Origin of the sequence: Winogradskyella luteola, assembly GCF_019203985.1 — a bacterium.
GTDB classification, from domain to species: Bacteria; Bacteroidota; Bacteroidia; order Flavobacteriales; family Flavobacteriaceae; genus Winogradskyella; species Winogradskyella luteola.
In genome coordinates this window covers 1-57,671 of record NZ_JAGSPD010000006.1, presented here as the reverse complement: position 1 = coordinate 57,671, position 57,671 = coordinate 1, and the positions used below count along the sequence as shown (strand labels likewise).

Genomic DNA, 57,671 nt, shown 5'->3' with positions numbered 1-57,671 from the left:
TTTATTTAACAATGAAAAATGTTAAAAGGTTTGCTTTAAAAATATAATCTACATCTATTTTAAAAAGAGAGATTTTTTATAAACATGCGTAATATAATTAAAAAAATCTCTCTTTTCATAATACTTGTATAAGTATTTTAAATAGATAGTTTTATTTTAAAATAACCTTTTCGGTTTTTGTTTGTTTTCCGTTAGATAGTTTTATGACATAAATACCAGTGCTTAAAGAACTTGCGTCAACAGCTTGCAGTGTTGAATCAGAGCTTAAAGTCTTAGAGGTAACCAATCGTCCTTGAATATCATAAACATTAGCTACGGTGTTTTCCAATAACTGTCCTGCGATGTTAATTGTACGATCTACCTGATTTGCATATATGCTTATAGTATCAAAATCATCCTCTGAAGTAGACAGGGAATTATCTGTAAACCTTAAGTAGAAACGACCCGTACCACTTAGGTTTGTAGCCGGATTTAAGACGTAATCACTAGAATTTAATAAAGTAGATGTGCTGGCTACATCATCATCTAAATATACATTTACTGTACTTGGTAATGTATTTTCTACAATGCTAAATGTTAATTGTTCACCTTGGTTAGCATTAACACCTAAAGGTATAGTAACATTAGCATAGTCTGTTTTTCCAATAGCTTGTGTCGCAAAAGGAATCCCCATATTTTCTTGAACCAAATGAGAAAACAAAGCAAATGGTGGTGCAGTAGCTCCTAAGAGGCTAGCATCATAACCTGGATCTAGACCCAAACCAGAGAACTCTGTAAAGTAAACTTTAGTAATGTAGCTGTCAGTAGAGTTGTTCAAACGGATATTTACATTATTGATAGATGTAGAATTTCTTCCTATAATGAAATCATCATCAGTGGATGTAACACGCATATCTGGTGAGTTGGTCGTAAATTGAATATTACCACCAGTAGGATTAGAAGCGACGAAAAACCCTTGTCCAGGTGCAATATCTAGCGTATTGTTTTCTATTGCACTTATAATGGTATAATCGTCAGCTGAAGTTCCATCTGTACTATCGTTATAACCATAGATCACTTGAGCACTTGGGTCTAATAAACCAGCATTTTCAGATAAAAATGCCTGTGCATCTAGGTAAGAAGGGAACGGATTACCAATTAAATTTAAAATACTTGCCGTTCCTTGGTCTATAGCAACTTCTACTAAACTTGTGTTTACAGTACCTTCAAAAGTCACTAGATTAGAACCTGCGGCCGTATCAATACCAGAGCGATAACCAACACCAGCTGTTAATGGAGTTGTGTCAGTCTCATTCCAAACTTCAAAAGGACTGCCGCTATTATCATTATTGTCAAAACCTCCAAATAATACTTCTGGTCCACTTGGGTTAGCTAAGATGTTGGTGTTATTAGAAATAAACACATCAAAGGCTTGTCCAGAGACAGGTGCGCTAATTAAATCGTTACCATTTACAAGGTCATTAGTATTTACATATCTTTCATAGCTTACTGACCCAGAAAGAGAACCATCTACAATTAGGCTAGAATAGCTGGTGGATGTAGATTCTAAAGTCATGTCGTTAACAGTAAGGGTTGCACCAGAGTTAACCTGTAAACCTGCACCAGGGTAAACATTAACATTATTTAAACTAGCATTAGTAGTAAGTATTGCATTACCATCTAGAATAATAGCATCTGAAGCTCCTGTCGTTGCATCTGGATCATTTGGGGCCCATGACCCATCTGAATAAACCAAACCAGAATAAATTCCTAAAATCTTAAATTCATCAAATGCAATTTCTTCATCTCCAGAATTTAAAGATACTGTTATTCTTAAATCAAGTAATAATCCGGTTTCTCCAATAGATTTTGAAAAATCAATAAAATTTGTGGTCAAAGGTGTCCCATCACCATCACCGTTAAAATCTGTATCTTCTAAAAAAGAGGTGTTTGATGATGCACCATTATTCTCAAATGCTAATAAATCTATCCATCCGCCAGAATCAATTTGATATTCAACTAATACGAAATCTGCATCGTCAATACCACCACCATTAGAGGCAAAAGAGCCCTGGAAGCTTAGATTTGAGAAATTACTAACATCAATACTGTTCCAAGTTAATTGACTTGGGTTAGCGCTATCTGACCATCCACCATCATCAATATCTTGACATGCAAAGAAAGTGCCATTAGCCCCTGAGTAGGGTTCATTAATATTGGTGCCGTCAGTAATTTGAAAATAATCCTGAATCCCATCATTGCCTTCTCCTCCTAATGTAACGCTATATTGATTGTTGTTATCGAAAGGTTCACACCAAAAGCTAACAGAAGGGTCAGGGTCATTTTCTTCAATAATTAAATCAAACGACGAATTCGAACCTGAAGCTGCATTATCTCCACCAGTCACATTCTGAATGCTAAATGTTAAGGTTTCGTTTCCTTCAAACAATGTGTCGTCGGTAACTGTAATTGTTAGAGTCTCATCTGTTGATGAGCCAGCGGGAAATGTAACAGATTGTGTTGTATATGCATTAATATCTGAATTATCACCAAAAGTTAAAACAACATCAAAGGATGTAGCATTTATTGCATCTTCATTAGTTATAGTGAATATTAAGTCGAATGTGCCTATGCCTTCAGAAACTGAAGCTGAAGATGATATAAACTCGACTGAAGTTTCCGACGTTGGTAAAAAACCTTCGATAGTTACATTGTCAATTCCAGCATAATCACTACCTCCATCTTGGCTTGCAGTGATAATTATATAAGCAGAATCAGCTGTGTCAGGTATATTCTCTGAAATATTAGTCCAAGCTTGGGTGTCTTTATCTAAAGAAACTACACCTTGTCCAACTTCAGAACCAGCAGGACCATAAAAAATTTCATATTCTAATCTATCACTTGATTCAAAACCTATAGTATAAAAATCAAAGCTAATAATTATATCTTCATAAGCACTGATATCAATTGGATCAAAAGTAAGTGTGTGGTCAAAATTTCCTCCACCATTACCATTATTTAAATCTCTGATAGCCCAAAAATCTCCTGTAGTTCCTGATGGGTTATTATTTGTACCCCTTATCGCCCAATAATCACTGGAAACATTATAAGTTGCAGGAAAGACTGTACTATTCCAATTTGGAGTTCCACCATCATAATCCTGAACTGCAATAGTAGTCTGCCCAAAACCAAATCCACTAATTAAAATTGCTATTAAAACCGTGTAAATTTTTTTCATATTAAAGCTTATTTTTCCCTATTAAATATATAAACGATACTGCAAATTTAAAAAAACTTGTTTCTTACAGCCTGAAAACATATTAACAAAGCGTTAATTCCTTTTTTATTTAATATTACTATAATGCAAAAGCGCATCCAAACTTGGATGCGCTTTGAGCTTCTATATAATATGGTAGTGTTATCTAATAATCACCTTTTGTGTTTTTTCTTGTGTACCATTGCTCAATGTCACTACATAAACTCCATCAGAGAAATCGGTAGCATCTATTTCATTCAATAAGCGGTTACTGTTTAACAACGAGCTATGTACTAAACGCCCATGTAAATCAAAGATTTTTGCAGTAGTCTCTCCGTTAAGAACACCATGTATAAATAATGCCCTAGGTGAAGGTTTGGTGTAAATCTTAATATCATCAAAGCCAATTTCGTCGATAGATAACGATTGCTCTGCAAATCTTAAGAAGAAACGCCCAGTGCCAAAAATATCTGAACTAGGTGTGATAATATAGTCAGATGCATTTAATAATGTGGTAGTATTATTTAACGTATCATCTAAATACACATCGATAGTATTTGGTAAAGTGGTTTCCGAAACCGTAAATGTCAGTTGCTCACCAGAATTGGCATTAACACCTAATGGAATTACAACATCTACTAAGTCTAAAGAGTTTAATGCTTGCAACGCTATAGGTGAACCTGAGTTATCTTGCACTAAGTTTGAATAAAGTGCAAAACTTGGAATGAAACCTCCCCAAAGTTGGGCGTCGTAGCCATGGTCTAAACCTAGCGAGGCATTATCATTAAAATAGAATTGTGTGGTATAGTCTTTTGTTGATGTGCTTGCGTTCAGTTTAAAGAAGACCAATTCATTAGTGCCACGACCGGCAATAAAGTCATCACCAGAACCAGCAACTCGCATGGATGGATCAAAGGTAATATCATGGTCCGCAACAAAAGTATCGTTAGCCGCAACAAAGAATCCTTGTCCCGGAGCCATATCTTTTGACCCTGCATTTGCAAGCGTTATAACATCCCATCCGTTGGATGCACTACCATCATAACCATAGATACCCGATAAATCTTCTAAAATATCCATGTTTGTTTCTGTATTTGGGCCAGCTCCATCAATGTCAAAATTAAGGAAAGCATCCATATCTAGGTAAGCTGGATATGGATTACCAATAAGGTTCCAGTCTGGGTAAACAGCACCAGTATCTAAAATATTAATGGCAACTTGTGATGTGACTACTGTACCTGTAAATGTCAATGTTGTACCTGTATCAGGTGCAGTTACATCTGTACCAGCTCTATAGCCTGTTCCACTATTTAAAGTCGCAGTAGTATTACTATCATAATTTACCCAATCGTCTGTGGTTTTATCAAAAGGACCAAATAAATATGTTGGGTTAACAGGATCTCCATCGGTTAGTAGATCATTGTTATTGTTGCCTTCATTCAAGAAATCACTCCAGCTTTGGCCGTTGAGTGGTGGTGCAATAAGGTCGTTACCACCTTCATTGGCATTAACAAAACGCTCGTATTTTATGGTACCGACTACAGTTCCGTCGTGCATTAAGCTGGAATACATATCTGAAACTGATTCTAAAGTAACCTCACCACTAACAGTAAGAGTTACACCAGAATTCACAGTTATTGCCGCATTAGGATTAACAGTAACATTATTACAATTGGTGTTAGATGCTATAACTGCATTGCCAGAAGTAACAACTATATCATCAATTGCTGTTGATGCTCCGTTTGGATCGCTCGGCGACCAAGATCCATTATAAGTATAAGTGGCAGGTATAGGTATAGCCTCAACCACAAGATCATCAATTCCTAAATCATAAGAAGAGAAACCTGCTGTAGTAGTACCTTGAAAAATAATGTATACAGAATCACTTGTATTGAAACTGCTAGGTATATCGATGGTATACTCATACCAGCCTTCAGATGGTACGGTAGGTGCAGTAGTCGTTCGGGAAAACAATTCAAAAATTTGTGTTGCTCCAGTTAGTGAATTAGTTGTGTTGACATGGATTCTGTATCTGTCATTTACATGGGCACTTGGATCTCTGTGCAAATACACACGTATTCTTCCATCAGCACCTAAAGCTGTAAAATCAAAGACTGGTAAAATTAGTAAAGCATCAGAACTTAAGTAGTTTTTCTCCATAAAGCCAGGTGCACTATTCGGCGCTAAAATATCTCCTGAACCACCAGAAGGATCTCTAGCCCAATTTGTGGAACCAGAAATAATATCAAAAGAATAACAAGGGTTATCAGCTGAGAAATCATCAGTAAAAGGATAAGTAGTTATGGCAATTGAGCATGGATCAACATCTGTAGTTGCACTAGTTGAAGGTACTGTAGCATCTGTTTTATAATCAATATCACTATCAAAATTAGTGTAAGGATAAATTTCAAACTCATATAATGTACTAGCTGTTAGACCCGTAAAGGTATAGGTTTGTATGCCAGATGCCACTTTAACTTCAGCTTCGTCATCTGACCAGTCTGTATCATCCGTATCATCAGTGCCATCAATAGGTGCGTAAAACGTCGCTGCACCTGTTTTACCAACGATTAAGAAACCGTCTGCAGGTTGCGCACCATCATTATCATCCCAAGTTAAGGTGATTTCAGTATCGGAATCAGCAACCGCTGCAAAAGTGAGTACATGGTTTGTAGGTTCTGGTTTTGCATTTACGGTTAAAACACCAGAAATATTGCTCGATCCGTCCCAAAAATTTCCACCGTCTCCTGGTCCGGCTGTATTTCCGCCATAAACAAAAGGACCACCATCGACACTAAATCGGCTTACATAGTAGTAAGTGCCAGGAGCAAGCGAAGCACCAATTGCCAAAGAATATTCGTCATTGTTACCTACCTCACCAAAGTAAGGTGCTGCTGTCCATGTCCAGTCAACAGTTTCAAAATCAGCAACTGTAGTTGCATCAACTGAGCTGATACCAATTTCTGCAGTGATGTTTGTTCCGGCACCTGCGCCAGATGTATTCCCTGTCTCAAAAATTTGAGCAAAAACATTTACAGTATTACCTGCAGTTATTGTTGCCGTGCCTGGGGACTGTAAATTTACATAATCAGGGAGGTTAGGGGTACTTGCGTTGATAAATATAGTGCCTGTTTGAGCATTAGATGGTGCTGTAACACCAAAATTATTACTGAAAGCCACGTTAAATCTAGCTGCAGCTAAATAATATGTTCCAGCAGGTAATCCGCTTTGTGTGATTAAACTTTGAGGAGTTATTCCACCAGTATCATCATCATTATTTGCGACAAGATTACCAAAGGCATTAAATAAGCCTAATTCGGTATCAAAAGTTGTATTATCAGTATCAACAGTAATTTCACTACAGCCTCCATCGTAAATTAACTCTACCCAAGTCACTCCTTCAACACTTGTATCGTAGGCACCAGAATAAGTGTCCGAATCTGCACAACCACTAATATTTAAAGTGGCTACTGTAGCAGGTGGAGTAGGTAATACTTCTAATTGACCAGAAACAAAAGAAGTTCCGTCCCAGAAATTACCACCAGATCCTCCCGGTGTAATACCACCATAAGCAAAGACACCACCATCATACCTAAATCTACTGACATAATAGTATTGACCGCCAGATAATGCAGAGCCAATTTCTGCTTGATATTCATCATTATTACCACTGTCGGCATTATAAGTAGCAGGAACCCATGTCCAAGATCCAGTTGTAAAATCTGCAACCGTTGTGGCATCTGTAGTGCTGTATCCTATCCAAGCTTCAATATCTGCTCCTTGACCAGCAGCTTCAGTAATACCAGTTTGGAAAATTTGTGCGAAAGCTGTAAATGTTCCCCCTTCATTTATATTACCGCTATTTGGAAATTGTAGATTACAAAAGTCTACTGTAGAACTTGATGGTATTTGTGCAACTCTAAATTTACCGACATGGAAATCATAATCCTCAGGGTCATCTGTAGCTTCATTAGCCCAAATAGCGAACTGAACATTTCCTGAATAAGATGTTAAGTCCTCTACGTATTCTGTACCATTAAGAGCAGGCTCATTTCCTACATTCCAGGTAGTTAAATTAGTCCAAGTACTACCACCATTTGTGCTAATTAATAGTTGTACTTCATCATCAGATCCCATCGTAGCATCTGTACTTCCATCTGCGTAATCAGTTACTGCAACATTTATTTCAAGTTGAAATGGCCCTCCTGATGACAAATCAAAAGAAGGAGAAAGGAGCCATTCAGAATTAAAATCAGAATACAAATTCATAGCATTACTAGGGCCAAAAGCATAAGAAGTGCCTTGTCTCCAACTAGAGAAACCTACACTACTAGGTCCTGTTCCTGGATCACCACTACCTGCTTCATCCCAACATGAATCTGGAACATTAGTAGACATATCTGCATTATATTCTGGTACAATTGCACTACAAGGTGTTGTAAAGTTTACAGGGCCAACCCATGCGCCGTAATCACCTCCACCACAGTTGGCTCTAACAAAGACCTCATATGCTGTTTGTTCACTTAATGATGTAAAAGTATATGGTGGCGCAGAGTCTGCAGTTGCATTAACAGGAGTTCCTGAATCTCCAGATCCTGGGTCAGCAGTTGCTGTTTCCTGAACTATAATCTCCCAATCGGTTTCACCAGAAGCACTAGCTGTCCAATTGACATCAACAGATGCATCTGTAAAACCATCAATAGTGATATCTGAAACTTCTAAACATGAAGGACTTTCTTCTAAACACCATTCTAAAGTAGAACCAAAAGTGCCTTCATCATATATTATTAAATAATAAGTGATACCTATAGTAAGACCAGATATTCTTCCTGAAGTATTATTTAAACAACCTAGCGATGTAAATGATCCACATGTGCCGTCCAGGATTTCTAATCCTGGCTGTCCTGTTCCAGAGGTAAAATCTACGCTAGTTGTTGTTGCGGTCCAAGTGTACCAAGCTACTGCATCAGAACCAAACTCGCATGTTGGGTCTTCACCAGCATCTGTATAATCAGTAATATCAAGCGATTGTGTATTTCCAGGGCACGAGCCTAAAGCCCCTATTGCTCCAAAAGTTGTTGTATAATCTAAGGCACTAGCGCAATCGTCATTAGCTACAGGTGTTTGGAAATCAACTGGTCCTACCCAGCTACTAAACCCATTAGCACCACAATCTGCTCTAACCCATATCTCGTAAGGCGTATTAGCAGATAAAGTATTATCTGTATAGTTAAGGTTATTGGTTGTTGCTGTGCCAGAACCACCTGGCTCACCAGTTCCATCGGCTTGTACTACAATCTCCCAATCAGTTTCAGTACTACCAGCAGTCCAACTTATTGTAGCAGAATCAGCAGTAAAGCTATCAACATTTAAACTAGAAGGTGGTAAACAAGAAGGTGGACTAGGAACAATAATTTGAAAAGATGCTTCTAATTCTTCAGGTGTTCCTTCACAAGAAGAAGTTAAGTCAGTGTCAGCACCATCACTTGGGGAAACACCTCCGTTATCACCAATTACAGATCCATAAGCAGTAACACTTATTAAGGTGCCATCCCAGCTGTCATCATATTGATCGTAACAATTTACATAGTATGTGCCAGGTGCAATGGATATATCTTGATTGATTAAGCCAGAGCCATTACATTGTGTACCATCACCTTGACCCCAAACCTGAGTTCCACTACCATCAATTCCTGTGGTAATGCTCACCCATTTTTCTCCAGGAAAACTACCACCAGTGGTTGTAATATTGATAGTACTTTGCCCAAAACTTAAACCACATATTAAAAATGCAGCTAAATAAATGTAAAATTTTTTCATAATTATATATATAATATTTAGTTAATCATAGCTACAGTATAGTAACTAAAATCAGTAGTAAGTAGGCTTTTTTTTGGAATTGAGGGGCTTAAAATAGAATAACTAGATAGAAATTAACATTATCTTAATAAGCAAATATAAAAATTCTATTGATTTAACAATGGATTTGTCGGTAAATTGCACAAATTGTTTCTATTTAATGAATTCAAGTGTTAAATTATTGAGAATAAAAAAAGCACATCTTTTGAGACGTGCTTTTGGATTTTGTTATTTTTTTAAAGTTTTACCTAAGAATTACCTTTTGAACTTTTCTAGCATTTTCCGTTTTTATATCAACAATAAAAATACCCGAAGAAAGATTTGAAACATCTATATTTTGAGAGCTTGTATTTTTTGCTAAATCAGCGGTCTTCACCAAGCGACCTTGTAAATCATATAACCTAAGTTTAGTAGGATTTAAGAAAGTGCCCTTTATAGTAATTATTCTTTGCTTTTGATTAGCAAAGATTTGTAAATTTTCTAAATTAGTTTCATTTACACTTAGTGATTGATTTACAAAACGTAGATAGAATCTACCCTTACTGCCATTTAAATCTGTATTTGGTGTAATCGTGTAGCTTTCATTATTTAACAAAGTAATAGTTTCAGATACTGTATCTTCTAAATAGATATTGATCCCATCTGGAATTGTAGATTCTAAAATTGAAAATTCTAAGGTCTCACTGGCATTTGAATTTACACCCAAAGGAATAGTGATATTTTGTAAATCATAGCTGTGTAAAGCTTGAATGGCCATTGCTATATCATTATCATTTTCAACCAAATAGGAATGTAAAGAAAAATCCTCTGGAACACTATTCCAAACAGAAGCATCATAACCTAAGTCTAAATCAGTACTTGCGTTATCATTGAAATAGAAGGCCGTACGATAATTTTCTGAATTCGTATTTATGCTCAACTTTAAATATACAAGTGGGTTTGAATTTCTACCCACAATAAAGTCATCGCTATTTCCGGTAGACCGCATACTTGCAGTAAAATTAATACTGCCTGAGTTTTCAGCATCAATAAAGAACCCTTGCCCAGGTGTAATAACGGTGCTTGGTGTTGTTGTTGCCAAATTGAAGATTGTCCAACCATCATCTGCTGCACCATCATAGCCGTATATGCCAACTGCATTTTCATCTAAAAGTGAAGCATTGTTGGCATTGTTCAAAAAGCCCTGTACATTAAGGTAACTTGGATAAGGATTCCCAATTAAATTCCAGTTACTTGTACCACCAGAAACAATAGGAATGCTTACAGTTCCAGTTTCTACTGTTCCTATAAACCTATAAGTGCTATTATCAGTAGAACCTGTACGAAAACCTTCGCCAGCATCTAAAACTTCAGTATCATCTGAGGGCTGATAATTGACATAGTTGCCAGAAGTAGGGTTGAAGGGCCCAAATAAAAATGCAGGATTGCCTCCTATGGTTCCTGAAAGTATATTTGGATTTGCAATCCTAAAATCTCCAAAACTTTGACCAATTAAAGGAGCGCTAATCAGATCGTTATTTGTTGTGCTTGCGCCAGGCTCTGGAGCATTATTGACATGACGTAAATAAATAACATTACCTGTGATAGTGCCATCTAGAATTAAACTGGCATAACTGGTTGATGTTGATTGTAAAACAACTTCGTCTAAGGCTGTTAATACTACGCCAGAATTTACTGTTAAGCCAGCACCTGGGTTCACCGTTAGTGTATTGCAACTGATATTTGAAGTTATGGTTGCGTCCCCATTTGCAATAATTATATCGTCTGCTGTGGTAGAAACTCCATTTGGGTTAGAAGGTGACCAACCGTTATCGTAAGTGTAAATTGTACCTGGCAATACATTTATTGTATAATCTTCAATTTCACCATCTGTTGAACCATCACAAGGGCCATTGGTTGGGATGTTATTAAAATAGTACTGAGAAAGAATACGAAGTCTTGTACTGCCTAGTTCAGCATTATCAGGAACAGTTATTGTTAAAGGGCTATTACTTGTAGCTCCATCTGGATTATCAATGGTTTCTCCTAGATCGTAGGTTTCTCCACTATCGTTAAAGTCTCCATCTTGGTTCCAGTCTATCCATGCATAGCTATATACTGCAAAATTACCATCAGTATTTAAGTTCACAGTTAAATCTTCTGAATCACCTCTGGCAATACTTGTAGACTGTGAAGTGAAGTCATCATAACCAGATCCTTGTGCCGTGATATTATTTATGGATCCAAAATCTACTAGAGTTATTGAAGTGCCAAAAGTTGTATCTCCATCAACCGTGCAATAGTTAAGTGTAATGCTTATGGGTACACCTGTACTCCAAGTTGTCCCTTTTCTTGTAAATACTTCAAAATGGTAAGTATTGCCAAATATTACGTTAGATACAGATACTGAACTATCCGTATTATTGAGTATTGCAAATTCATCAGTTGTAGTTTCGGTACCGCTTCCAAAAACTGAACTTGATACGTATGTGCTACCGTCTCCAGTGGGGACAGTCGTTACGGTACTGCCTTCCTTACCAATTATAAGTACATCGTCATAGCAATCACCCAATGCCCATTGTAAGTCTATGGTACCATCAATGTAATTAGCAGTAAGATTGGTAATGTCCGTTGGCGTTGGACATGCTGAAATGTCCACCACGGATACATCGTCTAAAAACCAATTGTCTCCATCGTTTTGTTCCATAACAAAAGCAATGTAAACAATTCCCGTATATGCAGAAAGATCAATAGTTTTTTCATTAAATGGGTTTCCTAATTGCGTTTCATTATAGGTTTGAACGGTTGTGAAACTTGAAATGTCTGTAGCTGAGGTTTGCGAAATTCTTACCGTGTATTCAGTATTGTAATCTATCGTAAATTGGTCTTGTGCAAAAAAGCGTAATTGTGCCTGCGCCGTTGCTAAATCTATGGCTGGAGTGACTAGCCAATCTTGGGCATTTCCTCCAGAAACGACTTCAAATTCCACAAACGCAGATCTTGTACCGGAGTTGGTTGCTGATGTGGTTGAGGTCCAATCATTGTTTGTTCCTAACCCATTAGTTCCTCGATAAGTTGTCCAGCAATCTGGAGGGAAACTACCTTCAAATCCTTCGTTAAATGGTAGAGAAAAGGCTGTTGTGCAATCTGGAAATCCTGTAACTTCAATATTATCGATACGTTGGCGTTCACCTCCTCCATTATTAAGCATGGTTACTCTTAACTCTAAAGTTGATCCATTTAACCCATTTTCACTCGCCTCGGTAGGACTATAGTCGTTAGAAAATGTGCCGTTTGTGGATGCTGTTGTCCAAGCTCCCGTATCAATTCTGTATTCTATGGTAACCGTATCGTCAGATTCCAAGTTGTTTGTCGTAGTTCCGTTGGACTCAGAAACATCAATGGTAAAGCTAACATTGGTAAAACCGGTAATGTCAATAGGAGGTGACAACCAAATAGCTTCACCGTCTAAATCACGACCTTCTAAAAGATCATTGACGCCTACTGTTCTTACAAAGAAGAAATCATTTGTATCGGTAAGGTTTACATTATTAACATCAATTGACCAATTGACTCCGCTTAAATCTATTGTTGGGTTGTTTCCTCCTGGTCCTCTGGCGCCTTTACCAGCTTGACCCGTAAAATCTTCAAAATATAAAGTGCTTTGACCAAAACCAAATAAAGAGATGATGATAAAAGCAAGGTTTAATAAGTTCTTTTTCATTGTTATAAGTCATTTTTTTTTGAATAATAATTCAATCGTAAAATTATTTTTAGTGACAAACGCATATGGATTAATTCGATGGGTTAGGCTTCTGTTTAGTGAACACAATAGAAGTCTAGACCAACAAAAAAATCATTCGCTTTGCCGGCATAACAATGAAAACTGAATTCGTAATATGAGAATTTATTACATGGCTAGATTTTATGCGCCATGCAAAATTTAAGAATTTTCAATGTTATTAATTTAAGGGTTAATTTTTGTATAAGACACATACATTGAATAAATAGTCACAAGAATTAATGTTTGTCTTAAGTAATAACTTGGTGTTTTATGTTTCTGGTTTCATAAGTTTTCTTTTAAGTAATTAATGAATTTATAGCAAGAATATCTCATGTCTCCGTCTATTGAAAGTGAATCGACGAGACTTTTAGAGTTTGAAAAATAAGGGGTCAAAAGGGTTACAGTATGCATTGTGATACTGCCAAAAAAAGAATTATAATTTATAGACTTACGTCTGTTTCTCATAAACTATTTTGAGGGAATTTATAGTTTAACTAACACAAATATAATGGTTTGTGTTTAAAAATCCTAGTTTGGTTTGATTATTTAAGAAGAACTTTTCTTACGAAATAAAAAAATATTAAATAATGTTGATTTAATTCTTTTAAATGAATAGCATAGTCTTGGATTTATTTTAGATTTGCAATCGATACAAAAGCATTAACTGTCTGAACTTTTTGTACTTAAATTTAAGAATATTTTAATGGATAACATTATAGTTAATAAATCTCAACTTAAGGGGCAAGTAAGACTTAGTGGTGCTAAGAATAGTGCACTAAAATTGTTAACCGCATCGGTACTTACAGAGGAGCCTGTAGAAATATATAATGCACCAAATGGATTGCTAGATATGCAAGTGCATGTCAAAATGCTTAATACAATGGGAAAAACGTGTGTTGAAGGTGATAGATATTTAAAAATCACTGAAAATGCAATTAACCCGGAATTACTTTGGGATGAACGTTCCATAAGAAACTCATTGTTAATATTAGGTGCATTAACGACACGATTTGGTGAAGGTAAAGTACCGCTGCCTGGTGGCTGCAAACTGGGTGATCGTAAATACGATTTACATGTAATGCTATTAGAGCAAATGGGAGTAAAAGTATGGGAAGAAGACGGTTATCTCTGTACTAAAGCAAAAGGTAAATTGGTTGGCGGAAATATACATTTACCAATGCGATCTACAGGTGCAACGGAAAATGCTATACTTTGTGCTACCTTGGCTGTTGGTAAAACCACGGTTTGGAATCCTCATATACGGCCTGAAATTATTAATCTTATTGCGATGTTAAACAAAATGGGAGCAAAAATTAAGGTTTTTGGGCAAAAGTGTATTGTTATAGAGGGAGTGGGAAAACTAAATGGTGTTAAGCATAGTGTTATACCAGATAATATGGAAGCTTTAACCTGGGCAATAGGAGCTGTGGTTACAAATGGTGATATTGAAATTTTAGATTTCCCATTTGACCATCTTGAGGTGCCCTTGGTACATCTCAGAGAAAGCGGTATGAAATTTTATAGAGGAGAAAATTCTTTAGTTGTAAGAGGTGGCGAGGCTTATCCTATTGATATAAGTACAGGCCCATACCCTGGGATTAACTCAGACATGCAACCATTGTTTGCCGTTTTCGGAGCTGTATCTAAAGGCGAATCGCGTATAATTGATTTAAGATTTCCTGGACGTTATGGTTATGCTGAAGAATTGGCAAAAATGGGTATGGCATACGAAATTGATGGTAGTCTATTAAAAATACATGGCGGTAACCCACTACATGGAGCCAAAGTAAAAGCTTTAGACTTAAGAGCAGGAATTGCATTGTTATTAGCAGGCTTGACCGCAGAAGGAGAAACTGAAATTGACAATGCTTGGCAAATAGGTAGGGGTTATGAAAATCTTCATGGTAAATTAGCCGGACTTGGAGTATCTATATAATTATATGATTTTATTTTGAATTCTTTCTTTAAAGATGTTTTTAGTGTAGGTGCTTCGAAATTCTTAATAATAGTTTTTGGATTAACGACCTCTATAATAATTGCTAGAGTTTTAGGTCCCGATAAAAATGGTACAATTGCTGCTTTATTGGTGTATCCGTCATTATTTATGTCGATTGGCTCGTTAGGAATTAGGCAATCTACTACTTATTTTTTGGGGAAAGGAATTTTTAGTGAGGATGAGATAAAAAAAGCTATAACACAGATTTGGTTATTTACAGCAGTATTTAGTATTGTGGTATGTTTTCTACTCATGAGATACTTCAGCAAATCTGGTGAAAATTTGTGGTTAGTAATGTTAGCTTTAATGCCAATTCCTTTTAAGCTTTTTAATATATACAATTCAGGAATTTTTTTAGGTAAAAACGAAATAGGTAGCTTTAATAAAATCAATTGGATACCAACTGCTATAATATTATTGGTTACGGCTATTCTTGTAATTTGGCTGTCATTTGGAATTTCAGGTTATTTAATAGCTATGATAGCTGGACCGACTTTTATAAGCTTAATATTGTTGTTTAAAAATAAATTTATAAAGTCTTTTGTATTAAAATTCAATTGGTTAATAATTAAACGAATGCTGTCTTTGGGTTCTATTTATGCTCTTGCTTTAATGATTATAAATCTAAACTATAGAATTGATGTTATCTTATTAGACAAACTAAGTAGTGCCTACGAAACAGGTATTTATTCTAAAGGTGTCAGTGTCACAGAGTATTTATGGCAAATCCCAATGTTACTTAGTACAATAGTATTTGCAAGAAGTGCAATCTCGAAAAATGAAAAAGCTTTTTCTTTAAAAGTGGTTCAATTACTAAGGCTTTCTATTTTGATTATTGCAGTTGGAGCGTTGTTCTTGTTTTTACTATCAGAGCAAATTATAGTACTAATGTATGGGGAAGCTTTTATTAATAGTGTATTAGTTTTAAATGTATTATTACCAGGTGTAGTTTTACTTACCATATTTAAGGTTATAAATATGGACCTTTCTGGTAAAGGTAAACCATGGGTGTCATTAAAGGCTATGATACCAGCTTTATTAATCAATATTGTTTTAAACTTTATATTGATACCGAAGCAAGGAGCTTCTGGTGCTGCATTGGCATCTACAATAAGTTATAGTCTAGCAACCTTACTTTTTATTCACTTTTATAGTATTGAGGTGAATATCCCAGTAAAAGCTATTCTAGGTTATAAAAAGTCAGATTTTAATCCATTAGTTCAGATTTTTAATAAAAGAAAGCATTAGGTGATGAAAGCTTATAGAGATTTTAGTTTAACAAATTACAATGCCTATAAGGTAAATGCCATCTGTAAAACTGCTTTTTTCCCAGAAAGTGAAGCAGATGTTGTTAAGCTGTATGATACTAAGAAAGACTTTGTGCTTTTGGGTAGTGGACATAATGTTATACTATCTAAAGAATACTATGATAAAGATTTTATCATTTTTAATGGTAATTTTAATGCCCTTAAATTAGATAGTAGTTCAAATACGATTGAGGCACAAGCCGGAGCTACCATTTATGAAGTTAGTATGCTTGCGCAGCAAAACAGCCTTTCTGGTGCAGAGTTTTTTTATGATATACCAAGTTCTGTGGGTGGTGCAGTAGTTATGAATGCTGGTACTAAAGAAGGGGAGACAAAAACTATTTTGAGTAAAGTTCGTTATTTGGATTTATCAGAAATGAAAATTAAAGAGGCGAATAGTGAAAATTTAGAATTATCATATCGTACTAGTTTATTTCAAAAACGAAATGATAAAATAATCCTAAGTGCTTGGTTTCAGCTAGAGTTCGGAGATGCTTCTATTATAAAGGATGTTATGGAGGCTTCTAAAACAAGACGATGGGCTAAGCAACCAAGAGAATATCCCAATTGTGGTAGCGTATATAAGAGACCACCAGGACATTTCGTTGGGCCAATGCTAGATCAGTTGGGACTTAAAGGTTATAGGGTTGGTGGTGCAGAAGTTTCTAGAAAGCATAGTGGTTTTATTGTAAATATAGATAATGCAACTGGTGAGGATATCCTCGAAATTATTAGACATACCAAAGCGAAGGTTAAAGAATATTTTAACGTTGATTTGGTAGTAGAACAACGAATAATATAAATTTAAAAACTAATAGTACTTTACAGATACTTTACAGAGTAATCAAAATTAAATGGGTATAACAAGATCACAAAAAGGACTTGCTTTTGTACTTTTCTTCATATTGTTGTCGTTTTTTGACTTTTTGTATCCTTCAAAAGGCGATAATGTAGATAGAATTGTACCGCAAATCGGTAGAGCTGCTTTTTTTGGTGTAATGCTGGGTTATATTATTAACTTAAGATTGAAAGGGGTTAAAATGCCTCGACCCATTACAGGAAATGCCTTAAATTTTTTCATAATTGTATTTGGTGGTATTAGTTTATTTCACCTCGATTTAGTTTTTAAAAATATTTTTCCCTTAGTGAAAATATTCTATTGGATTACAGGCTATTTTTTCTTTTATTATGCAATTCTCACAGGTTTAATTACTAAAAAACATCTTATTATTTTAGTTGTTTCGTTGGTGGTGATTTATTTTTTTGTAATCTTAAGGGATTTCTCTAACAGAGATTTGTATAAAGGCTCAAAAACCTTTTTTGTGTCCAATAATTCTTATCACTTGTTAAAATTATTTCCACTGGTTTTACTAGTAAAAAATAGGTTTACCTACGTTTTAATACTTCTCACAGCTATTGGTATAGTTTTAGCCTTTAAACGAGGGGCTTTATTAGCATTCAGCATAGCTTTTCTGATATACTATTTTTATATACTATTTAAGGTAAAAGAAAAAAAACTCCTTAAGTTGATTCTTGGTATTTGTATTGTTGGTATAGCGGCATATTACTTTATGTCAAATATGGACGTCTTTTTGACTCGTCTAAATGACTTTGAAAGTGTTGAAACTGCTGGTTCTGGTAGAGCAAGAATGTTCACCCTTTTAATAGATGAGATGTTTAATAATGACAGCCCATTGATTTTATTATTTGGTAATGGTTTCTATGCTACGGTAGATTTTTTTCAAAAAACCATTGGCCATAGTATTGTAGCGCATAGCGATTTTATGGAGTTTTTTTTTAACTATGGTATTATAGGACTTATTGCGATTATTTTCTTTTTTTATCGTGTATTAAAGCTTTTCCTGTTTTTTAAAGGAACATATAATGGTTTAGTGCTGCTTATATGGTTAGTAGTGGTAGGTCTTGGTTGTTCGTACTCTGTTAATCTGTTTGCTGCAGAAATGATATACGCGGTAATCACTCTAGTTATATTAGAAACCAATAGGGTACAAATATTAAGTAGAATGGGAAATTACGGCCACAAATAAATATTCTAAAATGAAAATAGTTTATTTAATAACTACAAAAGGGCATGGCAAGGGAGGTCATTTTCATAGTTTAAATACTATTGCAAATGCTATGGGTAATAGTAATGATGTCCATGTGATTAATGTGGGTGTACAACAATCAGTTTCCTTAGATGCAAGTAACTATAAAATATCATTTGTGAAATATAATGGATATAATTTTCTTAAAGTGTATTCTCAGCTTAAAAAGCTAGTTAAAGATATTTGCCCTAAGGCTGTTCATGCTTTTGATGTTGAGTCTTTTGCTTTTGGAAGATTGCTTTCTAGGTCTCTCAAACAGCCAAACTACCTTAATAAATGTGGTGGTCCTAATCCAAAACGCTATTATCCCAAAGCAAATAATCTAGTACTTTTTAGTTATGAGAACAGAAGTTTTTTTGAATTACAGAAGGGATATAAAAATGTTAGAATTAACCTGATTCCTAATAGGGTACTACCTGTTGAAGTAGATAATGAAAGGGTTGAGGCTTTTAATAAAAAGTACTCGATGAAAGAAGAAACCACTATTTTGAGAATTGCAAGAATAGGGTATCATTATCATAATTCGATTCTTCAAGGTGTAAATTTAGTAAGGTGGTTAATTGAGCAAGGTTGTGAGGTGAAATTAATTATTCTTGGTACGATACAAAACGAAGAAGTTTATGAGAATATACTTGCTTATATTGATCAGCAAAATATGACCGAACATGTGATTGTGGAAATAGAAGACATGTTTACAAAAAAGGCAAGTCAGTTGATTAATGTCGGGGATTTTATTATAGGTACGGGTCGTAATTTTATGGAAGCAGCAAGTTTAGATAAAACAATGTTAGTGCCTTATAAAGATGAAGATTATCCATTACTTGTTGATGCTGATAATTTTAATCAAGTATTTGAAACTAATTTTTCACCCAGAACAAGAGTAAATAATTATAACAGTACAATAAATTTAGAAAACATACTTAATGTTATTAAATCTAAAAGCCGAGTTCATTCAAAGCTCTGGTTCAATAATTATTTTAATGTTAATGAAGCTATAGCTAAGTATACAGATTTGTATAGCTCATCTGGTAAACGTAAAATGTTTATAATTGATACTGTTTTTAATATATTATATTCAATAAGAGCACTAGTGCTTAAGTAGTAGGTAAAAAATATAGTATGAAAATAATTATTGGAGGCGATGTTTGCCCTATTAATACAAATGAAAATCACTTTAATGGCAACTCTGAAGTGTTTTGTGACTTACAAAATGAGTTTAATGAATCAGACTTAAATATCATTAATCTAGAAGTGCCATTAACTGATTCTTCTAAAAAAATTTTAAAATCTGGCCCAAATATTAAGGGTGCTGTATCTGCCGCAAAGTCAATTAATACATCTAAAGTTCATTTAGTAAGTTTGGCAAATAATCATATTGGTGATTTCTCGGAAGAAGGTGTAATAGATACTTTAGAGGTCTGTGAAAGTAATAATATTAAAACTGTAGGAGCAGGTGTAAACCTAAAAACTGCAAAACAACCTTTCATTTCAGAAACGAGCAAAAAAGTAGCCGTAATATCTATGTCAGATACAGAGTTTGGTATAGCTAATGATAATGAAGCTGGTGCCAATCCTCTAGATCTCTGCGAGCTTACTTTGCAGCTCTTAGAGATAAAAAATAAAGTAGATTACACTATTGTTATATTACATGAAGGCAAAGAGCATTATAAATATCCATCACCTGATTTACAAAAAATCTGTAGATATATATGCGATGTTGGAGCTGATTTGGTGATTTGTCAACATTCTCATATTTGTGGTGCTTGGGAGCGCTATAAAAAATCAAATATTTTCTATGGTCAGGGTAATTTAATGTTTGACTATGCGAATAGGAATTCTGATAATTGGAAGCTGGGTTTTTTAATTAAAGTTAAACTGCTTGACAATGGTGATATTAATATTAATCAAATACCATTTAAACAAACTTTCCCAGGGATTAGAAGGTTGGATAAAGAAGAAGAAAAATTGTTTAGACAGCAATCTATTGAAATGCAAAAGAATGTACTAGACGCAAATTTCATCAGTACTTCATGGGATAATTTTATAAAAAAATACAGGTCATTATATTACAGTGTGTTTAGAGGGCATAATAAAATAATAAGAAAGATTAATTCTTATATACCTATTTCAAATTTGTTTTATAGCCCAATGAAAAAGGCCATTCTATTAAATGCAATAAGAAGTAGGGTACACAGAGAAGTGGTGATTAGTATATTAGAAAAAGATGTAAATGGATAATAAGAACAAAACCATAGTTTTTTTAGTAGATTATAACAGTAGGTTTTCTTATAAATGGAGTGCGAGCCCTTATAAAAGCGGTGTAGATAAAGAGCTTCTAAAGGAAGAGTTCAAAAAGTTTAATCGCAAAATAATGTTTTTATCTTACATGGATATTGATTTTAGAGATAGTGCATTTTACAATGATAAAATTTTTCTTTACACCAGTCAGGAAGATCAAAATCTGTTTTACAAAAGTTTTGTTGAGGATATAATTTTAGGCTTAGAGATGATTGGAGCAGAGGTTATCCCAGGTTATAAATACTTAAGAGCACATCATAACAAGTTGTTTATGGAGATTATGAGAGATGCGATGCCATTGAAAGGATTAAAAAATATTAAATCTGATTATTTCGGTACCTACGAAGAATTTAAAACATATGCTGATTCATATTCTTACCCTGTAGTTCTTAAGAGTGCTTTTGGCGCAACGAGTAAAGGTGTTACGCTAATAAGAAATAAAAAGGAGGCGTTAAAGAAAACTAAGTCATATTCAGTAAGTAAAAATTTTTGGTACGATCTAAAAGATGTTTTAAGATCAATAAAACATAAAGGTTACAGAAAAGAGTCTAAATATAGAAGGAAATTTATAGTGCAAAATCTAGTGCCAGGCATGGATAGAGACTATAAAATATTAGTTTTTGGAAAAAAATATTATGTCTTAGAACGGAAAGTTAAGAAAAATGATTTTAGAGCGAGCGGGAGTGGTCTTATTAATTATACCAAAGATTTACCTGAAGGGATGCTAAATTTTGCAATGAAATTTTTTGAATATCAAAAATTACCATTTTTTGCTATGGATGTTGCCTTTAACGGTAGCGAGTTTTTTTTAATTGAATTTCAAGCACTTCAATTTGGTACACATACCCTAGATACCTCTCCATATTATTTTACATTAAAAGGTAATGAGTGGCTTTGTGTTGAGGAAAAGACGGTATTAGAAATCGAAATGGCTCTAGCCATTGAAAACTTTATAGTAGATCAACAATAAGTTCTTAAAGTATAGTTATGAAAAAAGTACTCATTGTTGTTCCAGATCTAAGCTTGCCTGGTGGCGTAGCAAATTACTATAAGACTTTAAAACTAGATAAGCATAAGGAGGTTTCCTATTTTAATATTAATGGGGGCATTTTTAAAAACACTGTTTTAAGACTTATAGAAAGAAACATTTCTTTTTTATTTCAACTATTTAAGTTTAAAATTGTCCATGTCAATCCTTCTTTCCTTAAAAAATCGTTTTTAAGAGAGAGTGGTCTAATTGCTATTTCATTATTATGTGGGAAAAAAGTGATTGTTTTTATTAGAGGTTGGAATAATGATTTCGAAAAGGAAGTACAGTCTAACCGCATCTACAATCAAATATTCAAGTTAATCTGGTGTAAGAGCGATTTATTTATCGTTCTGGGTAGTACATTTAAGCAAAAGGTTCAAAAACTTGGATATGCCAAGAAAGTTATAATTGAAACAACATTATCAGAATATCAAAAAACAGAACCAAAATCGATTGATGATAGTGAAGAAATTCACCTCTTATTTATCTCTAGATTGGTTAAAGAGAAGGGCGTTTATATAGCAATTGATGCCTTAAAATTAATTCAAACACATCATAATTTATCGCATGTAAATTTATATATTGCCGGCGATGGAGAAATACGAGATGATTTGGTAAAGTATGTTAAAGAAAAAAATGTATCTAACTGTCATATATTAGGTTCTGTCTATGGAAAGGATAAAGAGACACTGTTTAATAAATCACATATATTATTATTCCCAACCTATTATGGTGAGGGGTTGCCAAATGCAATACTTGAGGCAATGGGTAGTGGATTGCCCATAGTATCTCGAATTAATGCAGGTATACCAGATCAAGTAGAGCATAAGATTAATGGTTATTTAACTAATAGTTTAGAACCTGAATGGTATGCTGAAGCAATAGTAAGCCTATTAAACCCTAATACTTATCATACAATTTCGGAAAACAACATTATAAAGGCGAAAAACTACTCAAAGGACGCTGTAAGTTCTAGACTAATGGATATTTACAAACAATTATTATGTCTAAAGTGAATTCTAAATTTGATACTAGTTTTAAAAAGCTGAAGAGTTATTGTGAAGAAGAAAACTTCAGAGGTTGGGACCCTTATGACGGTTTAAATTCAAAACTTTTTCAAGCTACTCCATTGAAGCATTGGCGATTTGCAAGACTCGCCTGGATACAATTATTTAAAAGAAACCCAATAAATTTGAGGAGCCTTTTAAGAGTGCCAAAGGAATATAATTCCAAAGGGATAAGTTTGTTTTTATATGGTTATTGCAATCTGTATGAAATTGCAAAATCCGGAAATAATAAATATGGTAGTGAGAAAGAAGTATTAGATAAGATAAATTTCTTGTCAGATTTGTTGATTAAACTTAGATCAAAAGGTTATAAAAATGCCTGTTGGGGCTATAATTTTGATTGGCAAAACAGAGTGTTTTATCAACCACGATTTACCCCTACAGTTGTTGCGACATCCTTTTGTGGTGAAGCCCTGTTTAAATCATATGAAATAACAAAAAACAATGCGTACTTAGACTGTGCGCTTTCTTCTTGTGAGTTTGTTGTAAATGACTTAAACAGAACCCAATTGGATGGAAATCATTTTATTTTTTCCTATTCTCCTTTAGATAATTCACAAGTGTATAATGCTTCTTTACTAGGTGCAAAATTATTGGCTATAGGTTATACACATATTGAAAACAAGGAGTGGCTTAAACTAGCAAATCAATCTACAGCGACGATAATAAAAAAACAGAACGAGGATGGGTCGTGGATTTATGGGGAAGATAAAGTGCAAAGTTGGATAGATAGCTTTCATACCGGGTTTAATCTTGAATGTATATGGAAGGTATCGAAACATACAGGTAATAGAAGATTTCTAGAAGCATTTAATAAGGGGTTAGATTATTATGTTAATAATTTCTTTCTCGATCAGAAAATACCTAAATACTACCATAACAAAGTATACCCAATAGATACACATTCGCCAGCTCAGTTAATTGTGACCTTATCTCATACAGAATTGCTAACACAATATAAGAGTTTAAAAGATGACGTTTTAAATTGGACAATAGATAATATGCAATCATCTGAGGGTAAGTTTTACTACCAATTAAAAAAAGGAATATCAAGTAAAATTCCTTACATGCGTTGGGCACAGGCTTGGATGTTTAAAGCATTCACTGAAAATTTAAAAGAATCACATAATGAAAATTTGGATTGACCTCACCAACTCACCTCACATAAATTTTTTTAAACCTTTAATAGCTAAATGGAAGCTAGATGGTCATGATATTTTTATAACCGCAAGGGACCTTTCTAATACTTTACCTCTAATTCGCCAGAATAATTGGGATTATGTTGAAGTTGGTGGTCATGCAGGAAAAAATAGATTAAAAAAAATAATGTATTTTCCAAAAAGAGTATGGTTGCTTCGTAAAATATTGAAGAGAAATAAACCTGATATAGGCATTTCTCATAGCTCATTTTATTCACCGATCGTCTGTAAATTATTAAAATTTCCATCGATCTATTTAAATGATAACGAACATGCCAAGGGTAATTATTTAGCATTTAGATTTGCTAGCCTAAATATTTTGCCTGAATTTTTGCTCGGAACAGCTGAGAAGAAAAAATGGTCACAGAAGTATAATATTGAATTTTACCCAGGTATTAAAGAAGGCATTTATCTTTCTCAACTCGATTTTAAAAATGTCAAGAACAAACCTCCAGGTATAAAAAAAATTTTTATCAGACTTGAACCTTGGAATGCTGAATACTATAGAGGTAAAAGTGAATTTATGAACCCTATTATTTCTGAATTAACAAATAACTATGAGGTTAATATTCTTCCAAGGAGTAATGAGCAGACAATATATTTTAAAAAGCAGAAATTAAATAATCTAGTAATACACGAGAGTCCTTTGAGTCTTGAGGAAATTGCAAATAAAACAAGTTTGTTTATTGGTGCAGGAGGTTCAATGACACGTGAGCTTGCTTTTTTATGCATACCAACCTTTTCTGTCTATCAAGGGGAGTTATTAGAAGTAGATAAATATCTTATAGAAATAGGCATGCTTAGACATAGTTATAAACCTAATGTAAATATGATTGAGACTTTTCTAGAAAATTATAATAAATCAGAGGTTAATGATTTAAAAAAAAGAGGGTTAGATGCTTTTGATTTAATTGATAGACGACTCAATGAGCTTGTTAGCAAAACCAAGACTCATTAAACGATCATCTTATTTTAATAAATACAATGCTATTATTAATTTCGTCAAAAAAATAACTTAAAAATAGATATGAAAATTTTAATATATGGACTTGGAAGGATGGGACTTACACATTATGTTATTTTAAATAATTTAGTTCCGAATGCAGAGTTTACTTTCGTTGAACCGAATAAAATTTTGAACTTTCTTAGTAAAAGAAATATAAATGGAAGGTTTCTTACTAACGACCGTAAATTATCTGACCCTTTTGATATTACCCTTATAACTACTCCACCGTTTGTACATGAAAGTTTGGTAGATAAATGTTTAGAAAGAGGAGACAAGATAGTGTTTGTTGAAAAACCATTTGGAGGACATTCAAATTATAGCTATTCAAACCAAGCAAACAATGTGTTTATTGGCTATGTTTTGCGCTTTAACCCTATAATTCATTGGGTGAAAAATAATATCAATCCAACAGATATTTTAGAATGTCAATCTCAATATTTAAGTAATACTATTGAGAATAAACCAAAAGGTTGGAGGAATGGCGTTTTTTCAGGTGTGTTAAATGAAATGGGATCACATATTCTTGATTTAAATAATTATTTGTTTGAGATAGAGGATTATGATGTCAATTATAAGGAGATGAAATCTCATATTTCAGACGTTGATGATGAGGTTAAATTTAACCTTACTTCAAAAGATCGAAAGTTCAATTTTTATTTTAATTGGGTGGATAAAACAATTAGAAAACCTATGTTTAATTTTGAATTAGCACTTAAAAACGGTAGTTCGGTTTATTTTGATCAACAAAAAATTGAGATTAGAAAAGATGGTGAGATAGAAAAGATTTCTGTTGTGGCATTAGAGCAGAAAATACCATTTTATTTAAGAGGAGTGGATTTTACAAAACAGATGGAAGATTTGATAAATAATCAAAATACACTCTGTACAATACAAGATGCCCTTGTAATAAATAACTTAATGAAACAAATTTTAGAGTGATGAAGCTTATATTAGGAGATAATCAGTTCTTTGGTATTAATCATAACGATTTGCAAAAAGGTTTGCAGTCAAAAACAAAGTTCGGTGATGAGGTCAAAATTGAGGAATTTATAAAAAAATCTATTGATTTAGGATTGGATGGGTTTATGATTAATTCCAATGATTTGGGTTATAAATTAATTAGTAACTACAGCCCAATGAACAAAGAAGAAATACATTACAGTATTCCTTACCCACACAAGTACGCATCAATGGTCAATGAAAATGGTATGTTAAGCTTATTAAAATTTTTTATTTCAAAAACTTCAATACTGCTTTTGTTAAGAACCTTACCAAAATTTGTAATAACTCAAAATGTTAAACATTTAATGCCATTAACTGTAAACTTAGAGATTCCAAAATCCCTTACTAAAGGAAGTACGGTTTATCTCCAAAATATTGTTACAGACTTAATCTTAGGGCTAAAAAGATTCGATTTGCTAGAAACGTTTTCTAAAGAGATACGAAGAAAAGGTTATAAGCCAGGATTAATTACTCTTAACCCTTTGATTTTAGACTCATACATTAAAAAATCTAAAGTTTTAAATAAAGAAGATGTAACCATATGTTTTAATATAAATCAATCCGGGTTTAATGTATTCCCAAATAAAGAAAGTGTCAATGAGTTTGCCGTCAGCACTCATAAATATAAGTTGATGGGTATGAGCATATTTTCTAGTGGAGGCGGAGATATTGAAAAGTCCACTAAATTTATAAAGAGCTTAAAACTAAATTATGCCGTATTTGGATCGTCAAAACTTGTTAACATTCAATCAAATATTAATTCGCTTTCAAATTAATAAATTGATCTATGGTGTCAGTTAAATTATTTATGTTTTATATGCAGTTTAAATAAGAATAATCTATTTGTTGTAGGATTATTAGATTACATTTGCTCACTATTAAATAAGGATCCATATCAAATTATGTATAAGTTAACCATCGTTGCTGGAGCGCGACCAAATTTCATGAAGATTGCTCCCATAATCCATGCTATACAAGATGCTAAAGCTAATGGTAAATCCATAGATTTTAGATTGGTACATACAGGTCAGCACTATGATAAAAATATGTCTGGCAGTTTTTTTGAACAGCTTCAAATTCCAGAACCTCATGTTAATTTAGAATGCAGTGGCGGTACACAAGCTGAACAAACGGCTGCTATAATGATAAATTTTGAAAAAGACTTAATGACCAACCCTACGGATTTGGTTTTAGTGGTGGGTGACGTAACATCTACGATGGCATGCGCACTGGTAGCACAAAAACTGCATACAAAGGTTGCTCATGTCGAAGCTGGCATCAGGTCTAATGACTGGACTATGCCAGAAGAGATAAATCGTTTGGTAACGGACAGTATTACCAATTACTTTTTTACAACTTCTGAATTAGCAAATAAAAATTTAAAAGAGAGTGGCGTAAGTGAAAATCAAATTTTCTATGTAGGAAATACAATGATTGATACATTATTGAAGCAAAGGCCAAACTTTATATCACCAGCCATTTGGAAGACTTTAGATCTAAAGCCAAAGGCTTATATTGTAATGACATTACATCGTCCAGCTAATGTAGATGAAGAAAGTCAGCTCAAAGCTATGATTGATGAGATTATTAATCATACCCAAGATTTACCTTTAGTATTTCCTGTACATCCTAGAACAGCAAAAATACTTGAGCGTTTAGAGATTTCCCACCCAAGATTACACACGGTAGCACCTTTAAGCTATTTAGAGTTTAACTATTTAGTTGAAAATGCAAAAGCTGTGATTACGGATTCTGGCGGCATTACCGAAGAGGCATCTGTGATGAATGTCCCATGTATGACATTACGGGACAATACTGAGCGGCCAGAGACTATATTATTAGGCACTAACGAGTTAGTTGGCACAGATCCTAAAAAGTTAAAAGAATATCTAAATAAGTTGTTTTCAGGTAGGTGGAAATCAGGAAAAGATATACCTTTATGGGACGGAAAAACCGCCGATAGAATAGTTGAAACCCTATTGCATATAAATTGTTGACTTAAGTATTAAGTAATAGAAACCATTAAGTATCGCTATATTAGTGATTCTTGCAATTTAAATTTATATAATAAGCATTCCCTTAAGATGTTTTAAATAGTCAACCATTATGATTAAAACATTACTTGAAAGTTTTACTCCAGAAGACAATGTGATTATTTGGTTAATATCCGCATTTGTTTTAGCCTATATCATAGCTTCACTGACTTTTCCAACAATAATCTATGTGTCTAATAAAAAGGGGTTAATGGATGAGCCCGATAGTAGAAGTGTACATTCTGATAAGACACCTACACTAGGTGGCATCGGAATATTCTTTAGTATAACTGTTGTAATGACCATTGTTGGTGCATTTTTAAATACAAAAGTTTTATTGTTGGTTATGGGGGGGTTAACAATACTATTTTTCCTTGGGCTAAAAGATGATTTAACTGTGCTGTCTGCCAGAAAGAAGTTTATAGGTCAGTTATTTGCAGCACTATTATTAATTGTATTTACCGACTCTCGAATTATTGGATTTTCCACAATTTTAGATGTTGATGTTTTACCCTATTGGATATCAATTGGATTTACATTATTCGTTTATATTTTAATCATAAATGCCTATAATCTTATAGATGGTATAGACGGTTTAGCTGGTACTTTTGCGTTTAGTGTTAGTGTGGTATTTGTCTATTTGTTCGTGAGTGCAAAAGATTTGAGTTTAGCAACAATTGCCATAGCGTTATGCGGAGCATCGATAGCATTTCTTAGGTTAAATTTTTCTAGAAATAATAAAATTTTTATGGGAGATACAGGTTCTATGATAGTAGGATTTTTGTTAGCATTCTTTACTATTAGTTTTATCAATATGGCGCAGACCAATGTTGATTCAAACTATTATAGAGCATCCCCAGCCTTAGCCTTTGCATTATTGTTTTACCCTCTTATAGATACATTACGTGTTTTTTTTATTAGAATAGTAGTACATAAGACTAGTCCTTTCAAAGCAGATAAAAATCATATACACCATAGGTTCATTAGAAGTGGTTTTAGCCATTTAATGACGACAATACTGATTTGTAACATCAATATTATTATAATCTGTATCGCTTTCAATTTATTGCACCTTAATCTTAATACACAAATCATTTGTCTATTATTATACGGTACAATACTGTATTTACTTCCATTTGCTATAAAAAAGTTACTCAGCTAAATTAGGATTTATAATATTATATGGTGTGTGAATATAAATAGTATAATGCTTTTGCTAGTCCTCTAAATGCAGTTATATTTGCGATATATACAACAATTGGTTAAATGAGAATAAAAATAATTGCTCTTTTATTTATTATAGTATTTGTTAGCTCCTGCTCTACAAAAAAACAAGTACTCTACATGCAAGATGCCATAACGGAAGGTAGCGGTAAAGTAAATTATGAGTCTGCTAATATACAGCCAAATGATATTTTGAAAATTACCGTTGAGAGTTTAGTACCAGAAGCAGCTATTCCTTATAATAAGAATAGCTCTCAAGGAATGCTGCCTCAAAATATACAGCTGCTTCAGTTAGATGGGTACTTAGTATCCTTAAATAATACCATTAAGTTTCCTGTTTTAGGTGAAATTTCTACTGCAAATAAAACCACACATCAATTAGAAGAGACCATAAAAGATGAATTAATTTCTGGGGGACATTTGTTAAGCCCAACTATTAATGTGCGTCTTATTAATGCTAAGGTTACTATCCTTGGCGAAGTCAATCAACCAGGAGTTTACACTTTCACAGAACAGAACATTACACTTCTTCAAGCACTTGGTTACGCAGGTGATTTAACTATTAACGGAAAGCGTGATGATATCTTGATTACAAGAGAAGTTGATGGCATACGTAAGGTGACTCATATAGATTTAACGTCTTCTTCGTTCATGAATAGTGATTTTTACTTCATTAAACCCAATGATGTTATAGTAGTCAACCCTAACAACCCTAGAGTTAAAAGCGCAGGTTTTGTTGGCAATATAGGTACTGTTTTAACAATTGCATCATTGGCGCTTAGTGTAACCATTTTATTGACAAGATAATTTATGGAAAACCAATTTAATTATACCAATGCTTTTAATGAAGAGGATAATCTAGATTTAAAGCAAGAAATTGGACGCTATTTGCGCTATTGGCCATGGTTTGCTTTAACCTTGGTAATTATGCTTGTAAGTGCTTATTTGTATTTAAAGTACACACCACGTATTTTTGAAACCTATTCAAAAGTGAAGATATTAGATGAATCTGAAGGTTTAGAATTACCCACTTCTGCATTTATTTTTAAGCGAACCAACATAAACCTAGAGAATGAGATTGAGATATTATCTTCTTATCTGATTATGAATCGTGTTGTAAGAGAATTGAATCTTAATACGAGTTTTTATGAAGAAGGTACTATACAAGCTTCACAATTAGAAATACTTCCTTTTGGTTTTGAACAAAATATAAAACAAGATAGTATTTTGAAAAATATGTCTTATAGGCTAAATATTTTAAGCGACGGACTTTTAATTACTGATATAGAAACTGAAATGGAGTTCTCATTCTCTGGTTTTTCAACTAACAATAAAGAACATAACTTACCTTTTAATGTAGACCTTAATTATGACGAGTCTAAAAATTATCTGTTAGGTAAGGCATACGTAATTAATTTTAACCCAATAAAGCAAACGTCTTTAGATTTAAAGTCCAAAATTCAGGTTGAAGCCATAGGAGATCAGAGTGATTTACTAAAATTAATAATTAAAGGAGAAAGTAAAGAGCTATCTGAAAAAATTTTAAATACCTTAATGGACGTCTTTAACAGAGACGGTATTAATGATAGGCAACTTGTCTCTAAAAGAACATTGGATTTTATAGATGAGCGATTTGTTTATCTGGCTAAAGAATTGGATTCCATTGAGATAGATCAAGAAGTTTTTAAAGAGAGAAATAATATAGTAGATATAGCCACAGATGCAGAACTTGGGTTACAACAACGTGTTAAATCCGATGAAGAAGTATTTAGAATAGAAAATCAATTGTCTTTATCAAAGTTATTGGATACTTCACTTAACAGTACGTCAGAATCAGATTTGTTACCTGCCAATATCGGTATTGAAAATGCTAGTATTAATGCATTGATATCAGAATATAACCAAACTGTAATCAATAGGGATAAGCTTGCAAATGGTGGTGGATCCAATAATCCGTTGGTTAAATTGGCAGAAAGCCAAGTACTTGATTTAAAGTCTAATATTAATAGATCTTTAAAAGCATATTCTAAACAGCTAGAGACCACATTAAGGCAACTTAAAGGTAGAAATCAAAGATTGTCAGGTAAAGTATCTAAAATACCAGAGCAAGAACGGTTATTTAAAGCTATTCAACGACAACAAAAAATTAAAGAGAGTTTGTACCTCCTACTACTGCAAAAGCGAGAAGAAGCTGCTATTAACTTAGCTATAACGGAACCTTCGATTAAAGTTGTTGAGAACGCACTTTCTGGGGTGTATCCTATTTCTCCCAAACCAAGAATAGTCTACGCAGGTGCTTTATTAGGTGGGTTGCTTATTCCGTTTGGTGTTTTGTACTTTATGTTTATGTTCGATACTAAGCTTCATAGTAAGGAAGATATTATTAAAGTGACCTCTAAAATTCCTGTTATAGGAGAGATACCAGATTTAAAAAGGAAGAAGGATATTATTTTTACCGATCCTAATGACCGTAGTGCTTTAGCTGAAGCTTTTAGGATTTTAAGCTCTAATGTAAATTATATATTACCAATCAAGGATGGAGAAAATGGTAAGGTGATTTATTGTACATCTACTATTAAAGGTGAAGGGAAAACTTATGTAAGTCTCAATTTGTCTCTTGCACTTTCGAGCATAAATAAAAAGGTATTGCTTATAGGTGCGGATTTAAGAAATCCACAAATACATACATATATTAGTGAAGATAAACAAAAGCCAGGTTTATCCAATTATCTTCACGATGTAAATTATGATTGGAAAGATGCCTTAATTGATGGCTTTGAAAAACACCCAAATCATCAAATTATCTTATCGGGAAGTATACCGCCAAATCCAGCACATTTACTCACCAACGGTCGTTTTAAAAAATTAATTGAAGAAGCAAAGGAAATCTATGATTATGTAGTTGTAGATACAGCTCCTACTATTTTGGTTACGGACACTATGCTTATTTCTCAATTAGCAGATGCCACAATTTATCTGACTAGGGCAAATTACACTGAGAAGAATCTATTGAAGTTTTCTAAAGAACTACAGGATGTGGGTAAGCTAAAAAATATGGCTTATGTTATTAATAGTGTTGGAGCGAGTAAATCTTATGGCTATGGTTACAATTATGGTTATAATTACGGTTATGGATCTAAAAACTAGATTGTAATTTCGGTCACTATGACTTTTATCATAATATTTAAGGGTATTATCATGTAATTTTATAGTGAACTTATAATCAGTATATCATGAGACAGAGAATACCAGTAAGCACTATAATGTCTAAAAACCTTATAGCACTCAATAGAACTGACGATTTAGAAAGAGCGGAGTTATTATTTAAACGTCATAAGATAAGACATATTCCTGTAGTTTCAGGTGAAGTAATAGTTGGTATGTTAAGTTATTCAGATTTATTGCGCATTAGCTTTGCAGATGCTGTTGATGAATCTGAGGCCAACGTAGATACTTTAGTATATAATATGTTTACAATAGATCAAGTCATGGTTAAAAATGTAACCACTGTTGATTCTCAGACTTCAATTAAAGAGGTAGCGAAAATTTTAGCATCAAAAGAATTTCATGCCTTACCTGTTGTAGATAATGGGATTTTAGTGGGTATTGTTACAACAACCGACTTAATTAACTACTTAATTGATCAATATTAAAAAGTGCCGCAAGGCACTTTTTTTATGAGTTAGCTAAGGCTTTTAAGTTTTTAATTGTCTCGGTTGGATTATCGCTTTTAAAGACATGGCTACCAGCTACGAAAGTATCTGCGCCAGCTTCAGCCAATTTTTTAATGTTTTTATCGGTTACACCTCCATCGATTTCGATACGCGTATCTAGTCCTTGGTTATTAATCATTTGACGTAGTTTTTTTACACGTTTATAAGTCACTTCTTCAAATTTCTGTCCACCAAAACCAGGATTTATAGACATTAGTAGTATCATGTAGCATTCAGGTAAAATATCTTCTAAAACATTAAGTGGTGTAGTAATATTTAGAACTATACCGGCTTTGCATCCTGTATCTTTAATTTGTCTCAATGTTCTGTGTAAATGTACTGTAGATTCATAATGCACTGTAATTATATCTGCACCAACTTTGGCAAATTCTTCAATATAGCGTTCTGGTTTTTCAATCATTAAATGTACATCCAATGGTTTCGTTGCATGTTTTTTAATGGCAGCAATTACTGGCATACCATAAGAAATATTTGGTACAAAATGACCGTCCATAACATCGATATGAAACCAATCGGCATCGCTATTATTTACCATTTCTGTATCGCGTTGAAGGTTGCCAAAATCGGCAGCTAGCATTGAAGGGGCAATTAATTTTTCGGCCATTTTTTGTACATTGTTTTGGTTTGCGCAAAGGTAGATAAAAAATGAGGTTTCTTAAGTTTGGAGTTAATAAGATGTTATAAAAAAGTGAACCCACGGTAATCAGCCGTGGGTTCTTTCATCAATCAAAAAACGAACAGTTATGTTTTGTAACTGTTGTTACCTTTATTAGGTAGTCGCTAAATATACGAAAAACTAACCTAAATATGTCTTATTATGTCATTTCGGCTTCGCTCAATGTCCAAATTAATAGTTATTATTAAAGCTTTATTTGGTAACTGAGCACAGTCGAAGTTAACCTAAATATGTTTTTAATATTTTACTTCTAGACGTATGTTTTAATCTTCTAATCGCCTTTTCTTTAATTTGTCTCACACGCTCACGTGTTAAATCGAACGTTTCACCAATTTCTTCTAAAGTCATTGGATGTTGGTTTCCTAAACCAAAATACAAACGAATAACATCGGCTTCGCGTGGTGTTAATGTCTCCAAAGCACGTTCGATTTCCGTACGTAAAGATTCGTGTAACAAATCTTTATCTGGATTTGGTGATTCTCCACTTCGCAATACATCATAAAGGTTAGAATCTTCACCTTCAACCAAAGGGGCATCCATACTTACGTGACGACCAGAATTCTTCATAGATTCCTTAACATCGTTAATCGTCATATCCAATTCTTTAGCGATTTCTTCCGCAGAAGGTGGTCGCTCATGACTTTGCTCTAAAAAAGCAAAGGTTTTATTGATTTTATTTATAGAACCAATCTTGTTTAACGGTAAACGTACAATACGAGATTGCTCCGCTAACGCCTGTAAAATGGACTGTCTAATCCACCAAACAGCATAAGATATAAATTTAAAACCACGGGTTTCGTCAAAACGTTGTGCAGCTTTAATTAAGCCTAAATTACCCTCATTGATTAAATCTGGTAACGTTAATCCTTGGTTTTGGTACTGTTTAGCAACAGAAACGACAAAACGTAAATTGGCTTTGGTTAGTTTTTCTAAAGCAATTTGGTCACCAGCTTTAATACGTTGCGCCAACTCTACCTCTTCATCAGCTGTGATCAAATCCACCTTACCAATTTCTTGCAGATATTTGTCTAATGAAGCAGTTTCCCTGTTGGTTACTTGCTTAGTAATTTTAAGTTGTCTCATTTACTTCTATGATTTGTGCAATGTTTCTACAACACTAGGTTGTTTTTATTATACGTACAAAAGCAATAAAATGTTACACAACTTTTAATTTTTTTTTAAATCTTTAAGAGTTTTACTTTATCTAGATTAATGTCGTCAATGGTTTCATTGGTAAACTTATAATGACCTCTTTTAGTGATTAACCTAAAGCGATATGATTTAATTTGACTCAAAGTGTTTAAAAACAGCCATTTGGATTTTAATAATCTTGGTTTTTGGGATTTTAAACTTAAATCGAAAATGTGCTTTCGTCCTTCTTTTTCGGCAACAATATCCGGTGTTACTTCAATTTTACTACCTTTTTTGAGATATGATTTCGGTGTTTCATAGCCTTCAATATCTGCTTTGATATTGTTGTACCCCAAATTTTCGAGATAATTGATTGAATGATTTAACTCTTCTGCGTATTTGTCTTTGTCTTGTGTTATCATAGCCTATAATATAAGAAATATTAATGAGAACTCCAAGATTAAACGTTTTAAGCTCTAAAGCTCTTCTAAATAATAATTACTTATACGAATCAAATCTTCTTTGTCTAGTGGCTTTTCTATATAATCATAAACTAATTTTGTCTCAGTGGCTTTTACACGATCTTTGGACCAGTTAGATGTGGTTAAGAGTACAATTATGATATCTTTTCGCATGAGCTTTGGAAGTTTAGCGTATTCCTCTAAAAACTCAAAACCATCCATTTTTGGCATATTTATGTCTAAAAATATAATATCAGGTTTAATGTTTTGAGCTTTCTCATCGTTTAGATAGTTCAAGGCTTCTAAACCGTCTGAGGTAATTCTTATATGATTTGTAATCTCAGCTTTTTCGATTATTTTTTTATGGTAGATGTTAGTAGAAAGACTATCATCTACTAATAAAATACAATTACATTTTTTCATTTTATGTTCAATTTTGGAATAGTGAAAATGAAAGTAGATCCCTCTCCAATGCTTGATTTTACTGTTATATTTCCCTTATGGTTATCTACAATACGTTTGCAATTTGCCAAACCAATACCTGTGCCTTCATATTCTTCCTTATTATGCAGTCTCTTAAACACTTCAAATACTTTTTTATGGTATTTTTTGTCTATACCGATACCATTATCGGTGATATAAAAATCAAAAGCCGATGGTTTCTCTTTATATGAAATATGAATTTCTGGCTGGGCATCAGTTCTATATTTTATACTGTTGGAAATTAAATTTTGAAATAGTTGTTTTATTTGCATACTATCGCAAACTACAGTTGGCAATCTTTCTATATTAATTTGTGCATTATTTCTAGTAACATCGTCTTGTATATCTAGAAGTATTGTGTCTAAGAGCTCATTGAGATTAATCGGTTGGAAATTCAGTGATTTATCATCTAGTTGAGAGTAAATGAGTAAATCATTTGTCAATGTTATCATTCTACTGGATGCTTTCTCAATAAAAGATAAGTATTGTAATGCTGTATCATCAAATTTGCTTTCGTACTCTTCTTTAAATAGTTTTGTAAAACTTGTTACTGTTCTTAGGGGTTCTTTTAAATCGTGTGATGCTAAATAAGCAAAGCGTTCCAATTCTATATTAAGCTCTTTCATTTTTTCATTAGCTTCCTTCTGGCCATTGATATTGGTTAGGGTGCCAACCAATGTTTTAATTGAGGTTATTGGGTCTGTATTGACTTGTGCATTAACTCTAAACCAAATATAGCCGTTCGTTTTAGTTTTAATTTGTATTTCAATTTCAAAAGGTTCATTATCGTCAGCAAAATGAGCTTCTAATTTAGCAGAGAACCGTTTTCTTTGATTTGGATGAATAAGCGATTTAAATGAGCTGAATTTAACTTTAATGTCTTTTTTGTTATACCCTAACAACTTATAAAATTCATTAGACCACCAAGCCTTTTCTTTTGTTATATCTTTCCACTCCCATAATGCAGACTTAGATCCTGAAATTGCTAGTCGGTACCTTTCTTCACTTTCTTTTAATTTTTGTGTTATTCTTTTGATTTTAGTTATGTAAAGAGCAATGCCTAAGATGGTTTTTACCGAGCCATCTTCATTACGTTCGTTAACTTTATCACTAGAAATCACCCATTCAATATCTTTTGTGTTCTTATGTAAAATTCTGTATTCTACTTGTAATTCTTCATCATCTTTTAAATTTTTGATTTTTTTGTGGTGCTCTTGGATCAAAGGAAGATCATCGGGATGAATGATGGTTTCCATAACTTTATCGCCAAGTTGCTGTAGGTCATCAACCGAATACCCAGAGCTTTCAAAAATATTTGCACTGGCATAAATGTTTTTTTGACTCACCATATCATAGATGTATATTACAGCAGGGTTGTTGCTGGTAAGATGCTCTAAAAATAAATATAGTTTCTCCTTCTCTTTATTGGCTTTTTTGAGTTTATCTATTTCAATGAAGTTTATAACGACACCTTGTATGCTATCTTCTATATTTCTATAAGGGAAAATTTGAGTTAAAAACCATTTGCCTTCGCTGTTTTTTACTTCTTCGAAATGGGGTTGAAGTGTATTTATAACTTTTCTAGAATGTTCTATTAAGTCTGTACCACCAATTGTTCCAAGAAAGTGTGCGATGGATCTTCCGACGTCTGTTTCTTGTAAATGAAAATTTTCTCTTATTGAAGGGGTAAACTTTCTAATATTGAATTTCTTGTCTAAAAATATGGTTCCAACGTTAATATTGGTCATTAAGTTCTCAATATCAGAGTTGAGCTCTGCCAATTCAGAATTTTTGGATTGCAACTCAGCATTAACGGTATGCAATTCTTCATTAAGAGACTGTAACTCTTCATTAGTACTCTGTAGTTCTTCGTTAGAGGCCAATAATTCCTCATTTGTGGCTTGCATTTCTTCGTTAGATGTTTCAAGCTCTTCTATTGTAGACTGAAGATTTTCTCGGGTTTCATTAAGTGCTTCTTTTAACTCAATTACCTGATCTGTGTTGGATATTATTTTTGGCAACTCCTTATGTTTTTCTTCCTCAGTGATTTTTCTGTCAAACTCTTCAATTATAGTTATAAGGTAAGAACGGCTGTTTACAGATACGATATTAAAACCGCAAACTAGCAAGCGTAATTGTAATAATTTATCATCCTTTATAAGCTTAACGCTTTTTTCTATAGTTTCGGCAGAGCCAGAAATTAATTTCCTTATCGATGTGCTTATGGGTATGTTGAGTTCATCGGGAAGCATTTTAAGAAGGTTGTTAGAGTAGCCTTCATCTGGATAACTAATATACTTTTTTAGTTTCCCTGTGGCATGTATAATTTCATGATTTTCATCAATACAAATACTTACAGCATGCATTTCGTCCATCAATAATTTATTAATGGATTTTGCAATTTTATCATCCAAGGAACTTCCTTGTGGCCGAATTTGAAACCTGCTTTTTTTACTTTTCTCGACGTTCCACATATCCTTATTTCTTATGTTTAGGATACGTTCTGGTTGTATATTTTTATATATTTTCCATTTAGAACTCACTTCTTCAAAATTTTTGCTGAGCATGCCCAGATTTTCGGAACTTCCCAGAAATAAGTAAGCATGAGGGTTTAAGGCATAATGTATGCTAGAGAGCACTTGAAGTTGTAAGTTGTTTTCCATGTAGATTAACATGTTCCTACACGAAATAAGATCCATTTTGTTAAATGGGGGATTGTTTAAAATATCATGTTTTGAAAAAATGATATTGCGTCTTATTTTTGGTAATATGCGATAGCTGTTATCTTGTTTTATAAAATATTTTGAAAGAAATTGTGAAGGTACTTCAGATTCTATACTAAGGTCATAAATTCCTTTTGTGGCTTTATCAATACCTCTGTCATCTAAATCTGTTGCAAAAATCTTGTAGTTGATATCCAATTGCATTTTAGAGAGGTAATCTTCAATTATAATAGCAATAGAATAGGCCTCCTCTCCTGAAGAGCAGGCAACAGTCCAAATTTTTATAGTTTGCTCATTGGTTTTTTTACTTACTATATCTGGTATGATTTCTTTTTCTAGCGTTTCAAAGGCTTCAGAATCTCTAAAGAATTTTGTAACACCTATAAGATACTCTTGTGTTAGTAGAAATTTTTCTTCAGGATTTTCGTGTAAATAATCGATATAATTCTCAACAGTTTTACATTTGGTTATATTAATGCGTTTAGCTGTTCTACGGAACAATGTTGGCTTTTTATATGAAAAGAAATCATAGCCTATATAGCTTTTTATGATTTTTAAAATTCTTCCTAGAGATTCTTCGTTACTCACATATCCTTCTGGTGATATTGGGTAAGCATATTGTGGTTGAGAAACAAATTCTACCAATTCATGGCCCATTTCCTTGGGTGGTATTATATAGTCTGCCAAGCCTTGAGAAATGGCACTTCTTGGCATACCATCAAAACCAGAAGAATCAGGACTTTGAACAAAAACGGTACCTCCAACTTCCTTTATGGACTTAGCACCTTTTGTACCGTCAGAACCAGTGCCGGATAATATAATGGCAATGGCGCGCTCTTTCTGTTCTTTTGCTAATGAATTAAAGAAAATATCTATCGAAAAATTAATTTGATTTTTGGGTTTTCTTTTGGTTAGTTCTAGTTTACCCTTATTGATCAAAATATTTTTTCCACCAGGAATGAGATAGACATGATTTGGTTCTACCTTATCACCTTCTTTGGCCTCTTTTACTATCATTTCTGTATGTCTAGATAGCAATTCTGGCATTAAACTTTTGTAATCGGGAGACAGGTGCTGGATTATCACAAAGGCAAAACCTGTGTTTGATGAGCAATTATCGAAAAATTCTTCTAGGGCTTTTAGTCCACCAGCGGAACTACCAATTCCAATAATATAAAACGGGTTGTCATCAATACTTCGTTTGGAAATATTGCTCTTAAAGTCGTTTTTTTGCATGCTTAGCAATTGTACTGTTAATAGCCATTTTTTGTAGTCAACAAGAATGGATTAAAGCATTACTAATTAAGGGTTAGAATCCATAGAATAGTCTATGTATATTTTAAATATACAATAAGTACGTTAATTTAGGTAATTTTTTTCTTAATAAAGCACATAATAGTTATTCAAAATCCAAAACTTGAGAAGCTTCCGTAAGCTGATATAGTGCATCAATCTTTGCATAGATCTTGTTAAAAAAGCTAAGTTTCTCTTTTTCGCCAGCAGTATTCAAAAGCTTAGAGCTTTGCAGTTGTTTTTTTAGAAAAGCTTCGGCTTCCTGGCATGTAATCTTATCTGAGGTTTTATAGTAGGATAGTATTGTAAAAGGAACAAAAAGTGATTTTTGAAGCGGTGTACTTACCAAAACATTATTGTTCATCAATAATAATTCATTGTAATAAAAAAGATATTGTTCGTTACTTGGATTTACCTTTTCAGAAATACTAAACACTAACTGCTTTAGATCTTTGCATAATTGCAGAGCTGTTGAATTATCTATATGACCAGCTTCGTTATAAAAATGAATTTGTTTCAAAGTACTATTTACAGTGGTTACATCCCAAATTTCAGTAGTATTTAAGTTTTGGTATAAACTTCCTAAAGCCTTTGCAGATTGCAATGTTGCTATCTTTAAAGAAAAGGATTCAAAACCTTTTGTTGCCATTGTTGAATCTAACAGTTTTAACCATACAAATATTTTAAAACGACTTAGCAAATTACTTTCCAAGGTATAAAAAAGAGGGATGTCCTTAGCTGAGTATAAAATTCGACTTTTGCTTTGATTGAGAAGTGGCTGTAGTGATTGAAAGGAGTTATCAAAATAAGCTTTTAGTTGATCTTCATTATCAATGGGCTTGGTTTTCTCAACAGCAATAATATCATCTTTAGTGTTTTCAAACAATCGGTCTAAGGATAAATCATAGTATTTAGCCAAAATCACACTTTCTTTTAATGAAAATTTACTCTTCCCAGAGGTGCGTCTGTGTGCAGCATCGTAGCTAATGTCTAATGCACTTGCTACGGCTTCGTTGAGTGATGTGCCTTGAGGCAATTCGGTTTTTAGTTTTTCTAATAGTTGCTCTTGAAACATATTGTAATGTAATCATATTTGTGATTATCACAAAAAATAAAATCAAGATTCGTGATTTTGAAAATATTAGATGTGATTATTGCAATAAGTTTGAATTGAATTTAAAACCGATTCATTATGAAAAATTTAATTACAACCTGTTTGTTTCTTTTGTTTTGCTTAAATCTTGTGGCACAAAATGATTCGATTCCTCAAGAACGAGGATATAATTACCATGATTCATTTAATGATTATTGGAGAACAGTAACGTTCAAAATTGGTGGAGGTGTGTTTATGCCTCTAGGGGAGTTAAAAAAATATTTCAACACATCACCTTTGGTTGAATTGAGCTTAGATTTTCCAGTAACTGACAACAAATCAATAGAACTTGCTTTGCAATTTGTCATTCCAAAACAAAGAATACCTTTTCAATATGTTAGAGATAATGAAGATATAGAAGCTGAGGCCTCTCTTTTGATAAATCCCTTAGTAAGGTTTAAGAAGGTTTTAGGCAACCCAAATTCTTCAAAATTTATTTTGGGTTTAGGAATTGGAGCTTCGGTTATCAGTTCTAACCAAAAGGTTAATTCATCGAATAATGAAGACACCTATGAAATCACATCATTTTTAGTTGCACCAAGTTTAGATTACGTTAAATCTTTTAAAAATAATGAGCAATTAACTTTGAGCTTTGGAATTCATTATTCGCCTTATAAAATTAGAGGAGCAATACAAGAAGATATAGGTTCAATAGCTTTAACTCCAAGAATATTGTATAGCTTTTAAAAACATAAAACCCATCGAATCTCGATGGGTTTTTAATATAAAAAAGAAATTAATACTTTTTCTCTTCTCGTGGTTTTCTGTCATCTCGGCGATTATCTCGGTTACGATTGTCTCTACCTCTGTTATCTCTTCCGCGATTGTTATCTCTTTTTGGGCGTTCCACATAACCTTCTGGTTTTGGTAGAATTGCTTTACGAGATACTTTTTCTTTACGTGTTCTTGAGTCTATACCGAAATATTTTACATCAAAAACATCTCCCATGTTTACAACATCCGATACATTTTCGGTACGCTCCCAAGCGAGTTCAGATACGTGTAAAAGCACTTCGTTTCCTGGTGCTTCTGTATATTCTACAACCGCTCCAAAATCTAACATCTTAATTACTTTTACTTCATAAACGCTACCTACTTCAGGCTTAAACATTAAAGAATCAATTTTTGCTTCCACAGCTTCAATGCCTTTACTGCCAACACCAAGAATTTCAACAATACCTTCTTCAGTTACTGGATCTTCGTTAATTACTATGGTGGTTTCTGTTTCTTTCTGTAATTCTTGAATTACCTTTCCGCCAGGACCAATTAAAGCACCAATAAATTCGTTAGGAATGCGTCTTGTTACCATAGTCGGTGCATGCTCCTTAACATCTGCATTTGGTTGTGCGATGGTATCTGTTAATTTTCCTAAGATATGCAAACGACCATCACGTGCTTGTTTTAGTGCATTGACCAAAATCTCATATGATAAACCTTTTACCTTAATATCCATCTGACAAGCAGTAATACCATCTGCAGTACCAGTTACTTTAAAATCCATATCACCTAAGTGATCTTCATCTCCTAAAATATCAGATAGTACAGCGTATTTACCAGAATCTGCATCAGAAATTAATCCCATAGCAATACCAGATACAGGTTTTGTCATTTGTACACCAGCATCCATAAGTGCCATAGTACCAGAACAAACCGTTGCCATAGAAGACGAACCGTTAGATTCCAATACTTCTGAAACAACCCTTACTGTGTATGGACAATCCTCAGGAATCATGCCTTTTAAAGCACGTTGTGCTAAGTTACCGTGACCTACTTCACGACGTGAGGTTCCACGGATTGGTCTTGCTTCACCAGTTGAAAATGGTGGAAAATTATAATGTAAATAGAAACGCTCTTCACCTTCATAAGATGGCATATCTATTTGGTTAGAATCTCTTGATGTACCTAAGGTTACTGTTGCCAATGCTTGAGTTTCCCCACGTGTAAATATTGCAGAACCATGTGTTGATGGTAAATAATCTACCTCACACCAAATTGGTCTTACTTCATCAGTTTTACGACCGTCTAAACGCAAACCTTCATCTAAAGTTAAATTACGAATCGCTTCTTTTTGAGCTTTTGCTACATACTTATGAATGAGCTTTCCTAAATCATCTTGCTCCTCTTCAGAGAATGAATTGAAGACTTCTTCCTTAATTTCAGAAAAAGCAGCACCTCTTTCGTGCTTTGCAGAACCTGCTTTAGCAATAGCATATGTTTTGTCATATACCATATCATGAATTTTCTTAGCTAAGTCTTCATCTTCACGTTCTGGTTCGTATTCACGTACTTCCTTTTTACCAACTGCTTCAGCTAAACGAATCTGAGCAGCACATTGTACTTTAATAGCTTCGTGTGCAGCTTTAATAGCTTCGGTCATTTCTTCTTCAGAAATTTCATCCATTTCACCTTCAACCATCATTACAGAATCGGCAGAAGCTCCAATCATCATATCGATGTCAGACTCTGCTAATTGTGCTCTGGTCGGGTTAATTACAAATTCTCCGTTTACTCTAGCGACTCTGACTTCAGAAATCGCACATTCAAATGGGAAATCTGATAGTTGAATTGCTGCCGAAGCGGCTAAACCTGCCATGGCATCTGGCATTACGTCATCATCATGCGACATTAATTGAATCATCACCTGAGTTTCAGAGTGGTAATCTTTTGGAAATAATGGACGTAATACACGGTCTACCAAACGCATAGTTAATACTTCTCCGTCACTAGGCCTTGCTTCTCTTTTAAAGAAGCCACCTGGATAACGACCTGCTGCAGCAAATTTTTCCCTATAGTCTACTGTTAAAGGTAAAAAGTCTACATCTGCTGAATGATAGTTGGAAACTACTGTACATAATAACATACATTTTCCTGATTGTACAACAACAGAACCATGGGCCTGTTTTGCTAATTTTCCGGTTTCGATAGAAATTTCTCTACCGTCACCGAGGTCAATGACCTCTTTGTAAGTCTTTGGAATCATAAATTTTTTAATTCTTGTCTTTGATTTCTATTGGGCTCCGACTGCACTCAGCGTAACACAATGGCCGTCAAAAACATAATGTTAAACAATGGTCGTTGTGTTATTGTGTAGTGTGTTGTTATGACCAATGAAAAACTGCTAGTCCTGAATTCATTTCAGGATTTCATGCTTAATTATTAATTCGAATTTTGGACGCTTTCGATTGCGTTATATAAAAAACAAAAGACCACGCCAAAAGCGTGGTCTTTGTATTGAGATTATTTTCTTAATCCTAATTCTTTTACTATGGCACGATATCTTAAGATATCTTTCTTAGTTAAATAGTCTAGTAAAGCACGACGCTTACCTACTAATTTTACTAATGAACGCTCTGTGTTATAGTCTTTGCGATTCTTTTTTAAATGCTCTGTTAAGTGGTCAATTCTTGCAGTAAATAATGCAATTTGTCCTTCTGCAGAACCTGTGTCCTTTTCGTTCTTTCCGTGTTTTTTGAAAAGTTTCTCTTTTGCTTTTTGATCTAAATACATGCTAATATTATTGTAAATGATTTTTATGTACCATGAAAGATTTTCTTTCAAGCGGCAAATATAGTACTTTTTTGTGATTTGTGGTTTTTTTTGTAACTTTTAATCTGTAATTCAATGTTTTAGTTTAGTATACCCTTGGCTAGTTAAGAGCTTTCACCTAATTAATCCTTAAAATTCAAAAAAGGATGAGAGCCACAAACCCTAGTTACAATTTTTCTAATGCACACGATGTACTAGATCGTGTATTTAATAATACCTACAATGGTATTGCCGTTGTTAACCTAGAAGGCAATTGGCTAAAAGTAAACGAAAGTGTTTGTGATTTATTTGGTTATACCAGATGGGAGCTTTTCAATATGGATATAAACAATATTATCTATGTCGAAGATCTTGGTGTACACGAGAAGAAGTATGAAAAGCTTATCCAAGGTAAAATAGATAAGTACCGTATTAAACAGCGCTATTTTCATAAAGATGGGACTATGCTCTGGATTTTAATTTACGTTTCCTTGGTATATTTTAAGCATGGTAAACCGTATATGATATGGCAATTTAATGATGTAACTAACCGGCAAAAAAATCTAGATAAATTAAAGGCTATGCTTAGTGTTGTTAAGGAACAAAATGAGCGATTGGCTTCCTTTGCTGATATTGTAACTCATAATTTGAGATCACATTCTGGTAATTTATCTACTATAACTGAGTTTTTAGAAAGTGATTTTTCGAGTCAAAAAGAAAATGAAAATCTAAAGCTTCTAAAGAAAGCCGTTGATAATTTACAAGAAACAGTGTCGCACCTAACCCAAGTAGCAAAAATAAGAGAGATTGAGCCTTCTAAAATGGATGTACTCAATCTTTATGATTATGTGGAAAAGGCCATGTATAACATTATAGCTATGGCACAAAATGCTAACGCTGTAATTTACAATGAAATTGATGAAACACATCATGTAAAAGCTATCTCAGCATATCTCGATAGTATAGTACTTAACTTTCTTACCAATGCCATTAAGTACAGATCTGATAAAAGAACACCAATTATAGAGCTTACGTCTTATATTGAAGATGATTATATCGTTTTTGTAGTTGGAGACAACGGTTTAGGCATTGATCTAAAAAAGTATAGAGATAAGCTCTTTAAGATGTATAAGACATTTCACTACAACGAAGATGCCATAGGTATTGGTCTTTTCATCACTAAAAACCATATTGAATCTTTAGGTGGAAAAGTAGAAGTGAAGAGCGAAGTAGGTGTTGGTACAGAATTTTCAATTTACCTTAAAAGAGCTTAATTTCTTGGTAACGAATTAAACCTTTTTATTCTTAATTGGTCTTAACACTATATTAACAATAAAAAAGTAATCATGAAAAATTTTAATGCATTTAAAAAAGCAGCTTTAAGCTTTGCAGTTTTAGGCTTAGTCTTTACATCTTGTAGTGATGATAATGAAACTACGGAATCAGAAGTACAGGACACAATAGAAGTTCAGCGTTCTGCTGAAATTGACCAAATAGATACTGTTTTAGGAGATCTCATTATTAATGCTTATGAAGAGCAGGAACAGACTGCAGGCAAGCCTACATCTACAATTGACGAGCGCGATACAATAGCATACGCTAAGGATATTCCAGATTGTGTCACTATTACTGTTGTGGCTCAACAAGGCTATAGACAGGTAACTTTAGATTTTGGTACTGAAGGCTGCGTAATTAATGAACACTTAATTCAAGGGCAAATAGTATTTGATTACACGAGAGATCCAGAAGCGCAGCAAATAATGATTAACTATAATTTGGTTGATTTTTATTTTGATGCCAAAAACGTTATTGCCAGTCGCTCAATTTTAAGAGAATTATCTAATGAAAATGGTAACCCTCAATTTACGCACGATTTAAGTGTTACCGTGATTTGGCCAAATGGAGTGCAAGCTTCTAGGGAAGGTACAAGAGTTAGGGAATGGGTTGAAGGTTTTGGAAGTGGTGTATTTAGTGATAATGTATTTGAAATTACAGGAAATTGGACAGCAACATTTGTTAATGGTAATACACATACTTATGAAGTAATAGTACCGCTACGTAGAGAGGTAACATGCGCTTATTTTGTAAGTGGAAGCTTTGATGTACAGCGTACTAATTTTGGCGGTATCTTTGATTTTGGCAATGGTGATTGCGATAACCAAGCGACCTTTACATTTAATAATGGCACAGAAATACCTATAACTCTTAATTAGTATTTGAGGTTTAGTTTTAGTGGATTGAATAGAAAAGCGAGATTTTCGGTTACTGAGTGTAGTTGAAGTAAGCTCGCTTTTTTTATGCTCTTAAAGGTTGATTCTTTATTAAATCTATATACAAGTTAACTTTTTGCTTTAAATCTTTACGATGCGTAATAAAATCTAAAAACCCATGCTCTAATAAAAATTCAGAGGTTTGGAAACCTTCAGGCAATTCTTGTCCTGTTGTATCTCTAACAACTCTTGGGCCTGCAAAACCTATTAAAGCTCCTGGCTCCGCAATATTAATGTCTCCAAGCATGGCAAACGAAGCTGTTGTTCCACCAGTAGTTGGATCTGTACATAATGATATATAAGGAATTTTAGCATCGGCTAATTGCGCCAATTTCGCTGAGGTTTTTGCCAATTGCATTAAAGATAACGCTGCTTCCATCATACGTGCTCCACCAGATTTACTAATAATCATAAACGGAGTTTTCTTTTTTAGGGCATAATCTGCTGCTCTAGCAATTTTTTCACCTACAACACTACCCATTGAGCCCCCAATAAAACCAAAATCCATACATGCTATTACTAAATCTTGTCCATTGGATTTGCCAACAGCCGTACGAACAGCATCTTTTAATTTTGTTTTGGCCTGTGCGGCCTTTAAGCGGTCTGGGTACTTCTTAGTATCTACAAATTTAAGCGGATCCTTAGAAGTAAGGTTAGCATCGAGTTCCTTATACTCATTGTCATCGAAAAGAATCTCAAAATATTCATTACTACCTATCCTTACATGGTAACCATCTTCAGGGCTTACATAAAAATTTTGTTCTAATTCTTTGGTATCAATAATTTTACCGGTAGGGGATTTGTACCAAAGCCCTTTGGGAGTATCTTTTTTTTCTTCCGTTGATGTTTGAATTCCTTTATCTTTTCTTTTAAACCAAGCCATATTGATTTACGATTTTAGACCCACAGACTATGCTTAGGGGAGGTTTTGCGACTTTAGATATTGAAAAATCTTTAATCGTTGTTTTAGTTAGTTATTAAATGCAAATGTAAAACATATAAAATTACTACTTATTAATTAAATTCAAAAAAGGAAAAAACTAACAGGTGGTTAATCTCTATGTACTTAAAAAACCCATTAAAACAATACCGAGTTTTAATGGGTTTCTATAATATTAGATATATGTTATAGTGTATCTACGTTATTTAGATCTTCAAAAGCTTTTTTAAGACGTTCTACAAAAGCTTGCTCACCTTTACGTAGCCAAACTCTTGGGTCGTAGTATTTTTTATTTGGTACATCGTCACCATCAGGGTTACCAATCTGAGTTTGTAAATAATCTTTTTTATCCTGCACATAATCTCTCACTCCGCTTAAAAAAGCCCATTGCATATCAGTATCGATATTCATTTTAATAACACCGTAACCTATAGCTTCTCTAATTTCCTCAACGGTAGAACCAGATCCTCCGTGAAAAACAAAATCGATATGATTATGTGGAAGGTTATGCTTCTCAGATAAATATTCCTGAGAATTTTTTAAAATTTTCGGTGTTAATTTTACATTTCCGGGTCTGTAAACCCCATGTACGTTACCAAAGGCTGCAGCAATGGTGAATTGGTCACTTACTTTCATTAATTCTTCATAAGCGTAAGCTACTTCTTCAGGTTGCGTGTACAATTTTGAAGCATCAACATCACTATTATCAACACCATCTTCCTCTCCACCCGTAATACCCAATTCAATTTCTAAAGTCATGCCCATTTTGCTCATACGCTCCAGATATTGCTTGCAGATTTCAATATTTTCTTCAATAGGCTCTTCAGATAAATCAATCATATGGGAACTATAAAGTGATTTTCCAGTTTCCTTAAAATGTTGCTCACTAGCATCTAACAAACCATCAATCCAAGGCAATAATTTTTTGGCACAATGATCTGTATGTAAAATTACTGGTACTCCGTAGGCTTCTGCCATAAGATGTACATGTTTTGCTCCAGCAACAGAACCTGCAATAGCTCCTTTTTGGTCTTCGTTTCCTAAACCTTTTCCAGCATTAAATTGTGCGCCTCCATTTGAAAATTGAATAATTACAGGAGCATTTAAAGCTTTAGCCGTCTCTAAAACTGCATTTATTGAATTTGAACCTATAACGTTTACCGCAGGTAGGGCAAATCCTTTTTCTTTAGCAAGTTTAAAAATATCTTGAACTTCTCTGCCTGTAGCAACGCCAGGTTTTATATTATGACTCATAATTTTTATGATTGAAATTAGACCTCAAAAATACGTAAATTTTAAATATTTCTTCGTTGAATATTGGTATTTAATGCCGAAAACGATGTAGTTTTTTAAACGTAATTAGGCTTAAAAAGGATAGTTAATACCAATATTATAAACTGCATTTCTAAAGTTATAATCCTTAAACCATCGTTCACCTTCATTTTGAGATGGGTCATAAGTTTTAAAGCCTATATCAAAACGCAGGACAAAGAAATTAAAGTCGTAACGTAGACCAAAGCCAGAGCCAACAGCAATATCCTTGAGAGAATCTACATTTGTAAATGTTGCTGCATCTTCTTCTACATTGTCTAAGACATTCCAAATATTACCAGCATCAACAAAAAGTGCGCCTCTTAAATCGCCAAAAAGTCCAAAACGTTGTTCTGCGCTTAAGTGAATCTTAAAGTTAGCTTCATTAAATTCATTTGTAGTATTAGAACTACCAGGGCCTAAGTTATAAGCGGTCCAAGCTCTGTTGTCATTTGGTCCTCCGGCAAAGAAACTTTCGGCAAAAGGAATGCTGTTAGAGTTTCCGTAAGGTATGGCAATACCTGCATAACTTCTAAAGGCAAAAACGTTATTTCTTCCTAAATCGAAATACTTTACATAGTCAATTTCGGTTTTAAAATATTGAGAAAATGCCACACCAAAAACCTCGTAATTGCCATTTTCATTCTCAGTAGATCCCAATGCTTCAGAGAGTGTTGAAAGAAAGTTACCTGCCAATTCTACGCGCCATTTAAATATTGAGAAATCATTATCAAATATATTAGTACGCTTATCTTTTTTATAATCAAAACTGGTTGAAAAAATGAGGTTGTTTTCGGTGAGTCGTTGCTTACGTTCATCAATATTATTGACGGCAATAAAATCATCATCGCCAGATGTTAAACTCGTGTTACCAGATAAAACATCATTTATAAAGGTATCAGCAGGTCCAAATGAGTTTGATGGGTTTTCTAAACTCTCGTCAGAATCAATATAACCTATATCTCTAGCTATATTATCTAACCTTCTGAATGAATTGGAATAAACCCCAAAATAATTACTGGTATTAAGGTTTTTTACAAACTGTACATTAAAAAATTCTAAAGTATTTGTAACTGCTTTTGACGGAAACCAATTATAGCTTAAGAGTCCAGAAAGTGTTTGTTTGTCCAATCCAATATTTTGTTGACTTGTGGTAGAAATATTTATGGCCGTACTCGGAGACATATACTTTGGTATAATACTATCGGTTTTAAAAGGGGTGAACAAACGGGGAATGGTTAATCTTATATTACCACCAAATTCGTTAATATCGAAAAAAGTATCTTCTGTATCAGCACCATCCTCAGATGCGCCAATCGCAGCGATCCCACTTAGTTCTAAAGTTTCTGCTCCTCTAAATACGTTTCTTATTTTTAGACCTGTACCGAATGAAAATCCTACTTTTTGAATATTACTCTGACTCACATCCAAATCAAAACTCAATTGGTATTTTTTTCTTGGCTCTAAGAAAATATTGGCTGTGAGTGTGGTATCTGCCTCATTTTCCTGATAGATAATTCGAGGATACCTAAACATTTGAAGATCATTTAAGTAGCGCGATGTTCTACTCCGTGCCAAATCACTGTACTTATCACCTTTATTAATAAAAACGGCATCTGTGAGTGCTTTAGGCCTAAACTTCAATTTTTCCTTACTGTAGAGGTTATAATCTTTGAAGATAGTGGTATCTGAAATGGCTTTAAATTGATTTTCAAAATTGTTGTCCGTAAAGATATTGATCTCTTTTATTTTGTAGGTTTTAAATGGAACTGTTGTTGTGGAATCCTCACCTCTTATAGAACGATTTGCGATAATCAATTCAGTATTGACCTTTGAGTTTGTGCCAATGGTATCTGTTATAAAACTGATGTATTCTTGCCCGAAATAGTAAAAACCATTATTGCGCAAATAATTGGTTATACGTTCGCGCTCATTTTCATAATTGGCAACATCATACTGTTCGCCCTTTTTTAGTAAAGACTTTTTGCTAAATCTACTGTAGAGCGAATCGATTGCTGGACTACTAATGAATGGTTTTATAGAATCTAGGATAAAAGGCTGGTTTTTTGTTACCTTATAGGTAACCTTGGCACGTTTATTACTATCGCGCTCAATGGTATATTCGACTTCATTTTTTAACCAACCTCTAGAGTTATAATAGTTTCTGAGATAATTTACTGTTTTTTTTGTTTTACTCTCATCTAGTATTCGTGGTGCTTCGCCCGTACGCTTTAGCCAACTATTAAAGTTGCGTTTAGACTGTATGTATCTGTCAAACTGTTTTTTGGAAAGCAGACCAATTTTACGTTTCACTTTAGTACTATCGCTTAGTATGTTGGCGTTTATGATAGAATCTATGTTTGGCCGTGCTAAATTGTAAACATGTAACCTCAAAGGGAAACCAAAAAAACCGTCCATGCCAAGATTGGTCTTCTGAATAATTATGTTGTTTATGCGTTCTTCTTTGTTGACTTTGCCATCTTCTAAAATAGTGTTCTTAGTAATTAAATGCTCATCGGCTTTAACACGTTTTACCACATTGCAAGAAAAAAGGAGCAAAACAATACTGAAAAAAAGTAATAGCTTACACACTGGCTTGTAGTTTTGTACAAATAATACCATACGTTGTTGCAGCTTCAAATGTCGTCTTGTTTTTTTAATATTAGTGGTGATAAACAAAAATTAGTCCAAAAAAGGTTTACTTTGTAATAAGTCTAACAAATGTAAAGACATTTTAATGGTTACAAAGCATCAAATAAAGTTAATTAAAAGTTTAGCACAAAAAAAATATAGACAGCAATTTGGACTATTTACTGTTGAAGGCATTAAAGGAATTGAAGAGTTCTTGAATTCAGACTTTCAACTTGAAAATCTATTTACAACAAAGGCTATTTTTGATGCTCCAAATAACTTAACCGTCGACATATCTGAAGCTGAGCTTAAAAAAATATCATCTCTTAAAAATCCAAACACAGCTTTGGCGGTTTTTAAGATTCCCGAAATGGTAAAAACTAATCATAAAGGTTTAAAAATTGCTTTAGATGCTGTAAGAGATCCAGGTAATTTAGGTACTATAATCCGCTTATGTGATTGGTATGGTGTACAACATTTAGTCTGTAGTGCCAATACAGTAGATTGCTATAATTCTAAAGTTGTACAAGCTACAATGGGGTCGTTAACACGTGTAAAAGTTACATATACAGATTTAGAAGATTACATAAAATCTAGTTCTGGCCAAGTCTTTGGGACATTTATGGAAGGTGAAAACATCTATAAGTCTAAGCTTCCAGATGAAGGCATTATCGTTTTAGGGAATGAGGCCAACGGGATTTCCGAACCCGTAAAAAAACACGTAGATCGATCAATAACAATACCGCAATTCGGAAAATATAGAGAAACGGAAAGTCTTAATGTTGCCAATGCGGCTGCTATTGTATTGAGCGAATTTAAAAGACGGACTATTGAAACGTAAAGTTAATAAAGATGCCTCTGGTCTGCATTTTAGCAACATTGCCTGTCCAAGGACTATTGGGATCCGCATCTCTTACGATTTCATCATTCATGGCAAAGACTCCTCTAATGGATGGTGTGAATTTAAAATAGAGTAAATAGAGATCTATACCAAACCCAATTTCGTAGAAATAGGTATTTCTTTTCATTCTAAATTCACCTGCACTATTATCGTCGGGATTATCTTCGTTGCTAGAAAGGTTTAGTGCTGTTGAAACACCACCAATTATAAAAGGTTTAAAATTATTGATACGTTTGGTCGAAATCTTTAAAAGCAAAGGTACATGGATGTATGTAGATTTTACCTCTCTTAATAAATCGGAGTCGTTAAATTCTGTACCAGCAAAATAACTCTCATCGTACCTGAGATTTCTTGTGGTAAAGAAAACACCTGGTTCTAGACGTAGATTCATGTATTCATTGATGCGCATATCTCCTACGAGACCTAAATGAAATCCAAAGGTTTTATCTACCAAAATATCCTTAAGATCTTCATTATAATTAAATTTGAAATCATATTGATTAAAACCTAAAAAATAGCCCCAAGTCAAAAACTTTTGATCTATATTATCAATATTATTGGCTACTCTTTCTTTAGTGAATAACTGCGCTGAGACGTTGTGAAACGTTAATAAAAGTACTATGACGATTACTATTTTCTTCATATTATGCTTTAGATGCTGTATAAATAGTTGCCACTCCCATAGTTTGTGGATGGTCTGTGACATTAATAAACCCAATTTTTCTCAAAATATTGTTTAGGGCTTCGCCATAAGGAAAGACTGAGGCAGATTCACTTAAATATTTATAGGCCACTCTATCTTTTGAGAACAGTTTTCCGATGGTTGGCAAAACAAACTTACAATGCAGTCTATATCCAAATTTATAGATGGGATTTGTTGGTACAGAAGTTTCAAGAATAACAAAAATACCATTAGGTTTTAAGACTCTTAAAATTTCGGCTAATCCTTTATCTAGACTTTCAAAATTTCTTACACCAAAGGCAACCGTAATAGCATCAAAAGTATTGTCATTAAAAGGTAAATCTTCAGAATCGCCTATTACCATTGAGATAATATCATCAAGATCTTTAGATTTTATTTTTTTACGACCAACTTCCAACATCCCATCACTTATATCCAATCCTATGATTTCTTCAGCATTGGTTTTGGTTAAGCTAATGGCTAAATCACCAGTTCCGGTGGCGATATCTAAAATGTTTTCGGGATGGGTTTTGGCAACAATATCCACCACTTTATCTCTCCATTTAACGTCAATGCCAAAAGAAATAACACGATTTAAACCATCGTATTCATTAGAAATGGTATCGAACATTTTGGTTACCTGAACCTTTTTAGAGGCTTCACTCTTCTTGTATGGTTTTACCTTTTCGGCCATTAAAAATTTTTTGCAAAAGTACGTGAATTTTTTCATTTGAAAATTTGAAGGTAAAATGAAAAAATTACATGGACTGACAATATGGTTAATGAAGTAAAGCTGAATTTCCTACTTTTCAATCCGAGTATTTAGCTTTTAAAGAATAAATATATGGATAAGTTATAAGTGCTGCTAAAGTTAATAAGCACTTAAAGTGTTTTTAAAGTTGAGAATTATGGATTGTGTTTTTAAATACTCATAACTTTGAGTACTTATAACTATATTTGCATGTTTATTTCAACAATTCACGATGAAAATAATTATCGCAGGTGCAGGAGAGGTAGGATTTCATTTAGCAAAATTATTATCCTACGAGTCGCAAGAGATAACCCTAATAGATACGAAGAAAGATAGTCTGTCTTATGCTGGCGAGCATTTAGATATAAAGACTATAAAGGGAGACGCTACGTCTATAGCTATTCTTAGAGAGGCACGTATTGATACGGCTGCGCTATTTATAGCCGTTACATCTTCTGAAACTACAAACATTACAGCGAGTGTTTTGGCAAAACAACTTGGTGCTCAGCGTACAATTGCGCGTATTTCCAATACAGAATTTATTGACGAAAAGGAAACTATAGGATTTTCGCAATTTGGAATTGATGAATTGATTTCGCCAGAATCTTTAGCAGCATCAGAAATTGAGTTATTGCTAAACCAATACGGATTTAACGATACGTATGAGTTTGAAGAAGGTGCACTGACCATGCTGGGATTACGTTTGTCCAGAACAGCTACTTTTGTGGGCAAAACCGTTAAGGAAGCGGCTGAGTTGTATTCAGAATTGCATTTTATACCCATCGCCATTCAGCGTTATGCTACGCAATACACCATTATACCAAGAGGTGATACGCAATTTAAGGAAGGTGATAAAGTTGTGTTTATGACATCAAAAGGAGGTGATGCAGAATTATTTGAACTCTCTGGTAAAGTAAAGGCAGAGATAAAAAATGTGATGATCCTTGGCGGTAGCAAAATTGGTTTTAAAACGGCTCGAGATTTATGTCAAAGTAAGTTTAAGGTAAAGCTGGTTGAGAGTAGAAAGGCAATAGCCGAAGACCTAGCTGATCGTTTACCAAATGCTTTGGTAATTTGTGGTGATGGTAGAAATGTTGAAATTTTACAGGAAGAACACATCTCAGAAATGGATGCGTTTATTTCGGTAACTGGCAATTCTGAAACCAATATCATGTCTTGTCTTTTGGCTAAATCCAAGGGTGTAAAAAAGACCATTGCTTTGGTAGAAAATATGGATTATTACCAACTGTCGCAATCCATTGGTATTGATACGCTTATTAATAAAAAGTTATTGGCCGCCAATAATATCTTTAGATATATTAGAAAAGGAGAAGTGGTAGCCATGACCAAATTAACAAATATGAATGCTGAACTTTTAGAGTTTGTAGTAAAACCTAATTCTAAGATTACCAATAAACTTATTAAGGATTTAAATTTTCCGAGATCAGCCATTTTTGGAGGTGTTATAAGAGAAGGAAAAGGTATGATTCCACTTGGAAGTTTTAAAATTGAGTCAGGTGATCGTGTTGTGGTTTGTTGTTTACCACGTTCAATCTCAGAAGTTGAAGCATTTTTCTCTTAGGCTATGTCTGCAATGAAGCTTAATTATAAAATCATTTTCCATTTTTTTGGATTACTATTATTATTTAATGGTGGTTTTATGATGGTTGCCACATTGATAAGTTTAATCTATAAAGATGGTGTCACTCTAGAACTATTTTTAGCAGGTTTAGCAACATTGATTCTGGGAGGAATTGCCATGTATGGTACCAAAAATCACAGAAAGGAAATGAACAAACGTGAAGGTTACATTGTTGTGGCCTTTGGTTGGATTGTTATGTCTCTTACAGGAACATTACCATATTTGGCAACTGAAGCAATCCCTTCATTTACAAATGCATTTTTTGAAACTATATCTGGTTATACCACAACTGGAGCCAGTATTTTAAATGATATTGAAATCTTACCTGAAGGTGTACTATTTTGGCGAAGTACAACCCACTGGATTGGTGGTATGGGAATCATTGTCCTCGCCATTGCTATCTTACCTTTACTTGGAGTAGGAGGGATGCAGTTGTTTGCAGCTGAAGCACCTGGTCCTGGGGGTGATAAATTACACCCAAGAATTACGGATACGGCAAAGCGTTTATGGCTGATATATTTTGGGTACACTATTGCGGAAACGATATTGCTTCAAGTTGCGGGAATGTCTTTTTTTGATGCTATAAACCATGCATTGAGCACCTTGTCTACCGGAGGGTTTTCTACCAAAAATGCTAGTGTGGCACATTGGAATGATAATCCCGCCATACAGTACGTTATTATCTTTTTTATGTTTTTAGCGGGTACCAATTTTGTACTTAGTTATTACCTTTTTAAGGGCAATGTGATAAAAATTGTAAAAGACGACGAGTTTAAACTTTACTTTAGATTTATTGCGGCGTTTACTACAGTGGCCGCACTCTTAATCTATTTCAAAGCCGATGTATCCCAATCTTCTATTGCGCACCCAATGGTTTTAGGTGAAGGGGAAAGTGCTATACGTCATGGGCTATTTCAGGTTTTGGCTATAGTGACTACTACGGGTTTTGTAACGGCAGATTATACCTTATGGACTCCGTTTTTAACGGTCTTTTTCTTTGGATTGATGTTTTTGGGAGGTTCTGCTGGGAGTACATCTGGAGGTGTAAAAGTGGTGCGACATTTAATATTGATAAAAAACGGTTTTTTGGAATTTAAACGCGCTTTGCATCCCAATGCTATACTGCCAGTTCGTTACAATACTAAATCGATTTCAAAGGATATTGTATTCAATATATTGGGGTTCTTTATTCTTTATATGTTATCTTTTATTATTGGTGCATTGGTGTTTTCTATGTTCAATATAGATTTTGAATCTGCTATAGGACTTTCAGCATCAAGTTTAGGGAACGTTGGGCCAGCATTAGGTGATTTTGGACCTGTAAACAATTATGCAGCATTACCAACTTTAGGTAAATGGTGGTCGTCTTTTTTAATGCTTATAGGCCGATTAGAATTATTCACGGTACTCATATTATTGACACCTTTCTTCTGGAGAAACAGATAATTTTTTAATTTTTTTAAAATTTAGCTAGCCTATAATTTTACTAATACTTTTTGAGATTTATAGATGCAATCTCTTGCTGTTGTTGTAACACAGCTTGTAACATTTTTAATTGTTGTACGTCATATTATCGTAACCAATTAAAAATATCAATTATGGAATTAGTATTAAACCAAGAATTAGAAACTGTGCCAGAACCCGTTGTGGTATCGCATTACACAACCAATGGATTATTAAACTCTAATTACAAATCTGTTGTAAAGGAAAATTTTAGTAAGTCAACCACAAAATCTATATTCGGAATTAGACAACGTCTAAAATCTTCGCAGTTGAATATGGTTAACCATACTTCGGTAATTCTAAAATTATCTGTATTTGCCATAGCCTTAATAGTGCTATTCTAAAACTATACTATTTTTTTCTGAACTCTTAACGGGCATTTTAACAGATGCCTTTTATATAAATCTTGTAGCACATAAGTTTTATGCTGCTACTGTAGCTTGTATTTCATTTTTAAATTAAAACCCAGAAATTATGACAGCGAATTCGATGATAACAAGTATTAGAAATAACCTCAACTTACTTTCTAAGCGTAATAGACTAAAAAACAAATTAGGTGGGTTTAATTCTGAAAAAAAAGTGGAATATAATTTCCCCAAAGCTACCAAAAAACAGTTGAACGATATAGCTAAGCAATTAAAGGAAGAACACAGAATTAGAATGCTTAAAGTTGTTATTGTAACCTTTATTCTGTTTTTGGGATTAGTAGTCGGTTTTCTGTATTCAACAGATGG

The 57,671-nt window shown here is 33.7% G+C and carries 41 protein-coding genes; 25 read left to right on the top strand and 16 right to left on the bottom strand.

What is annotated here, in order from left to right:
* Nucleotides 1–151: 151 nt before the first annotated feature.
* From KCG49_RS08655 to KCG49_RS08645, 3 genes are all read right to left on the bottom strand, one after another.
* A complete protein-coding gene (locus KCG49_RS08655) occupies nucleotides 152–3,217 on the bottom strand; it encodes a T9SS type A sorting domain-containing protein (protein ID WP_218545884.1) in 3,066 nt (1,021 codons plus the stop codon).
* A gap of 180 nt (nucleotides 3,218–3,397) precedes the next feature.
* Complete coding sequence (locus KCG49_RS08650) at nucleotides 3,398–9,055, bottom strand: DUF8693 domain-containing protein (protein ID WP_218545883.1); 5,658 nt, start codon at nucleotides 9,053–9,055, stop codon at nucleotides 3,398–3,400.
* A 283-nt stretch (nucleotides 9,056–9,338) separates the two neighbouring features.
* Entirely contained in the window at nucleotides 9,339–12,797 is a 3,459-nt protein-coding gene (locus KCG49_RS08645) for a T9SS-dependent choice-of-anchor J family protein (protein ID WP_218545881.1), read from the bottom strand.
* Nucleotides 12,798–13,560: 763 nt separating this feature from the next.
* Here KCG49_RS08645 and KCG49_RS08640 point away from each other — a divergent pair.
* The 17 genes from KCG49_RS08640 (at nucleotide 13,561) to KCG49_RS08560 (ending at nucleotide 32,780) form a co-directional block, all read left to right on the top strand.
* A complete protein-coding gene (locus KCG49_RS08640; RefSeq protein WP_218545879.1) occupies nucleotides 13,561–14,793 on the top strand; it encodes a UDP-N-acetylglucosamine 1-carboxyvinyltransferase in 1,233 nt (410 codons plus the stop codon).
* A 15-nt stretch (nucleotides 14,794–14,808) separates the two neighbouring features.
* Nucleotides 14,809–16,101 (top strand): oligosaccharide flippase family protein, encoded by a 1,293-nt coding sequence (locus KCG49_RS08635; RefSeq protein WP_218545877.1) that lies wholly within the window; start codon nucleotides 14,809–14,811, stop codon nucleotides 16,099–16,101.
* A gap of 3 nt (nucleotides 16,102–16,104) precedes the next feature.
* A complete protein-coding gene (gene murB, locus KCG49_RS08630) occupies nucleotides 16,105–16,962 on the top strand; it encodes a UDP-N-acetylmuramate dehydrogenase (RefSeq protein ID WP_218545876.1) in 858 nt (285 codons plus the stop codon).
* A gap of 52 nt (nucleotides 16,963–17,014) precedes the next feature.
* Entirely contained in the window at nucleotides 17,015–18,208 is a 1,194-nt protein-coding gene (locus tag KCG49_RS08625) for an O-antigen ligase family protein (RefSeq protein ID WP_218545874.1), read from the top strand.
* Between the two features lie 10 nt (nucleotides 18,209–18,218).
* The gene (locus KCG49_RS08620; RefSeq protein WP_218545872.1) at nucleotides 18,219–19,370 is read left to right on the top strand and encodes a glycosyltransferase; all 1,152 of its coding nucleotides are present in this window, start codon (nucleotides 18,219–18,221) and stop codon (nucleotides 19,368–19,370) included.
* Nucleotides 19,371–19,387: 17 nt separating this feature from the next.
* The gene (locus KCG49_RS08615; protein WP_218545870.1) at nucleotides 19,388–20,506 is read left to right on the top strand and encodes a CapA family protein; all 1,119 of its coding nucleotides are present in this window, start codon (nucleotides 19,388–19,390) and stop codon (nucleotides 20,504–20,506) included.
* The gene (locus tag KCG49_RS08610; protein WP_218545869.1) at nucleotides 20,499–21,536 is read left to right on the top strand and encodes an ATP-grasp domain-containing protein; all 1,038 of its coding nucleotides are present in this window, start codon (nucleotides 20,499–20,501) and stop codon (nucleotides 21,534–21,536) included. The genes KCG49_RS08615 and KCG49_RS08610 overlap by 8 nt, the downstream gene beginning before the upstream one ends.
* A gap of 17 nt (nucleotides 21,537–21,553) precedes the next feature.
* On the top strand, nucleotides 21,554–22,612 hold the full coding sequence (locus tag KCG49_RS08605; RefSeq protein WP_218545867.1) for a glycosyltransferase family 4 protein: 1,059 nt from the start codon (nucleotides 21,554–21,556) through the stop codon (nucleotides 22,610–22,612).
* The gene (locus tag KCG49_RS08600) at nucleotides 22,600–23,808 is read left to right on the top strand and encodes a delta-aminolevulinic acid dehydratase (protein WP_218545865.1); all 1,209 of its coding nucleotides are present in this window, start codon (nucleotides 22,600–22,602) and stop codon (nucleotides 23,806–23,808) included. Before KCG49_RS08605 ends, KCG49_RS08600 begins: the two co-directional genes overlap by 13 nt.
* Complete coding sequence (locus tag KCG49_RS08595; protein WP_218545863.1) at nucleotides 23,792–24,820, top strand: DUF354 domain-containing protein; 1,029 nt, start codon at nucleotides 23,792–23,794, stop codon at nucleotides 24,818–24,820. The genes KCG49_RS08600 and KCG49_RS08595 overlap by 17 nt, the downstream gene beginning before the upstream one ends.
* A gap of 69 nt (nucleotides 24,821–24,889) precedes the next feature.
* Nucleotides 24,890–25,807: a Gfo/Idh/MocA family oxidoreductase gene (locus KCG49_RS08590; protein WP_218545862.1), complete on the top strand. Its 918-nt coding sequence runs from the start codon at nucleotides 24,890–24,892 to the stop codon at nucleotides 25,805–25,807.
* Nucleotides 25,807–26,646: a hypothetical protein gene (locus KCG49_RS08585; protein WP_218545860.1), complete on the top strand. Its 840-nt coding sequence runs from the start codon at nucleotides 25,807–25,809 to the stop codon at nucleotides 26,644–26,646. The genes KCG49_RS08590 and KCG49_RS08585 overlap by 1 nt, the downstream gene beginning before the upstream one ends.
* Nucleotides 26,647–26,772: 126 nt before the next feature.
* On the top strand, nucleotides 26,773–27,867 hold the full coding sequence (gene wecB, locus KCG49_RS08580; RefSeq protein WP_218545858.1) for a non-hydrolyzing UDP-N-acetylglucosamine 2-epimerase: 1,095 nt from the start codon (nucleotides 26,773–26,775) through the stop codon (nucleotides 27,865–27,867).
* A 109-nt stretch (nucleotides 27,868–27,976) separates the two neighbouring features.
* The gene (locus tag KCG49_RS08575) at nucleotides 27,977–29,065 is read left to right on the top strand and encodes an MraY family glycosyltransferase (RefSeq protein WP_218545857.1); all 1,089 of its coding nucleotides are present in this window, start codon (nucleotides 27,977–27,979) and stop codon (nucleotides 29,063–29,065) included.
* Between the two features lie 104 nt (nucleotides 29,066–29,169).
* Nucleotides 29,170–29,934: a polysaccharide biosynthesis/export family protein gene (locus KCG49_RS08570; protein WP_218545855.1), complete on the top strand. Its 765-nt coding sequence runs from the start codon at nucleotides 29,170–29,172 to the stop codon at nucleotides 29,932–29,934.
* Between the two features lie 3 nt (nucleotides 29,935–29,937).
* Entirely contained in the window at nucleotides 29,938–32,274 is a 2,337-nt protein-coding gene (locus KCG49_RS08565; protein ID WP_218545853.1) for a GumC family protein, read from the top strand.
* Between the two features lie 86 nt (nucleotides 32,275–32,360).
* Nucleotides 32,361–32,780 (top strand): CBS domain-containing protein, encoded by a 420-nt coding sequence (locus KCG49_RS08560; protein ID WP_218545852.1) that lies wholly within the window; start codon nucleotides 32,361–32,363, stop codon nucleotides 32,778–32,780.
* A 22-nt stretch (nucleotides 32,781–32,802) separates the two neighbouring features.
* Here KCG49_RS08560 and rpe read toward each other — a convergent pair whose 3' ends face one another.
* The 6 genes from rpe to KCG49_RS08530 form a co-directional block, all read right to left on the bottom strand.
* Nucleotides 32,803–33,465 (bottom strand): ribulose-phosphate 3-epimerase, encoded by a 663-nt coding sequence (gene rpe, locus KCG49_RS08555; RefSeq protein WP_218545851.1) that lies wholly within the window; start codon nucleotides 33,463–33,465, stop codon nucleotides 32,803–32,805.
* Between the two features lie 291 nt (nucleotides 33,466–33,756).
* A complete protein-coding gene (locus KCG49_RS08550) occupies nucleotides 33,757–34,620 on the bottom strand; it encodes a sigma-70 family RNA polymerase sigma factor (protein WP_094967995.1) in 864 nt (287 codons plus the stop codon).
* Nucleotides 34,621–34,715: 95 nt separating this feature from the next.
* Nucleotides 34,716–35,090 (bottom strand): hypothetical protein, encoded by a 375-nt coding sequence (locus KCG49_RS08545; RefSeq protein WP_218545850.1) that lies wholly within the window; start codon nucleotides 35,088–35,090, stop codon nucleotides 34,716–34,718.
* Nucleotides 35,091–35,144: 54 nt separating this feature from the next.
* A complete protein-coding gene (locus KCG49_RS08540) occupies nucleotides 35,145–35,552 on the bottom strand; it encodes a response regulator (RefSeq protein ID WP_218545849.1) in 408 nt (135 codons plus the stop codon).
* The gene (locus KCG49_RS08535; protein ID WP_218545848.1) at nucleotides 35,549–39,571 is read right to left on the bottom strand and encodes a chemotaxis protein CheB; all 4,023 of its coding nucleotides are present in this window, start codon (nucleotides 39,569–39,571) and stop codon (nucleotides 35,549–35,551) included. The genes KCG49_RS08540 and KCG49_RS08535 overlap by 4 nt, the downstream gene beginning before the upstream one ends.
* Nucleotides 39,572–39,734: 163 nt before the next feature.
* Nucleotides 39,735–40,703, bottom strand: a complete 969-nt coding sequence (locus tag KCG49_RS08530; protein WP_218545847.1) for a hypothetical protein — start codon at nucleotides 40,701–40,703, stop codon at nucleotides 39,735–39,737.
* Nucleotides 40,704–40,820: 117 nt separating this feature from the next.
* On the opposite strand from KCG49_RS08530, the gene KCG49_RS08525 reads away from it, so the two are divergent.
* The gene (locus KCG49_RS08525) at nucleotides 40,821–41,468 is read left to right on the top strand and encodes a hypothetical protein (protein ID WP_218545846.1); all 648 of its coding nucleotides are present in this window, start codon (nucleotides 40,821–40,823) and stop codon (nucleotides 41,466–41,468) included.
* 49 nt (nucleotides 41,469–41,517) lie between these two features.
* Here KCG49_RS08525 and KCG49_RS08520 read toward each other — a convergent pair whose 3' ends face one another.
* Nucleotides 41,518–43,761, bottom strand: coding sequence for a polyribonucleotide nucleotidyltransferase (locus KCG49_RS08520; RefSeq protein WP_218545844.1), 2,244 nt, complete (start codon nucleotides 43,759–43,761; stop codon nucleotides 41,518–41,520).
* A gap of 257 nt (nucleotides 43,762–44,018) precedes the next feature.
* The gene (rpsO, locus tag KCG49_RS08515; protein ID WP_218545842.1) at nucleotides 44,019–44,288 is read right to left on the bottom strand and encodes a 30S ribosomal protein S15; all 270 of its coding nucleotides are present in this window, start codon (nucleotides 44,286–44,288) and stop codon (nucleotides 44,019–44,021) included.
* Nucleotides 44,289–44,473: 185 nt separating this feature from the next.
* On the opposite strand from rpsO, the gene KCG49_RS08510 reads away from it, so the two are divergent.
* Nucleotides 44,474–45,580, top strand: a complete 1,107-nt coding sequence (locus KCG49_RS08510) for a sensor histidine kinase (RefSeq protein WP_218545840.1) — start codon at nucleotides 44,474–44,476, stop codon at nucleotides 45,578–45,580.
* A 72-nt stretch (nucleotides 45,581–45,652) separates the two neighbouring features.
* A complete protein-coding gene (locus KCG49_RS08505; protein WP_218545837.1) occupies nucleotides 45,653–46,519 on the top strand; it encodes a hypothetical protein in 867 nt (288 codons plus the stop codon).
* A gap of 82 nt (nucleotides 46,520–46,601) precedes the next feature.
* Here the strand turns inward: KCG49_RS08505 and accD are convergent, their stop codons facing one another.
* The 3 genes from accD to tamL form a co-directional block, all read right to left on the bottom strand.
* Nucleotides 46,602–47,459 carry an acetyl-CoA carboxylase, carboxyltransferase subunit beta gene (accD, locus tag KCG49_RS08500; RefSeq protein WP_218545835.1) on the bottom strand — a complete coding sequence of 286 codons (858 nt, stop codon included), beginning with the start codon at nucleotides 47,457–47,459 and terminating at the stop codon, nucleotides 46,602–46,604.
* A gap of 243 nt (nucleotides 47,460–47,702) precedes the next feature.
* Complete coding sequence (fbaA, locus tag KCG49_RS08495) at nucleotides 47,703–48,770, bottom strand: class II fructose-bisphosphate aldolase (protein WP_218545834.1); 1,068 nt, start codon at nucleotides 48,768–48,770, stop codon at nucleotides 47,703–47,705.
* A gap of 111 nt (nucleotides 48,771–48,881) precedes the next feature.
* Entirely contained in the window at nucleotides 48,882–51,419 is a 2,538-nt protein-coding gene (gene tamL, locus KCG49_RS08490; RefSeq protein WP_369680355.1) for a translocation and assembly module lipoprotein TamL, read from the bottom strand.
* A 145-nt stretch (nucleotides 51,420–51,564) separates the two neighbouring features.
* On the opposite strand from tamL, the gene KCG49_RS08485 reads away from it, so the two are divergent.
* Nucleotides 51,565–52,299 carry a TrmH family RNA methyltransferase gene (locus tag KCG49_RS08485; protein WP_218545830.1) on the top strand — a complete coding sequence of 245 codons (735 nt, stop codon included), beginning with the start codon at nucleotides 51,565–51,567 and terminating at the stop codon, nucleotides 52,297–52,299.
* Here KCG49_RS08485 and porT read toward each other — a convergent pair.
* Both porT and ubiE read right to left on the bottom strand, forming a co-directional pair.
* Complete coding sequence (gene porT, locus KCG49_RS08480; protein ID WP_218545829.1) at nucleotides 52,286–53,002, bottom strand: type IX secretion/gliding motility protein PorT/SprT; 717 nt, start codon at nucleotides 53,000–53,002, stop codon at nucleotides 52,286–52,288. The genes KCG49_RS08485 and porT overlap by 14 nt on opposite strands.
* Nucleotide 53,003: 1 nt before the next feature.
* The gene (gene ubiE, locus KCG49_RS08475; protein ID WP_218545827.1) at nucleotides 53,004–53,735 is read right to left on the bottom strand and encodes a bifunctional demethylmenaquinone methyltransferase/2-methoxy-6-polyprenyl-1,4-benzoquinol methylase UbiE; all 732 of its coding nucleotides are present in this window, start codon (nucleotides 53,733–53,735) and stop codon (nucleotides 53,004–53,006) included.
* A 289-nt stretch (nucleotides 53,736–54,024) separates the two neighbouring features.
* Here ubiE and trkA point away from each other — a divergent pair, with 289 nt between their 5' ends.
* From trkA to KCG49_RS08455, 4 genes are all read left to right on the top strand, one after another.
* A complete protein-coding gene (gene trkA / locus KCG49_RS08470) occupies nucleotides 54,025–55,374 on the top strand; it encodes a Trk system potassium transporter TrkA (protein ID WP_218545825.1) in 1,350 nt (449 codons plus the stop codon).
* Nucleotides 55,375–55,386: 12 nt separating this feature from the next.
* A complete protein-coding gene (locus KCG49_RS08465; RefSeq protein WP_218545824.1) occupies nucleotides 55,387–56,880 on the top strand; it encodes a TrkH family potassium uptake protein in 1,494 nt (497 codons plus the stop codon).
* Between the two features lie 152 nt (nucleotides 56,881–57,032).
* Nucleotides 57,033–57,281 (top strand): hypothetical protein, encoded by a 249-nt coding sequence (locus KCG49_RS08460; protein ID WP_218545823.1) that lies wholly within the window; start codon nucleotides 57,033–57,035, stop codon nucleotides 57,279–57,281.
* 130 nt (nucleotides 57,282–57,411) lie between these two features.
* On the top strand, nucleotides 57,412–57,671 hold a 260-nt coding region (locus tag KCG49_RS08455; RefSeq protein ID WP_218545821.1), incomplete at its 3' end, for a hypothetical protein.

Excerpts from the sequence above, each read along its gene's own strand:
- KCG49_RS08525 (WP_218545846.1), top strand. The coding sequence starts at position 40,821 with ATGAAAAATTTAATTACAACCTGTTTGTTTCTTTTGTTTTGCTTAAAT.
- KCG49_RS08650 (WP_218545883.1), bottom strand. The coding sequence starts at position 9,055 with ATGAAAAAATTTTACATTTATTTAGCTGCATTTTTAATATGTGGTTTA.
- KCG49_RS08640 (WP_218545879.1), top strand. The coding sequence starts at position 13,561 with ATGGATAACATTATAGTTAATAAATCTCAACTTAAGGGGCAAGTAAGA.
- trkA (WP_218545825.1), top strand. The coding sequence starts at position 54,025 with ATGAAAATAATTATCGCAGGTGCAGGAGAGGTAGGATTTCATTTAGCA.
- KCG49_RS08625 (WP_218545874.1), top strand. The coding sequence starts at position 17,015 with ATGGGTATAACAAGATCACAAAAAGGACTTGCTTTTGTACTTTTCTTC.
- KCG49_RS08615 (WP_218545870.1), top strand. The coding sequence starts at position 19,388 with ATGAAAATAATTATTGGAGGCGATGTTTGCCCTATTAATACAAATGAA.
- rpsO (WP_218545842.1), bottom strand. The coding sequence starts at position 44,288 with ATGTATTTAGATCAAAAAGCAAAAGAGAAACTTTTCAAAAAACACGGA.
- ubiE (WP_218545827.1), bottom strand. The coding sequence starts at position 53,735 with ATGGCCGAAAAGGTAAAACCATACAAGAAGAGTGAAGCCTCTAAAAAG.
- KCG49_RS08570 (WP_218545855.1), top strand. The coding sequence starts at position 29,170 with ATGAGAATAAAAATAATTGCTCTTTTATTTATTATAGTATTTGTTAGC.
- KCG49_RS08510 (WP_218545840.1), top strand. The coding sequence starts at position 44,474 with ATGAGAGCCACAAACCCTAGTTACAATTTTTCTAATGCACACGATGTA.
- KCG49_RS08620 (WP_218545872.1), top strand. The coding sequence starts at position 18,219 with ATGAAAATAGTTTATTTAATAACTACAAAAGGGCATGGCAAGGGAGGT.
- KCG49_RS08550 (WP_094967995.1), bottom strand. The coding sequence starts at position 34,620 with ATGAGACAACTTAAAATTACTAAGCAAGTAACCAACAGGGAAACTGCT.
- KCG49_RS08595 (WP_218545863.1), top strand. The coding sequence starts at position 23,792 with ATGAAAATTTGGATTGACCTCACCAACTCACCTCACATAAATTTTTTT.
- KCG49_RS08610 (WP_218545869.1), top strand. The coding sequence starts at position 20,499 with ATGGATAATAAGAACAAAACCATAGTTTTTTTAGTAGATTATAACAGT.
- KCG49_RS08505 (WP_218545837.1), top strand. The coding sequence starts at position 45,653 with ATGAAAAATTTTAATGCATTTAAAAAAGCAGCTTTAAGCTTTGCAGTT.
- wecB (WP_218545858.1), top strand. The coding sequence starts at position 26,773 with ATGTATAAGTTAACCATCGTTGCTGGAGCGCGACCAAATTTCATGAAG.
- fbaA (WP_218545834.1), bottom strand. The coding sequence starts at position 48,770 with ATGAGTCATAATATAAAACCTGGCGTTGCTACAGGCAGAGAAGTTCAA.
- KCG49_RS08605 (WP_218545867.1), top strand. The coding sequence starts at position 21,554 with ATGAAAAAAGTACTCATTGTTGTTCCAGATCTAAGCTTGCCTGGTGGC.
- KCG49_RS08520 (WP_218545844.1), bottom strand. The coding sequence starts at position 43,761 with ATGATTCCAAAGACTTACAAAGAGGTCATTGACCTCGGTGACGGTAGA.
- KCG49_RS08585 (WP_218545860.1), top strand. The coding sequence starts at position 25,807 with ATGAAGCTTATATTAGGAGATAATCAGTTCTTTGGTATTAATCATAAC.
- rpe (WP_218545851.1), bottom strand. The coding sequence starts at position 33,465 with ATGGCCGAAAAATTAATTGCCCCTTCAATGCTAGCTGCCGATTTTGGC.
- KCG49_RS08575 (WP_218545857.1), top strand. The coding sequence starts at position 27,977 with ATGATTAAAACATTACTTGAAAGTTTTACTCCAGAAGACAATGTGATT.
- KCG49_RS08540 (WP_218545849.1), bottom strand. The coding sequence starts at position 35,552 with ATGAAAAAATGTAATTGTATTTTATTAGTAGATGATAGTCTTTCTACT.
- KCG49_RS08645 (WP_218545881.1), bottom strand. The coding sequence starts at position 12,797 with ATGAAAAAGAACTTATTAAACCTTGCTTTTATCATCATCTCTTTATTT.
- KCG49_RS08600 (WP_218545865.1), top strand. The coding sequence starts at position 22,600 with ATGTCTAAAGTGAATTCTAAATTTGATACTAGTTTTAAAAAGCTGAAG.
- KCG49_RS08530 (WP_218545847.1), bottom strand. The coding sequence starts at position 40,703 with ATGTTTCAAGAGCAACTATTAGAAAAACTAAAAACCGAATTGCCTCAA.
- accD (WP_218545835.1), bottom strand. The coding sequence starts at position 47,459 with ATGGCTTGGTTTAAAAGAAAAGATAAAGGAATTCAAACATCAACGGAA.
- KCG49_RS08460 (WP_218545823.1), top strand. The coding sequence starts at position 57,033 with ATGGAATTAGTATTAAACCAAGAATTAGAAACTGTGCCAGAACCCGTT.
- KCG49_RS08590 (WP_218545862.1), top strand. The coding sequence starts at position 24,890 with ATGAAAATTTTAATATATGGACTTGGAAGGATGGGACTTACACATTAT.
- KCG49_RS08485 (WP_218545830.1), top strand. The coding sequence starts at position 51,565 with ATGGTTACAAAGCATCAAATAAAGTTAATTAAAAGTTTAGCACAAAAA.
- KCG49_RS08545 (WP_218545850.1), bottom strand. The coding sequence starts at position 35,090 with ATGATAACACAAGACAAAGACAAATACGCAGAAGAGTTAAATCATTCA.
- KCG49_RS08535 (WP_218545848.1), bottom strand. The coding sequence starts at position 39,571 with ATGCAAAAAAACGACTTTAAGAGCAATATTTCCAAACGAAGTATTGAT.
- KCG49_RS08465 (WP_218545824.1), top strand. The coding sequence starts at position 55,387 with ATGAAGCTTAATTATAAAATCATTTTCCATTTTTTTGGATTACTATTA.
- murB (WP_218545876.1), top strand. The coding sequence starts at position 16,105 with ATGAAAGCTTATAGAGATTTTAGTTTAACAAATTACAATGCCTATAAG.
- porT (WP_218545829.1), bottom strand. The coding sequence starts at position 53,002 with ATGAAGAAAATAGTAATCGTCATAGTACTTTTATTAACGTTTCACAAC.
- KCG49_RS08560 (WP_218545852.1), top strand. The coding sequence starts at position 32,361 with ATGAGACAGAGAATACCAGTAAGCACTATAATGTCTAAAAACCTTATA.
- KCG49_RS08565 (WP_218545853.1), top strand. The coding sequence starts at position 29,938 with ATGGAAAACCAATTTAATTATACCAATGCTTTTAATGAAGAGGATAAT.
- KCG49_RS08655 (WP_218545884.1), bottom strand. The coding sequence starts at position 3,217 with ATGAAAAAAATTTACACGGTTTTAATAGCAATTTTAATTAGTGGATTT.